The following is a 57,671-nucleotide window of genomic DNA, read 5'->3' on the forward strand; positions in this document are numbered from 1 at the left end:
CTTGAACAGTAAACGTTAGGCATTGCGGGTTTGTTAGAGGCTCTGGGAACGGATATGGGACAACTCATGTCCGTCCCGAGTGGCCATGCAGACGTAAGAGTGTATTGTGGAACAGGTCGTTGTCGTGTATCAGTGAAAGCGCATTCTCTGAGTGGGTTCCAGGTCATGCGAGCGCTCATAACCTCGCGATTGATTCAAGGGGGTACATCCTGATGGCATATGTGGCTGCGATTGATCCAGGGTCGATCGTCAGCAAGCGGAAGACCGCGATTAGAGGGGCGTTTTTTACGGAATTTGTAGATATGTTTGATATCTATCTCCCGACCGTTATCCTGACTCCAGCGCTTGAGTACTTTCAGCCCAGACACATGCCGGCCGGTCTAGAAGGTATTCTGACATCCTTGGTATTTATCACTACACTGCTGGGAAGACCGGTCGGAGCGGTGTTATTTGGAGCGATTGGGGACAAAATTGGTCGACGGAAGACGACAATAATGTCAGTTTTTGGTTTCTCCATAATTACCCTATTGATTGCTTTGATTCCGGGGTATCGGTCCATCGGTATCGCTGCCTACTGGTTGCTGGTTATCTTCCGATTTCTGGATGGTGTCTGCTTGGGAGGCGGGTATACAGGCTCCCATCCACTGGCAATGGAATACTCCGAAAAGAGCCGGCGCGGCTTCGTAGGGGCGCTTATCCTGGCTGCGTTTCCACTTGCGTACATTCTAATCACTTTGCTTGGAATGCTCGCTTTTGCCATCTTTCCGCAAGGCGGGCCAACGTCCCCTTACGAAGTGTGGGGTTGGCGTATTCCCTTCCTGATTGGGGCTTTACTTGCCGGTTGGCTAGTTCTCTACTATGTTCGCAGTGTTCCAGAGTCGGAAGTTTGGCAGCAATCTGAGAAGGCAAAGGTGCCGTTGCTCAGTGCCTTCAAGGGAGAAAACGGGCGGAGTTTCCTCCAGGTTTTCACGATGATGACCGGTTTCTGGCTAACGCAAAACATTGTCACATTGGTCCTGCCCACGACGGTACTGCGCACGTTCTTGGGCATGTCGGGATTTCCGCTGACCTTGACACTGATGATTGCATACGCAGTACTTTTTGGCAGTTACATTGCGGCCGGCATCATCGGCCAGAAAATCGGCCGTCGCACATTCTTCATCATTCTGGGACCGGTCATCGCGGTCTTTGGAACGGCATTGCTGGCCTTCATCCTTAATGGCCAAGGCATGCCACTGATTTCTATCATCGTACTCGTCTGTGTCTTCGCCGCAATTGTCACCTCCCCATGGGGGGTCATAGTCACTTATATCAATGAACGCTTCTCCACTGGTGTCCGAGCTTCGGGCTTTGCGCTTGGATTCAGCGTGTCAGTCATCATTCCCTCATTTTATGCGTTCTTCATGGATTGGCTTGGCCACGCGATGCCGTATCGGTTCACCTGCTTGGTTCTCTTGTGCATCGGTGGGATTCTAGGCGCTATTGGTGCCATGGCCGGTCCCGAAACAAGAGATGTGGATTTCACCGAGGCTGGTGAGTGATAGCAGGTGATCCAACGAGCTGCTAGGCAGATGAATCATTAGAGGCTGGCATGTGTAGTGAGAGGGATTATGAGTATCACAATAATCCCTCTCGCCGTTTGACTTTGACTGGGGGTGGGACCCGTGATTGTTGAGGGATTGGAAGATTGGCAGCGCCGATGTAACCAGGATGCTGAAGCGAGATTGCTTGCCTCGACGATGCCTTGTGATTTTTCCGTCACGGTGGATGATGACGTCTTGCTCTGTTCGGTTCATGATGGGCAATTCATACTTCGTTACGTCGAGGAGCCTGATGAGGTGGCCGATGTCAATCTTGTGATACCAGTGCGACGTTGGAGGCAGTTCATACAGACGCCCCCTGCTCCGTTTTATAACACGTTCAATGCCATGCTGGCTCATTTTCGGGACGTAACGGTGGAAGGTGATCACGTTAAGTGGGCACAATCCGTCGGTCTGATAGAAGCTGTGCTGCGACTGGCGAGGAGTGGCTTATCGGACGCAGCAGGGCAGGGTGATTCTCTTGCTCCCGGCACCATTGATGACCGATTTGACGTATCAACAATCACCGGACATTATATGAATTTCCATAGCCGCGGCCAGCAATCCGTTCTTTACTATGAAGAAGCCGGACAGGGGCGACCAATTGTTTTCTTGCATACGGCCGGCTCCGATTCCAGGCAGTATCGATACGTGTTGGCCAACGCAAAGCTGCAGGAGCAGTGGCATATGTTTGCCTTCGACCTGCCGTTTCACGGAAGATCAGATCCCGGGCCGAAATGGTGGGAAACAAAATATTTGCTGACGACGGAAACCTATTCCGATTGGGTGCGCGATTTCGTGAAGCATCTAGAACTCCATCGGCCGGTCATTGTCGGGTCTTCAATGGCGGGTGCACTCGTTCTTTATTTGGCAGCCGAATATGGAACTGAATTCTCGGCTGCCATCTCATTGGAAGGCGGATTCGGGACTAAAGGCCGTTATGTGCCTTGGACCAACCACCCGATGGTTCACCCAGGGTTCTTCCTGCAATCCTGGGTCAGGGGACTGATGGCACCACAGAGTCCAGAGGAATGGCAGCGCCTGACCCTCTGGCAATATGCACAAGGAGGCCCTGGAGTCTACCAAGGAGACACCTATTTTTATAGCGTGGATTGGCTGAAAGCAGGAAGGCATGTCGGTCCCGCAAAGTGTCCTCTGTGGATTTTGACAGGAGAATATGACTATTCCTGTACTCCTGAGGATGGGCGAGAGGCCGCCGACAGACTTGTAGGAATATTTATAGAAATGAAAGGGGTCGGGCATTTTTCGATGTCCGAAAACCCCTTGCTCTTTTTACGTTATATAAGTCCAATCCTTGAGGAAATATTAAACAGTGAGTGGTAACGTGGCGCGGAACCTGACCGTGCTGACAATCTATGAACCAAATGGGGGAAGTCAACATGAAATACCAAGTGTACGCCATTGAGTATGCAACCCGGCAAGCCCGAAGCAGTGAGAATTTCTTTGGTCACAGCGATCCGCACGAGGACTATCCCATGCCGCTGAGTTACTATATATGGGTTGCGGTTTCAGGATCGACCACCGTTGTCATCGACGTCGGCTTCACAAGAGAGGTTGCTGTGAAACGGCATCGTGATTATCTACGCTGTCCAGTAGAGACGCTGCATCAGTTAGACATCGACCCAAGCACGGTGCCGTACGTAGTAATCTCACACATGCATTACGATCACGTGGGTAACGCGCACAAGTTTCCCAGCGCTGAATTTTTCGTGCAGGAATCTGAGATGACATTTTGGACTGGGAAGTATGCTTCAAAGCCTCATTTTCGGTCACTGGTCGAAGTAGAGGATGTGGTGCATCTGGTTCGGGAAAATTTTCGCGGTCGCGTCCACTTTGTGAATGGTGTCGAAGAAATCCTTCCTGGCATCACCGTGTACAAATCGGGTGGTCATTCGGCAGGGCTGCAAGTCGTGAAAGTGAATACGGAAAACGGCAACGTTATCTTGGCCTCGGATGCGACGCATTTCTACAAGAACTTGGAGGAAAATCGGCCTTTTTCGGTCGTGCACAATCTGGCCGACATGTACGCGGCTTTTGATCTAATTCGGTCACTGGCCAATGAATCGAGTATCATCGTCCCAGGTCACGATCCGCTCGTAATGGAGCGATTCCCGGCGGCCAAGAAAGGCCTTGAAGGGGTCGCTGTTCGCATTGACTAGCGGATCGCAAGGCTTGAGGATCTTCCTGAGGGTCCTATAGAGATGCTGTAGAGAGATGACCGGATGCTCCTCTTGAGGAGAGCTTCTGGATCTCGAATGACAGGAAAATGTCGTAAAATAGGGCTTGGCAGAGATCTCTGCCAAGGACTTTTTTGATGTTTTCATCATTTTTGTTCACAATCCATCTTATGGACTTTCCTGGAGGATCGGTGGTGCCAAGGTTGTCCCGTTGTCAATGGGCAGCAGCACCAAGTGTACTCCTTAAGCTGGTTCATGCTAAAATGATCAAGCGTCCATGTCACGTCTCATCATGTCTTGTCGGTAGATGGTGTTGGCAGCGCAGTCCTGCGAGAAGGATTGGGATGTCCCCCTTCTGTCGATCGATGACGACAGCTTCAGTCAATTTCAAATTAGGTTCATGGATGTAAGCGGTCCAACGCCTCTTCCTTGAAGTTGGAGTGCAACAAAGTAAACCATACAGGACCTAATTTCGCTTAAGGGAGATTGGCGGGTTGAAGAAAAAGGAAACTGTTGCGTCACAGATTGCCAATGAAATCGCTATGCGAATAGCCAAGAGGATGTTGCATCCAAATCAGCATCTTGTCGAACTGGCCATTGCGGAGGAATTCAAGACGAGCCGCGCCCCGGTTCGTGAGGCTTTGCTAATGCTTGAGAAAGACCGGTTGGTCGAAAAAATACCACATCGGGGATTTGTTGTTAGGCAATTCTCAAAAAGTGAAATACATCAGTTGTATGATGCTACGTTTCGTCTTGAAGAAATTGCTATGCAAAAAGCTATTCATAATGTTACCCAATCTGACATAGCGGCCTTGGAGGATATTCTGGAAAAGCAACGGGAGGCGATAGGGAACAACGATACTGTTAGTTATTACGATTTCAACGAACAATTTCACGCCTACATTTTGTTCATTGCTGGCAATCAGTTCATCACTGAAATGCATCAGTCATTACGCCGATCGTCGCGCCCGTTGAGTCTGTTGAACATGGGACAAGGAAACAATATGTCCTTGTCATACGAAGAACATACCCGCCAGTTCCGGGCTTTGCAGACGAAAGATCTTAGCTCTGGAATTCAAGCCATTCGTGATCAAGAAGCGCGCTCCTTGAAGACACTGGATATCTTTTATCCCGAGTAGTTGCACTGGATAAGACGGGTATGTTTGCCCCTTGGAGCCAGACCATGTCCAAGATGTTTTCCATGGAACGTGGGAAATCCGAACGACACCATCCTGTGAACTATGGACGCGAGGAAAGACAGAGCGCGCCGCATCTTTGCTTTGCCGTTGCTGGAAAACTGGGGTGTCAATTCAATTGTCGCACAGGGGCTCCGGACAAAAATGCGTCAATATCTTCGACGACTTGGCGGTACCACGTTTTGTATGTGTCCAGGCTGACATAGCCAAGGTGAGGGGTGGCCAAGACGTTCGGCAAGGTACGATAGGGATGGTCCTGTGGCAAGGGTTCGACTTCAAACACGTCCAAGCCTGCGCCTGCAATCGTTTGATTCCGTAAGGCCTCTTCCAATGCGGATTGATCGACGATGGGTGCACGTGAGGTGTTGATCAAATACGCAGTCCGTTTCATGCGTTGAAGTTCGGAACGGCCGATTAGCCCTCTGGTCCTGTCGCTCAATACAAGATGGATGGAAACAAAGTCACTCGTCTCAAGCAAGATGTCCTTCGAAGCCGCAAATTGTACGCCTGCTGCCATAGCCTGCTCCTCGGTTAAATTCTGGCTCCATGCTGTCACCTTCATGCCGAACGCGATGCCAACCCGGGCTACCTGACGGCCGATTCGGCCAAGACCAATAATTCCTAGTGTCTTGCCGTGCAAATCGGTGCCGATGGTGCTCTGCCACACCCCGTTTGATCGGAAGGAATGGTTCTCCTTAACAATGTTTCGGGCGAGGCCTAGAATCAAAGCCCAGGTCAGTTCGCTCGTGGAGTAAGAACTCCCATCCGTACCACAGACCGTGACACCGTGGCTCGCCGCTGCAACCATATCCACCGCAGCATTGCGCATGCCGGTAGTGACGAGCAATCTCAAGCGCGGCAAGCGGTCAAACAGTGAGGCTGGAAAGGGTGTCCGTTCACGCATGATTACGACCATGTCAAAGTCACGGATGGCCTCTACCAGGGAGTCCTCGTGGTCAAAATGGTGGTGGAACGGGATCACCTCCACCCTGTCTGTGATGGCTGTCCAATCCGCAATCGACAGGGCAATCTGCTGGTAGTCGTCAAGTATGGCACAACGTAGTTTCAAAGCGCTTTCCTCCCAATCCATCGAGAGTTCTCATACTCAGTATATGGATCTCGCGAAATGAAACAACTTATCGGAAAACAGGCGGTTTTGAATACTTCCCCCGCATGTTCGGCCACTATAAGGGCGATCCCGGAGGCGTGATCGAATGTGAAGAGGGTCGACGATTACACGGTGGAGATGGTCTGACGCGCTTGATGGCACCTATCCTCACTGGCCTTGCTTATGTGTCATAATAGAGGGGATTTGAGCATGCAGCCTTGAGTCCTGACAAAGGAGATGTACCATCGTGCCCTTGAAAATTACTCCCTATCTGGTCATGAACGGTAATGCAAATGAGGCTATCGCGTTTTACGAAAAGGCGTTGGATGCCAAGGTTGTCTTCAAACAAACTTTTGGCGAAATGCCCGAGAACCCGGATTTTCCTTTGCCAGCGGATGCGAAAGGCCGTGTATCGCACGCGACGATACAAATCGGCGAGGATGTTCTGATGTTGTCCGATACGTTTCCGGGGCAACCTCATCAATTGGGCAATCAAGTCACCATCTGCATCTCGACCAACGACAAAGAGCAGTCCAAGCGATTCTTTGATGCCCTGAAAGAAAATGGGAAAGTCAGCATGCCCCTGCAAGAGACATTTTTTAGCCCTGCATACGCTGTATTGACAGATAAGTTCGGGGTGACTTGGCAGATCCATACGGACGGATCTCCATCGTAATTCCTCTCGGCCGGGGTGTTCCGAGATGTACGTTAGGGTAAAGACTTGCATCTGGGGCACCTCGGCTTTGACGGCGGGTTGATTTTCTCCTGAAGGATAACACGACATCGGCTTCCGGGGGAGGCAGCTCTGAGGGGGCTCTATTGCTGATATTTCAATCTAGCCGCATCTAAGGGTCGATTTTGCGAAAAATTCGTGATAATGTGTCATAGATTAAACGTTTAATTAAAATCTGCTCATAGTTAAGGGGGCTATACTATCGAATAAAGAAAAGAAGAAGATAAAACGAATAAGCAGTTTGCTCCGGAGGGATGCATGGTGCCGGAAGGTCGTGCGGATCGTCCTTTAACGATAAGAGATATCGCGAGGATGGCTGGGGTTTCGACGGCCACCGTATCCAATGTACTAAACGGGACGGGGCGAGTCGCCCAGAGCACCATAGAAACCGTTCTGTCCATCATGGAGGACACGAATTTCAAGCTGAATGCCTCGGCCAGGACACTGAGACAGAAGACCTCACGTTTGATTGCCATTTTGGTTCCGGGGTTCGTGATGGGAACCAATAGCAATCCGTATTATTGGGAGTTCGTCAGCGGCGTTTCCAATGTGGTTGACGATGAGGGATTCGACGTCATCCTCAAAGGCATCTCATCACTGGATGACATCCGTCTGGTGGATGAGCGGGACATTGACGGCATCCTGATCATTGGCGCGTTTGGCTTCATGGAATTCGTGGATGCGATTATTGAACTCGGCATTCCGGTGGTTTTTGTGGACAGCTATCTGGAGGGCAAGGCTGTAAATCTGGTCAACCTGGATGACAGGTACGGCACGTATTTGGCCACCCAGCACGTATTGGCTCTGGGGCATCGCAAAGTGTTGTTTGCTTCATCGAAGCTGATTCCAGGTGGCGTCGAGAATGAACGGTTTTATGGCTACAAAGAAGCCATGGAGGCAAGCGGTCTGATTGTGGAACCAGATTGCCTGATTGAAACGGACATTTCGTTTGAGGCGGGCCGGCAATTGGCGCATCGTTTGTCCGACAGGAGCGACTACACGGCCGTCGTCACGACTGGGGACGCCTTGGCGTTGGGGCTGCTTAGGGGATTTTACGAATGCGGCCTGCAGGTACCGAGGGATGTTTCGGTTATCGGATTTGACGATTTGCGTCAATCACCTTATGCCATCCCGGCGTTGTCCACGGTGCACCAGGATGTCGTTCAAAAGGGAGAACGGGCTGCCCAAAGGCTGCTGCGGTTGATGGAAGAGGGGACGGGCCAGGGAACCGAATCAATACGACTGACACCTAGGCTGGTGGTCCGAGAAAGTTGCGCGCCTCCTAGGGCGTAGGTCTCCGCGGCGTGGGGATTATCACGCCAAAAGTCCATCGGGCACACATATCTAAGGTTGCAACTTGGGCAATCGAAGGATGGGCATCCACGCTTAGGTCGTCTGGTATGCCAAACGGAATGAAGGTGAGGGGTCTGGGAACATGTCAAAGTGGCAATGGGTCACCGCCCTGTCATTAGGAACCGCGATAACCGTCGCTGGCTGCGGATCAGGCTCTGGCGGGAATACCGACGGTTCCAAGAACTCGGCCGCCACGTCGCAATCCCAGCGCAGCGCGGCATCTACTCCGTCGGTTCTGAAAATCGGGCCGGGTGTTAGCGGAGATTTCCAACATGTGTTCAATCCCTTTCAAGGTGGCAGTGCGGCTCCAGGGACAAACGGATTTATCTATGAGTCGCTGTTTTATTTCAATCCGGTAGGGCCGCAGCAGTACGGCCTGCTCGCGTCGTCCTATAAATGGAGCCACGGGAACAAGACTCTGACCGTCGAGTTAAGGAAGAATGTCACCTGGACAGATGGAAAGCGCTTCACGGCAAAGGATGTGACCTTTACCTTTGGCCTGCTGAAAAAATATCCCGCGACAGATACCAATGGGATCTGGAACCAGCTGTCATCCATATCCGCGAAGGGAGATTATGAAGTCACTTTTGACTTCAAGAAACCGAACGTTCCATTCGCCTGGTATATCCTCAGCACCACCATTGTCCCTGAGCACATTTGGGCCGGTCTTGGCAATCCTACCAAAGCGGTGGTTCAGGACCCGGTGGGTACGGGCCCGTACAAACTCTCCAGCTTCAGTCCGCAAATCATTACGTATCAGGCCAACGATGCTTATTACCTGGGCAAACCGCCTGTGAAAACAGTGGAAATGCAGGCGTACGCCAGCAACGACGCAGAGACTATGGGTTTGGTCAAACATGAAGTGGATTGGTCCGGGATTTTTATTCCTAACATTGATAGCGTTTACACCTCCAAAGACGCCAACAGCCGCTACTGGTTTCCGCCTAATGATGTCGTCATGCTGTACGCCAATTTAAAGGATCCGTTGCTGAAACAATGGCCGGTTCGTGAGGCCATCAGTCTGGGAATCAACCGTAAAGAGTTGGTGCAAAAAGCGGAGGACGGGTATGTGGATGTCGCGAGCCCGACTGGATTGGTGCTGCCGAACAATCAGGACTGGGTGGACCCGAAGCTGAAGGGCACCAACTTTTCCTATGATCCCAAAAAGGCTGTGCAGGTCCTGGAGCAGGCCGGATTTAAGAAGAACAGCAAAGGGGTTTTTGTGTCCCCAAGCGGTCAGGAACTGTCCTTCACATTGCAGATTGTCCCAGGTTGGTCGGATTGGTATACGGCCTGTTCTCTGATTGCATCCCAACTGAAAGACATTGGAATTCGTGTCCAGGTACAGGGTGAACAGGCGGCCGCCTACACCTCGAATCTGACCAACCACAAGTACCAGCTGGCACTGTCGTGGACCGTGGCGGGGCCAACCCCCTACTACCTGTATGAAAATTTGCTGGGTTCCAATGGAGGATGGAACATTGAGCAATGGAGGGATCCAGGTACGGACAAGGTATTGCAGGATTTTTCTACGACCACGAACAAAGACCGGCAAACGGCAGACATATACTCCCTGGAACACACAATGGTCCAAAAATTGCCCGCGATTCCGCTCTTCTATGGGGTTCACTGGTCGGAGTACAATGATAAGCAGTTCAAGGGATGGCCGACGGCTGACAATCCTTATGCCAATCCCGCACCGTACGAGTGGCCAGGGCCGGAGATCGTCTTGATGCACTTGAAGCCTGCGGACTAAGCTGGTCATTGTTTGTCAGCGCAGTCGCGGATTGAAAATCGCTCACTGTGGCACCCAAATTTCGCTGCCAGCGATCTTGGGTGCCTTCTTATTGGGCGTTGATTCGGGTATTATTACATATCCGATTGAGCGTTGAAAATCTTCGGTTCGGTATTTAAATAATATTTAAATAATTCTATTGTTAGGGGGCCAAAGGATGAGGGAGTATTTGAATCCGGCCGAGACGGCTTTGGTTATCGTCGATGTCCAGAACGATTTCTGCCACGAGGAAGGGGCCTGCGCGAAGCGGGGGGATGACGTCACGGCGGCCCAGGCCATGAAGATGCATATGCTACCTGCGATCAGGAGTTGTATCCCATGGCTTTACCGTGGATTGCTGCTCAATAGATCTGGCGAAAGACACATTTTCAACAATAATCGACAATGAAAGCACTTTACTCTTGCCTTTTTGCATAATATACTTCTAAACTGTTAGTTAGAAAGGTGGAAATTCTCAGTTGCGAGGCGATGCACGATTATTGCGGCGGTTGAATGAGAGAAGAATATTGAACGCAATTCGTCTAAAAGGGCCCGTTTCTCGAACTGAATTGCAGCGGGAACTAGGGCTGGCATTGCCCACGGTTTCACGCGGGGTTGACAGGCTCTTGGAGCGTGGGTGGATCCGCTCAGTGGGCAGCGGTGATTCGACGGGCGGCCGTCCGCCCGAGTTAGTGGAGATCAATCCAAATGGTGGGTTTGCCCTAGGAGTGGATCTGGGCCGAGATACGGTTACCACGGTAATAACGGATCTCTTTGCTAGGCCTAAGTGTATGAGCACAGTGCGGCTGGCCGGTTTGGGCGGCCCTGAGGGATTGGTTCAATACCTCAGTGATTTTGCGGAGACCAGCGGCTGCTCGCCAGACCTGCTGGTAGGCATCGGTGTCGCCGCGCCTGGTCCGCTGGATACGTATGCCGGCCGTCTATTGCAGCCAGAGAACATGCCAGAAGTGTGGCATGGAGTCTGCATGGCCAGCTTGTTGCAGAAGCGGTTCTCTGTTCCCGTGTACCTTGAAAATGACGCGAATGCGGCCGCGCTCGGTGAAACCTGGTTTGGTGACTGGGGAGACGTGCGCCACGCATTGTTCATTTTGGCCGATGCTGGTGTCGGCGCCGGCGTGGTCATCGATGGTTCCATTTACGCAGGGGCACACGACATGGCTGGGGAGTTCAGCCACATGATTGTCAACGTGGACGGCGACTGGTGCACCTGTGGCAGACGTGGATGTGTCACCAGTGTGGCCTCACGGCATGCGATTGAGTGGAATGTGCAACGTTCTCGAGAGCGCCAGGAAAATGAGCCCTTTGAAGAAATCATTCGGCGTGCGAAGGGGGGGATGGAGCCGGAGGTATCCGTAGTGCAATCGGCAATTCTGTATCTGAGCGTGGGGATTGCCAATATGGCGTATACATTTGATCCTGATTTAGTGATTCTAGGGGGCTCTATGTTATTGGTGGACAAGTTTGTCAGTAATGCCGTGATCCATGAATTGCAGAGGCTCATGCGCAGTCGCTGTACCATCGTCGAGACCCAGTTTGGGTTACAGGCGGTGGCTATCGGTGGGGCCACTTTGGCTCTTCAGGGAATCTATGACGTCAAGCCACTTGTGGCGGTGGACAGTTGAATACAGAGAGGATGACGACAGTGGGGGTATACCGTTACCCGGAAAATCCTTTATTGACCCCGGCAGATGTACCGCCACACCGCGACGACTTCGAGGTTATTGGTGTGTTTAATGCCGGAGTGGCCAAATATCATGATGAAATCATTTTGTTGCTGCGTGTGGCCGAGCGACCGGTTGCACAAGATGAGCAAACCATTAAAGCTGCCATCTTCGACGTAAGCGCTAAAGGTCTTCGAATCGAGACATTCCATCGAAATGATCAGCGTTATGACTTTTCGGATCCACGCAGTATCGCGCCTGTTGAAAGAAAAGGTGGCTTTACCTACCTGACGTCCATCTCCCACCTGCGGATTGCTCGGAGCGTGGATGGACGCCACTTTCACGTTGACGAGCAACCTTTTCTTTACCCGCAGACGGAGTTGGAGACATTTGGGGTGGAAGACGCTCGGATTACGCAAATCGGCGATACCTATTACATCACATACAGCGCTGTCTCTGCGCGCGGAGTAGGAGTTGTATTGGCTTCCACAAAAAATTTTCACGACGTGCATCGCCATGGCATGATCTTGCCACCCGAGAACAAGGACGTGGTTCTCTTTCCTGAACCGATAGGGGGGAAATACTACTGCCTACATCGCCCGGTGCCGAGTGGCAACGGTTCACCAGACATATGGTTGGCCGAGTCGTCAGACCTCAATCATTGGGGAAACCATCACCATTTGATGGGTTGCCGCCCTGAAGCTTGGGACAGCAGAAGGCTAGGAGCAGGCGCGCCTCCACTGAGGACGGAGCATGGATGGTTAGAACTTTATCACGCCGCCGACGAGGATGCACGCTACTGTGTGGGGGCGGTCCTACTCGATCTTGAGGACCCTTCTCAGGTTCTCGTTCGCTCCCGGCATCCTATTTTGGTACCAGAGGCTGACTACGAGACAAACGGATTTTTTGGAAACGTTGTATTCCCTTGTGGTGCTCTGCTCCAAGGAGATACTGTACAGGTCTATTACGGTGTGGCGGATACTTCGATGGCATGCGTGGAAATTCCACTGCAGACCATATTTGATTCACTTGGATCATAAGTAAAGGGGGACATGCGTGATGTTGAACGCCGGGACTAAGTGGACCGTAAGTGTAGTCATGGCAGGAGCAGTACTTTTGTCTGCAACAGCTTGTGGCAGTGGGGGGACTGGCAACGGCAACAGCGCTAGCAAAAGCCATTCAGCGGGACCGGTTACCATTACGTTTGGAACGTGGGGCGGTGCAGAAGAAGATGCTCAACTTCACAAGATCATCAACAAAATCAACCAGGAACATAAGAATGAATTCCATATTAAGGAAATAAATACGCCAAGTAACTATGATCAAAAGCTGAAGACCGAGATTGCGGCTGGATCGGCTCCTGATATTTTCTATCTGTCGGATGGGGAGGCCACCACCTATGCGCAAAGCGGCGCCATTCTCGATTTGCAGCCGTATCTAGACAAATACAAAGACAAATATGTGGTGGCCAATTTAGATAATTACTATCCGAATACACTAAAAAATGACAAATACGATGGAGACTACTACGCTCTCCCGTGGATTGGACAGCCGACGGTGATGTATTACAATCCGAAACTCTTCAAGCAGGCCGGTTTACAGGAGCCCAAGAACGGCTGGACGTGGCAGGATTTTCTTAATGACTGCCGTCAAATAAAGAAGAAGACCGGAGTTTATGGATTCCTCTTGTCCAACGGTTGGCCTCCGGTGTACGACTTTATTTGGTCCTACGGCGGAGACTTTTGGAATAAAGACATGACTAAGAGTACCTTCGATTCACCGCAAACAGTGGATGCCCTGAACATGCTGCATACTCTGGTACAGGAAAAACTGGTTCCGAGCCAGGCGGAGTTGGCCAACGTGGATATCGAAGACTTGTTCCGACAAGGTAAGGTGGCGATGTTTGCGGGAGGAGCTGCCGATGGCAACTATGCAGCGAAAGGATTTCAGGCCAAGGTGGCTCCCTTGCCAAAAGGTGCTGTCCAAGTGACGGACTTGGGTATTGATGACATGGCCATCAATGCCCACACAAAGGTGGATAAGGACACAGTATTCAAGGCGTTTGTGGCACTGCTCGACGGGATCGACCATTGGAAGGTTGTTCCGCCCATTAAACAATACGCGGCTAACTTGGAACAGTTGGATGTGCCTGACGCTCCGGGCGGACACACGCCCAAGGACAGGATTCAGCCAATCTTGACATCGATGGAACACGCGCGCCTTTTGCAAGCGCTTCCGAATCCAACAGCACAACAGAACTTCTGGAACGTGCTGGCCAACGATGTCTATGAGCCGTTGCTGTTGGGCAAAGAAACTCCGAAACAGATTGCAAAGAAGACCCAAGATGACTTGAATAATTTGATTAATAAATGAGCGGTCGTTGACACGACAAGCCGCGGGCATACCAGGAGCGGTCTGTTCTATTTCTTTTGGTATGTTGAGCAAGTTACGCGGCTCCTGGCGGTGAAACCAGGGGCCGCGGGTTTATAGGAACAGGGGGGGGCTGGATTGAACACGAAACACCGTGAGGCGCTATTAGGGTATCTTTACATCAGTCCCTGGTTGATAGGTTTTTTGTGCTTGACGCTCGGGCCTTTGCTGGCATCCCTGTATTTTGGATTTACTCAATACAACCTGTTAAGTGCACCAAAATTCATTGGACTGCAGAATTATATACACCTTCTACATGATCCAGACTTCTGGCAGTCTCTGTATGTCACTTTCTATTATGCCATCTTCTCGGTTCCATTGGACTTGTTGGTAGCCCTGGGAATGGCGATTCTCCTGAATCAAAAGGTGCGACTCATGCGTTGGTTTCGCACCATATTTTACTTGCCTGCGGTGTTGCCTCCGGTGGCCGTAGCAATTTTATGGAACTGGATATTAAATCCCAAATACGGGATACTGAATCGCTTCCTTGCTATATTACATTTGCCACAGCCCCAGTGGCTGGTGACCCCACAATGGACGGTGCCGTCCTTCATTGTTATGAGTGTTTGGGGAGTCGGCACCTGGATGATTACATTTTTGGCCGGCTTGCAAGATGTGCCTGTGAACTTGTATGAGGCCGCCATTATAGATGGTGCATCCGTGTTGAAAAAGTTTTGGTACATCACCTTGCCCATGATTTCTCCTGTGCTGTTTTTCAACCTGGTCATGGGTGTAATCGCTGCGTTTAGTTTCTTCACACAAGCGTTTGTCATGGGTTCTGGATACGGAGGCCAAGGAGCGGGCGTCAACAATGCTGGTTTGTTTTACGCTCTCAATATCTATATTCAGGGGTTCTCCGATTTAAACATGGGTTATGCCTCTGCTCTTGCCTGGGTACTGTTTCTCATTGTCCTGCTCTTGACGTTGCTCATCTTTAAGAGTTCTGCCTTATGGGTGTATTACGGGGGTGAGAGAGAATGAGTGCTCGTACATCGCTGACAGCCGATACCTCGTATGCCACAGGTGTGTCCGTACGGTTTTCGCGTCGCTTGTCACGGGTTGTCACGTATCTTCTCCTGGTAGGCACCTCCGTCTGTTTCCTGATTCCTTTTGCCTGGTTGATTGTGAGCGCCTTTAAGACCAGCGATGAGATCTTTGTCTATCCGCCCATTTGGTGGCCGGAACATTGGCGCTGGGAGAATTTCGTGCAAGCGTTGACGACTCTTCCATTTGGGCGGTATGCACTGAACTCGATCTTAATTGCTGTCATAAATGTGGTCGGCAATGTGGTGTCTTGTTCGCTGGTTGCTTATGGATTTGCGCGCTTTCGATTTCCTGGGCGTCGTATCCTTTTCATGGTGTTACTGGCAACCATGATGGTACCCAGTCAAGTGCTGCTTGTCCCGCAGTTCGTCCTATTTCACGAATTGGGGTGGACAAATACGTTTCTCCCTCTTACGGTGCCAGCCTTCTTTGGATCCGCCTTTTACGTGTTTTTACTGCGTCAGTTCTTCATGACCCTGCCGTTGGAACTTGAAGAAGCTGCGAAGATAGATGGAGCCGGGAGCTTACGTACGTTTCTTACCATTGTGCTGCCGCAAGTGAAACCTGCCTTGACAGCGGTCGCCATTTTTTCTTTCCAGGGTGCCTGGAACGACTTTCTCTCGCCTCTTATCTATTTAAATGATCCAACGAAATTTACACTGCAATTAGGACTTGCTCAATTTCAAGGTACCTACCACACGGAATGGAACCTGATTATGGCGGCGACCGTAGTCGTGATGCTGCCAATGCTGGCCATTTTCTTTGCAGCCCAACGCTATTTTATCGAGGGCATCACAATGACAGGCTTGAAGGGATAGTTACAATGTAGCGCGGATATGGCCTAGGCTTGCCGCGTAGGAGTGGTTTTCTTGTATCTTACAGAATGGGGAGAGCCGCACATTGAGTTCAGTCATACAAACCATCACTTTTCCGTTGGGCCCTTTTGTAAAACATGTCTCCAATCCGATACTTGGACCAATTGGAGATACGTGGCAGGCCAAAGACTTGTTCAATCCCACAGCTGTATGTAAAGATGGGAAAGTCTACTTACTATATCGAGCGGAAGATCATTCGGGAGTCGGGCGCTGGAATGGCACTTCCCGAATTGGACTGGCCGTCAGCGAGGATGGAATTCATTTTGAACGACATGCCGATCCCGTGTTGGTCCCTACAGAGCCCTACGAGCTTCCGGGTGGATGTGAGGATCCGCGGGTGACACAAATCGGAGACACCTACTACCTCACATATTCGGCGTTTGATGGACGCAGTGCCCGGTTGTGCCTGGCTACATCCACCGATTTGTACCATTGGACGAAGCACGGCATTCTGTTTCCTGAGTGGCCGGGTGGTAGATCACATAGGGTGTGGTCAAAATCTGGTGCCATTCTGGGCGATCCCATTGCAGGGCGATACGTAATGTATTTCGGTGATACGAACATCTGGATAGCTTACTCGGAAGACCTCATCCACTGGACTCCCGATGCTACCCCGGTTCTGTGTCCTTCGGACCATCCCCAAGCTTTCGACAGCGCGCTGGTTGAGCCTGGGCCTTCACCCATACTGACCAGTGACGGTATTCTTTTAATATACAATGCAGCCAGACGCATAGAGCCTGTCGACGCGTCGTTCCTGGATTCGTCAGGTTACAGCCTTTACTATGCCGTCGGACAAGCCCTCTTTTCGCAGGAGGATCCCGCTCGGGTATTGGCGCGCACGGCCGAGCCCTTCATGATTCCAGGTTCTGAAGACGAGCTGAAAGGTCAGGTGGACAACGTGGTGTTTGCCGAAGGCCTTGTCCATCATAATGACGTCTGGTACCTCTACTACGGCATGGCCGATTCAAAGATTGGCGTCGCAACGTTGGTGAAGTAAACATATTTTCCGATAAGGTGCTGTCCTGAAACCCGCCGTAAGACGGGAGAAGGGACAGCCATTTTTACTTTCTTATGTGAACTATTTCCCTATTCCCCACATTTCGTGCTCGTTCTTTCGGTGTGTAAGTGGCTGGGATACAAACTGATATTGAAAGATTTTTATACGGAAGTAGGTCGTTGACCGACAGCGTCTCAGGCAGGGACAGTAACGAGGGGAGAGTGGTTTGCTGCCAATAAGACCGTGTGAACCGCTTGGAGCCGGGCTCCACGAGGCGGGCAACAATCATGCCGATGACGATGGAGCGCGAAAGCTCATCACCGCCGAGCAGTTTGTCCAGTCCGACTTGGCGAACAGTTGAGAGGACGGCCCATACGGCGCCGTGAGACCGGGAAGTGGTAATCCGGAAGGTTTCGGACGCTGAGATGAACGCCTCTCCTTTCAGGGCGCGGCGAATGAGCTCGACGACATGCTCGGGGGAGTGCGGACAGATTGGCGAGCGTGCGATGTTTGACCTTTCCATCCTCCCGGTACGTCTGGCGAAGAAGAATGGAGGTATAGGTCTTGCCCTTGTATGTACGTTTGGTGATGGCTACGTGCATGGCGTTGGATGGTTTTCTCATAGGTATTTACATTCGCCACTGAATCGAAGATTCTTCCCGCTCTGCAAACAATTTTAGTGGCTACAATATTAAAAATAAAAATGCCTTAAGACCTTGTTCATCAAGCTCTTAAGGCTCATTTAGACCGTGAACTTCCGCCTAAATACCGAGAAAATGTTCCTCAAAGAATGCCTTGACGAAAAACCGACTATTTAGATAGACTAGCTTTATATTAAACCTCCTTGTTGGGTCGACAATACCTTATGCACATGATTGTGCGGAAGGCGGGGGTCGGATGCATCTGCGCGTAAACGGAGACCAGGTAGTGGTCGCCCACCGGGGACGGGTCTTGATTCGGCATCAGGCCGACAAGCCGTGGCTCTGTGTCGGCCGCGGTTCGGCGACTTACGACATGCACAAAGGCAACTTCACCATTGAAGACTCATTGGCAGAGAAGGTGCCTTTGAGCAAATTAGAAGCCTATGCAGAGGGCCTATCCGATGAGGTGACGTCAGTACGTTTGGTGGCCAGCGGACGTGGTGGGGTCACCGTATGTGCAGATGTGAGCTTAGACCGACATGGCGACGTTGTCGTGGTATTCAGTCCATGCCCCCAGGACGCATCTGGCACCAGTGTGGAAGCCTGGAATCGCTGGTGGATTCGAGTCCCGTCGGAACCTGGAGAGGCCGTCTTTGGTTGCGGAGAACAATTTTCTCACCTGAATCTGCGGGGGCGAAGGTTTCCTTTATGGGTATCTGAGCAAGGCGTAGGGCGGAACAAGAAGACCTATGAGACGTTCCTCGCGGACACTCATGAAGGGGCCGGCGGGGACTATTACACAACCTATTTTCCGCAGCCGACGTTTGTGTCCAGCCAAAAGTACTACTTCCACGTGGAGACCAGTGGTTACAGCGTATTTGATTTTCGTGACAAAGATGCCCATCAAATCGAGATTTGGGGGGCGCCGCCTTCTGTCCGCATCGGCGTGGATGAAACGTTTGCAGGTGTTTTGGAACGACTGACTGCTTACATGGGCCGACAACCGGAATTACCCGAATGGGTCTATGACGGCGTCTGGTTAGGCTTGCAGGGCGGGACCGACGTGGTTGATGCCAAATTGCGCCGCGCTCGAAATGCAGGTGTTCAGGTCGCCGCCGTATGGGCTCAGGACTGGCAAGGCAAGCGTATCACACCATTCGGAAAACAGCTCATGTGGAATTGGCGATGGGACAGAAATTTGTATCCCAATCTGGACAAAGCGATTCCCGAGTGGCGACGACAGGGAATACGTTTCCTTGGCTATATCAACTGTTTTTTGGCCATTGAGGGAGACCTATATGAAGAAGCTAAGAAAAAGGGATACCTTGCCCGCAATCGGGAAGGCCATCCTTATCACGTCGTGATTACGTCGTTTCCCGCAGCCATGGTGGATCTCACGAACCCAAATGCGGTCGCATGGCTTAAACGCCTCATCCAGAGAGAGATGATAGACCTCGGACTATCCGGTTGGATGGCCGATTTTGGGGAGTATCTGCCTACAGATGCCGTTCTGTACAACGGCAGGGCCGAGGAGTTGCACAATCAATGGCCAACGCTTTGGGCCCGTGTGAACCGTGAAGCCGTGGAAGAGTATGGACGACTGGGCCGTGTCATCTTCTTTATGCGTGCGGGCTACTCACACTCGGGGAAATACACGACGATGGTATGGGCAGGAGATCAAAATGTGGATTGGAGCCGAGACGATGGTCTGCCCTCGGTTATCCCGTCAGCGCTTTCCTTGGGCATGTCTGGAGTGGGTCTTCATCACAGCGACATCGGTGGATACACCACGTTGTTTCACATAAAACGCTCCAAAGAATTGTTTATGCGCTGGGCAGAGCAAGCAGCCTTTACGGTTTTAATGCGAACTCACGAGGGGAACAGGCCTGATGACAACTGGCAGTTTGACGGGGATGAGGAAACTCTGCGCCACTTTGCGCGCATGAGCCAAGTTCATGTCGCGCTCAAGCCGTACTTACAACACTTGGTGAGGGAAAACAGTCAGCGCGGGATGCCGGTTGTGCGGCCAATTTTTCTTCATTATGAAAACGAACCGTATTGGTACGATGTCCAGGACGCATATCTGCTGGGGCGAGACGTGTTGGTAGCTCCTGTGTTGCAGGAACAGGTTGTGGAGCGAAAGATTCGGCTGCCTCAAGACGAATGGATCCATCTTTGGTCGGGTCACTCCTACCATGGAGGCGAAGTGGCGGTGGCCGCACCGCTCGGGGAGCCGCCTGTCTTTTACCGGGCTTCTTCACCGTACAAGGAGTTGTTTGAGTCAGTGCGGTCAGTCGTTTCGCATCCGAAAAAATTTTTGGGCCGATAAAGATCATGATGTTATTACGTTGTGATGAATGGGCGTGCGCGTTTCAAGAACGATGATAAGGTTTAGGCCATAGCATTGGCCTGGCTGTAAGAGGAGGGGTTCGGATGACCGATGTGCGTGTGTCCCAATTGGAACATGGCGGGCATGTCCCACTTTACGTCCAGTTGTCCAATTTACTTCGAAACCAAATCGTTGCAGGAGAATGGAGGGCGGGGGACGTCATCCCGACTGAGGCCGAGCTGATGGAGACTTACCAAGTCAGTCGGACGACCGTCCGGGAGGCGGTTTCGCTTCTGGTGAATGAGGGGCTGCTTCGCCGAAAACAGGGGAAAGGCACCATTGTGCAACAGCCCCGTGTATCTGAAACGTTGGGGAAACTCACGGGTTTTTCGGAGGAAATCCGCTCGCGCGGCATGGTCCCAGGCGCACGCTGCCTGCAGTGCGGCTTCGTAGGTGCTAATCCCCGGGTTTCCCGATGTCTGGGATGTCCAGAGGGCACCACTGTACTTCGGACGTATCGATTGCGTCTGGCCAACGGCGAGCCAATTGCTGTTGAAGAAAGCTATTGGCCAAAACCCATAGGCCAAATCCTTCTCAATCACGATCTCGATACAGCCGCCTATTACGACATTTTGGAGGGAGATGCCAACATTGTCCTTTCTTCGGCAGAGGAAGTCATCAGGGCCGTCAATGCGAGCGCTGAGGAAGCTAAACTTTTGGAAGTTAAGCCTGCGTCCGCGTTGTTGATGATGGAACGCGTTACCATGAGTGCCAACTATGGTGTCATCGAATACTGTCGAACAAAATACCGTGCGGACAGATATGATTATCGGATTCGGCTGCAACGTTCCAGAGGATGACTTCATGGAGTGGCAGACAGGGACGTGTGAATATATGGGTGCAGCACAAGGACATGAACAAGAGGGGGAAATGTCGTGAAAAGTATCAGAAGGACATTGACCGTGGCATTGTCTGCAGTCGGGTTGTTGGCCGCAGTAACGGGTTGCTCTACCGGAAGTGGGAGTGCGAATGGAGCGAAGACGGGGACGACGTCCTCCGTGAATTCAAGCGGGAAGCCCGTGACCTTGACATTTTTGCATTGGCGTGGGGAGGATGTTCCTGAGTTCAACAAGCTCATCGCAGATTTTCACAAGCTCCATCCGAACATCAATGTCCAGATGAAGGTCATTCCTTCCAATCAGTACATTGCACAGGCGCAGGCAGATCTGACAGGTCCCCATGGGGCGGATGTCTTCACTTCGTTTCCAGGCTCGGAATTCAATGCGATTGAAAAGGCCGGTTTGTACACGGACCTCACCCATCAACCATTTATAAAAAATTTCAATCCGAACTTGATACAAGCGGGACAGGATAAGGGAAAGCAACTAGCCATTCCATATCAAGTCGTATTCAACATGCCCGTATACAATAAGGGCCTGTTCAAAAAGTTGAATCTCTCTGTCCCAACAAATTGGAACGGATTTTTAAAACTCTGCCAGACTCTGAAGAACCACGGTTACACGCCTATCGTTTTCGCGGGTGAAGTGAGTGCTGGACAGTTCTTTAACGACATGGTGATGAACAATGTGCCGGATCCAAAAGTATTCACAGGTTTGCAGGACGGGTCATCCAAACTGACGGATCCTGGTTTCCTCAAAACCTTCGAGCAAATTTCCGAGCTCGCGAAAAAAGGTTACTTCCAAAAAGGTCCGTTGGGAACCTCTCAGGACGCTGCCACGGCCATCTTTGCCCAAGGGAAATCTGGCATGTTGGCCCTGGGAAGCTATCAAATAGCGCCCGTTAATACGGACAACAACCGTGCATTTCAGATGGGCCTGATGGCACCCATCACCACGAACAGTGCGAGCGACGCCAAGTATAAAGGCATTGACACGACGACCTTTATGTTGGGTGTGAACAAAAATTCTTTGCACAAAAAGGAAGCCGAAGAATTTATCAGCTACTTGTCGGAGCCGAAGGTGGCAGCCCAGTATGCAAATGCAACGGATCAGATGGTCACGGTTCGGAATGTGAATTACACAGATCCTGTTTTAAAAGCGATGGAGCCTATGTTGAATCAGCCTCTTCGTTTCCAACCGATGTACACGTTGACCAATCAACAGGTAGTAGACGCTGTGACCACGGCGGTTGAGGATGTCATCTCTGGCATGGATCCAAAAGCAGCTGCGGAAAAAGAGCAGAAAGCGATTGATCAAGCGTTGCAGCAAAAGTAACCGGATAAAAGGCGGAATCTCGGATTCAGAGCGCCGCGCTGCAGGAAGTATCACCGAATGGTTGCGGGATTAGGAATTGGGGTCACGGAATTCTTATGGCGGCCGATGAGGTGAGCACGATGGCGCCGCCCCTTTCCGATTTGACTGCTCCATCGAGTGGTATGGCTTGTTCGCTGCGTGCAGATGCCGCCATGCATGGCGGCGTCTGTCGCTCCAGCGGGCGGCAATTGGCCAGGGAAGTCCATGTAAGTGGGCCATTTGCGAAGCGCATGCCCAGACATGGTTTTGTTGTGTGATTACGGTCAGCCAGGTCATGGTCGTCTGAGAGGAGGATGCAGATGCGGGCCAAACCGTCCATCTACCTATTTCTATTGCCTGGTGGGCTGATTTTTCTCATCTTTTTTGTAGTGCCGACCATTTACGGTCTTTCGTTGAGTTTCACGAACTGGGACGGGCTCTCTCCGCAGTTGCAATTCATTGGATTCGCCAATTACGCGCATCTTTTGACGGATGACAGTTCGTTCCACACTGCCATTGGGAACACCCTGAAATTCGTCCTCACCGTTGTGATTATCCAATCCACCTTGTCGTTGATTTTGGCCATCTATTTGCTGAAGAATACGAAGGTCAACATCTTCTTACGGACGTTATATTTTTTCCCTACAATCCTGTCTTCAGTTTCGGTAGCTTTTATTTGGATGTTTATTTACGATTCGAACATCGGGATTCTCAACACGCTTCTTGGGGATGTAGGGCTCCAGAGTTTGCAAGCTTCTTGGTTGGGCGATCAGCGCATGGCTATCTACTGTATCGCCGCCACTGAGATTTGGGCTCACACGGGACAGTTGCTCATCATCTATTTGGCCGGCTTACAACAGATACCCCACGAGCTATACGAGGTCGCCATGCTGGAAGGCGCTTCCCGATGGCAAACGTTCCGTAAAGTGACGTGGCCCCTGCTCGCTCCTGCCACCACCATCGTGGTCGCGTACACCACCATCCAGTCGTTTCGTATGTTCGACCTGATCTTTGCTATGACGGATGGTGGCCCCGGAAACTCTACGGAGGTTCTGGCGACGTACATCTACCATCAGGCCTTCCAGTACAATCACGTGGGATACGCGTCGGCGGTGTCGATGCTTTTCATGGTCATCATCGCCCTCATCACAATGGCGCAGTTTGGACTGCTGCGGTTCCGTTCCCTGAAGAGTGCCTGAGGAGGTGACTCAGATTGCGGTTTCTTCGCATTCCGGTGATTTGGGCCTATGCCCTGGTGATCGCTGTGCCCGTGCTGGTGGTTGTGGAGAGCAGTTTCAAGTCACTCGCGACACTTTATCAGGATCCACTGTGGCCGACGAAAGGGATGTCCGGACAGTCGTACCAGACCCTAACGTCACAGGTACCATTATTTCGCTATTTCATGAACAGTGCAGAGGTGACCGTCGTTTCTCTGATCTTAATCATCCTCCTGGGGAGTATGATCTCATATGCGATTCTGCGTCTCCCTCGGATTCCAAGCATGATTGTGTACGGCGTGTTCGCGGTTGGCATGATGATTCCGACCCAGGTCAATATGATCCCGATGTATTTGGAAATGGCCCGTTTGGGACTGGTGAACTCGCGCATCGGGTTGATTTTAGTCGAAACTGCATTTCTCCTACCCATATGCGTGTTCATTATCGGTGGCTTTATGCGGACACTGGCAAAAGAGCTGCTTGAAGCGGCGAAGGTGGATGGTTCAGGTGAGTGGCAGATGTACTGGCGTATCGCCATGCCTTTGTCGATGCCGGCCATCGCCAGCGCAGCCGTCTTCGCCGGCGTGATTGTGTGGAACGACCTATTGTTTCCACTGCTACTTATCAAGTCGAATGACAAAGATACCCTGCCATTGGCCTTGCTGAGCTTTTCCGGGCAGTACCAGACCAACTATCCTGTCATTTTTGCCGGGGTATTGCTGGCCAGCATTCCTATGGTGGTGCTGTACGTGTTCTTGCAGAGGTACTTCATCGCCGGAATGACGGCCGGTGCCGTGAAAGGTTGAACAGCGGGGACGGAGTGACGACGAAGGGGTGTCGTTGTATGGTACAGCGTTCCAAACTGCGGCTGGGATTCGTGGGTCTGGGCAGAAAGACGTTCGATACAGCGCTTGCTTCTCAGTATCTCGACGATTCCATCCATTTTCTGAGTGAACACTGTCCACGATTGACAGCGGTTTCGAATTTGGTCACGGACATGGAGGAGGTCCACGAAGCCGTTGAAAATCTGCGTGGGAAAATCGATGTTCTTATTGTGCAGTTCACGACGTTTGTGGACGGACGGTTCATCGAGGCCTTGGCGCGGCAGATTCGCGTTCCGACTATCGTCTGGGCGATTCGGGAGCCCAACCGCGGTGTGCGGCGAAGATTAGCCTTGAATTCCCTGACAGGCGCCAATCTCGCCAGCCACGTCCTGGTTCAAGAACACGTGGCTTTTCAATTCTTGTATGGCGATCCTGGTGAGGCAGTGACAGTTAACCGACTTACGGCTCTTCTGCGCTACTTCGAAGCTTATCGTAAAATGCGCTCGTTTACGGTTGTCACGTTGGGCGATGCGCCCGATGGGTTTCAATTCAGCCTGCCTCATCGGCGGGCACAACAACAATTAGGGATTCACATGGAGTCTCTGGATCTCCAAGAGACGTTTGCCCGGGCCGAATCTGTGCCGGACGATGCCGTGATAAGCGTCCTTGACGATGTTCGCCGCCGGGTTCGCGGTTTGGATCGGCAGCCGCGCGATGCCGTTCTGAAGTTCGCCAAGATGCAGCACGTGCTCCGACAAGATTTGGCGCGTCTTGGCGCTGACGCAGTGGCCGTGCGGTGTTGGCCGGAGTTTTTCACGGAGTTTGGCGCGGCCGCTTGCTCCACCGTGTCTGCGCTTATCGAGGACGGAATTGTGGCTTCCTGCGAGGCGGACGTCCTTGGGGCTCTTTCAATGGACGTGGTCAGCTGCCTGACCGGATCACCTGCGTATTTAGGCGATCTTGTTGAACTCGACGAATCCACAGGCGCCATGACCTTTTGGCACTGCGGCGCGGGCGCGTTTTCCCTAGCGCGACCGACGGAAGGTGCCACGGCAGGGGAACATCCCAATCGTGCTATCGGGTTTACGTTGGAATTCGGTCTGAAGCCAGGTCGGGTGACGATTTTCCGCTTGGGTGAAGATGTTGATGGTGGGGTGCGGGCGCTAGTGTCGTCAGGCACCGTGTTGGATGAGCCCCAGCGATTCCTCGGAACATCGGGACGTGTTGTGCTTGACGGGCCAGAGCCTCCTCTGCAGCGGCTGACGCGAGTACTGGAGGCGGGGTGGGAACCGCATTACGCCCTTGCCTATGGAGACGTTGCAGATTGGCTTGTGAAGCTGTGTGGACAGTTCGGAATTGAAGCCATGATGTTTTAGGGAGCGTCCGGAAAGCGCATAAATTTCTGTGAACTCTCTGGGGTGGAGTCTTGGAACGGCTGGACATGGGGGAGGATACAGATGAGGGTAGCGGTTGGACAGTTCGGTGCACCGACTGCGGTTCTGAATGCCTCATTGTTTGGTGTTTTGGACTCGCTCAGCAAGGCTGGTGCCGAAGTTTATGGCATTCTCGGCGGCGCCTGGGGGCTGTCTCAAGGGAACGTACATCCTCTTTCTTTCGCCCGTCCTCCCGAGTGGCTCTTGCATACTCCGGGGGCGGCACTTGGGGCTGGACGCCAATTGAGCTTCGCAGCACATGCGGGGGAAGCGGTTCAGAACTTGCGGGAAAGACATGTGGATGCGCTCATCGTGATGGGCGGCAACGGCACGATGGCCCTGGGACAGATTGTGGAGCGGGAATCGCAAGCGAGGGGATATGACCTTCAGGTTATAGGCATCCCGAAGACTATCGACAATGACATCGCAGGCGTGGACCACACTCCGGGTTATCCTAGTGCCGCCCAGTTTGTCCTGAAGGCATTATGCGATTTGGCGATTGATCTGGAAGCCATGGTGGGATTCGAGCAGGTGCGGGTCGTGGAGGTGATGGGGCGCAGGACTGGTTGGCTGGCCGCCGCTGCGGCCCTATACGATGACCTATTCCGAGAAGTGCGCGGGTCATCAGCGGATCATGCGGGTGGATGGGACGTTAATCGCCTGTCTCGACGCCGGGTTCGCCCCATCGTCTGTCTGCCGGAGCGGCCATTTCACCTGGATCAGGTGCTGGGAGATGTGCAACGGCGTGTACGCGAGGATGGTTGTACGATGGTGGTGGTCAGTGAGGGGGTCCAACCTGCGGATGGACAGGTCATGTTCCAAACAGACCATGGCCAGGACAAGGCCCGTCCGTTTATGTGGGGTGGCGTTGGCGCATGGCTTGCCGAAGCTATTCGTGACCAGACGAAATTCGGAGTTCGATATGAAAATCTCGGATTGCTCCAGCGTTGTTGGTCAAGGTTCAGTGTACCCTTGGATGTAGCAGAGGCGGTGCGGGTCGGCCGCGAAGGAGCACACAAGGTGCTCGCGGGAGAGAGCGGCCAAATGGTGGGGCTCGTGAGGTCTCGCCAGAGTGAGTACCACGTCGACACCGTCGGTATCCAGCTGTCGGAAGTGGCGGGAAAGGAGCGGGTCATGACGGAGGACGAGGCGAAATTAGGACCGACGTTTCGCGACTGGCTTCGCCCGTTGCTGGACTGGAGTATGCTGTGCCCTCATCCAAGGCTGACTATGTCCGGGATGACCATAGGAGAGTGAAACTGATGCCGCTCACGTCAGGCTACATTTTGAGAGATGCGTTTGCAGGGGGATACGCCGTACCTGCCTTCAGCGTACACAGTGAGGCTATGGTAGATGCCATCTTGGCAGAGGTGGATGCACTTCGCAGTCCGGTACTGCTGCAGATTGGTCAGCGTGCCATTCGGAACGGCCAGATGCAGGTGTTGGCTCAGCATATCGCGCGCAGCGCGCAAAACGTACGGATCCCCGTTGTCATTCACCTCGACCACTGCCACCAGTTCGATCAAGTTGTTCAGTCGCTCCGCGCCGGGTTTACCTCCTGTATGATGGATGCCTCTTCACTACCGTATTCCGACAACGTACAAGCAACGGCTGCAGTGGTGAACCTCTGCCACGCCGTGGACGTGCCTGTGGAGGGGGAACTCGGTGCCATTGGCGGTGTGGAGGATGACGTGGCAGTGGCGGACGAGGATGCCGTCTTTACGGCACCCGACGCTGCGGAAAAATTTGTGTCGGAAACAGGGGTGGATTCACTGGCGGTGGCCATCGGATCGGCCCATGGGATGTACAGGCGCGAACCGAAGCTGCGACTCGACTTGCTGCGGGAAATTCGTGCCGCGACGGGTGTGCCGCTGGTGCTGCACGGGGGTTCCGGCATCCCGCGGGAACAAATAGAGGCGAGTATCCAGCTAGGCATCGCGAAAATCAACTTTGACACAGAGCTTCGTCTCGCATACATGGCCGGTTGGAGGGCTGGCGCAACGAGCTATCCAGACGATCCGTTTTCCGCTCAATGCGTGGCCAATGAGGCTTTGCGTCAAGTGGTGCGAGACAAGGTAGACTGGTGCGGTTCAGCACAGCGTGTCTAGGAATTGGGCCCGCCGCCAGACAGCTTGCAAGCGAGATGATGCAACCGGCATGGGTTCTGAGATCCAGGAGGATGGCGCAGCGTTCAGATAGGAAAGGAGTGCAGACGTGTGCCCAGTCGGATTGTGATTTCGGAAGATCTTTGGGTTAATCTACCCGAAGGGTTTGGTAATGGCCGCACTGTGGTTTACGATCCGTCTTTGGTCGGCGATCGACAGCGGCTATTGCGACTCGGCCCCGACACAGAAGCACTGATTGTCCGCAACCAGACACGTGTGGATGAGGAACTATTGGAGAATTTCCCGAATCTCCGCATCGTAGGGCGGCTTGGAGTCGGACTTGACAATATCGACTTAACAGCCTGCCAGCGACGCGGCATTCCGGTTGTCTCCGCCCGCGGATTTAACGCGAACGCTGTGGCAGAGTACGTGATGGCGTGTCTGTTGCAGCATGTTCGGCCACTCTTTCGTTGGAACGAGGCGGTTCGACGGGGCGCGTGGGATCGGATGGCCGCGATGGGGGAGGAAGTCTACGGGAAGACCCTGGGGCTTATCGGGATTGGCGACATCGGGCAGCGAGTTGCGACGCGAGCACGGGCTATGGGATTAACCGTTGTGGCATATGATCCGTTCATACTCCCTTCCCATTCCGTTGTGCGGGACGTCGGCGTAGCCCTGATCTCGCTGGACGACCTCCTGAGGTCATCGCATTTTGTATCGGTGCACGTCCCACTTACGGATACTACGCGTCATCTGCTCAATGGCCCTGCCTTGGCGAAGATGCGTGAAGATAGTGTGCTTATCAACACCTCGCGCGGAGGCATTGTCGACGAGGACGCGCTCGCCGAGGTGCTCGTGAATTTTCCGACAAGATTTGCCTATCTGGATGTGCGGTCCACGGAGCCGCCAGGTCCCGATGATCGACTTCGTTCTCTGGACAATGTCTGCCTTACGCCGCACATCGCCGGAATCACAGTGGAGTCCTCCCATGAGGTGGCTTGGTTTGTCCTTACGCAGGTGATGGAACAACTGGAGGGACGTAAGGCCATGGGCATTGTCCCGTAGGATGGGAGACACTGCATTATGGTACGGCATCGTGCAGGTGAACCTCCGGACGACACCGGTAGGGACTGTGTGAAGCGGGGGCCCGGAGTCGGACCCCTAGGCGCACAGGCTACCTCGATGACAAAACACAACGACTTGTCCTCCCGTTTACTTGATGCCTGTCGTCGAGATGCCCTTCACAAACTGCCTCTGGAACACTAAGAACACGATGATCATCGGCAGGGTCAGCAAGATCACACCTGCCATGACACTGTTCCAATAGGCGTCGTACTGGCCGTAAAATGAGTTCAATCCGACCGGTAGTGTGTACATATCCTGGCTTGTCGCAAGGAGTACCGGCCAGAGAAATGAGTTCCAGTTCCCCTGAAAAGTGAAAATGGTTTGTGCAGCCAGGAGTGGTCGGGACAGCGGCAAGAAGATGCGCCAAAAGACCCCCCAGTGCCCCAATCCATCGATGCGAGCAGCCTCCTCAAGTTCCTTTGGCAAACCGAGGAAGAACTGACGGGCGAGAAAGATCATGAACGGTGACATCAGGAACGGTATCGTCAACCCCTGGTACGTGTCAATCCAGCCCAACTTGGCCAAAAGCATGTAGATGGGTACGAGCACGACCTGGGATGGAATCATCATGACTGCGAGAAAGGCGTAAAACAAAAGGCCGCGTCCCGGGAACTTGAGCCGCGCGAACGCGTATCCGGCGAACGTGTTCACGCAGAGATTCCCCGCTGTCACAATAGCAGCGACGATAATGCTGTTCCCCAGCCAACGGGCGAACGGGAAATCGTGTATGATGGTTGTGTAGCTCCCGAAGTTCAGGTGACTGATGGGCACGATGCTGGTAAACACTTCATCCGTCGGCTTGAGCGAAGTATAAACGGACCAGACAAACGGCAACAGGGACACGCAAGCGTACAGAATGGCCACGATATACAGCACGTGTTTCGGGCGCCGATACACCGCCTCGCGGGACACCGCCATTCCTCCTTCTTTCACAGTGTGATCGCCAGCACGAGTGCAGTCAGGAACACCTAGTCCTCTCGGCCGATCACGTAATGTTGAATCAGCGTCAGAATCATAATGATGGCAAAGAGCACGAAGGCCATTGCCGAAGCGTATCCCATCTGCATATCCTTGAATCCTTTAATAAACAGGTCCAGTATGACCGTCAACGTCGCGTTCAGAGGTCCGCCCGTACCCCCGGAGACGACATACGCCTGGTCGAACACCTGAAAGGTGCCAATCAGCGACATGACAATCACCAGAAAGGTGGTCCTGCGCAACATGGGGATGGTGATGTAACGGGTCAACTTCCACCCGCTGGCCCCATCCATCGAGGCCGCTTCATACAACTCATCCGGTATATCCTGCAGTCCCGCCAAGTAGATGATCATGAACTGGCCGACGGTTGACCAGATGGCCATCACCATGATGGCCGGCAGCGCGAAGGTGGGACTGTTGAAATAATTAGGGCCCCGAACCCCAAACAAGGCGAGAAATTGGTTCACCAGTCCTTGTGGCTGAAACAGAAATACAAACATGACACTGACTGCGACCGTCGAGGTGACGGTCGGCAGATAGTAGGCCACCCGAAAGAACGTCTTCCCCTGAACGCGATTGACAATAATGGCCAGGAACAGGGCAAGAGCAGTTTGTACGGGCACCACGCCTAACGAGTACAGCGTGGTATTCCACAAGGCGCGAAGAAAGACTGGATCGTGAAATAAATGAGTATAGTTTGCCAACCCGACAAATCGGGTGGATTGCTCATCAAGGAACGAGAATTGTTGGAAGCTGATATAAAACGCATAAAGGATTGGGCCCACCAAGAACACAACCAAGGAAGCCAGCGCCGGCAAGACAAAAAGGTATCCTGCCAACGCTTGGTCCACCGCCTTCCTTCTTGAGACGCGGTGACCCACAACCGTGTGCGTCTGCACGCCGTTCAACCTGCATTGCCCCCCTTGTTTTGCGTGTCACAACGAAAGCCGCCCGTTCGAGCTGCGGCTTCCGTTGTGAGAATTACCCCTATTCATTGAGCCTGCTGCGACATCAGGGTCTGTTTGGCTTGGGACAATACATTGGCAGGCGACTGATTCTGCAGGATACCTGCTTCGGTCGCTTTGTTGATGGCATCGACAAACTCCTGACCAAGCGTCCCGAACTGATACGGTACAGCGTGTTTCACACCATCGACAAACGCTTTATAGTTCGGGTACTTCTTCAAGAACTCACCCTGCACGCTGGTGCGCGAGGGAATCGCCAGGCCAGATTCAGCGGTCATCTTGAGCGCCTCAGGTCCGGTCAGGTAAAATAACAGTTTTGCAGCTTGATCAGGATGCTGGGTTGACTTGGCCATCGAATAGCTCACGGTGTAGGTCATGTTGTAGTCCTGTCCGTTGGCCGACGGCAAGTCTGCCACGCCGTAATCAAGTTTCGGGGCAGTTTGTTGCATGAACGGGATCAGCCAAGCGCCTTCCAGGACCATGGCGACTTTTCCTTGGGCAAACGGGATGCCGGCCCAATCGCCGCCCAAGTCTTTCGGCTGCACGAAATTCTTCTGTTTGAAATTGTCGATGAAGAACTGGAGGCCAGGCACATTTGCTTTGTCGGTAAACGTCGCCTTATCGTTGTTCACATCATAGTAGCTGCCACCAAAGTCTTTGACGAACGGGTAATAACGAGCCACATCAATGGGCATGCTCAGGGGCGTCATTCCCTTGGCCTTCAACTTGGCGGCGTCCTGTTCAAATTCATTCCAGGTCTTCGGCGGCGATTGAATTCCGGCCTTCGCGAACATGGACTTGTTGTACTCAAGCGCCATTGTGTTCATGTCTTTAGGTAGGCCGTAGGTGACACCTTTCCACTGAAACGCTTTCAGCAGGGCAGGGCTGAAATCGCTTGTATTGACATGATCTTGCTTGATGTACTTGTCCAGTGGCATCAGTGCGCCGGATGCTTCCAATGTCGGTGCGTACGAGGAATCGACATAGAACACGTCGGGTGCGGTATGAGAGGCCAGCATCGGCTGCAAAGCTTGCAGATAATCGCCCGTGATCACCTGCAGGTTAACCTTAATGTTAGGGTTCTTCTTTTCAAATGCTTTCACTTGTTTTTCTACCAGCTGTTTTTCAGCAGGGCTCGACGACCACATGCCCAATTTCAGCGTGACGGTTTTTTCCTCTCCACTATTGGAAGCATGATTTCCTCCCGATGTGTTTCCTTGCCCACAGCCGATGACGGCACCGGAACTGATGAGCAGGATGCTGGCAGCTCCGAAATACCTTTTGATGCTCCTCTTCATCAGTTGCAACCCCCTTTGGAAAATCAACGTGATGGTCTTTGCGAGACTACGCACGTCAAAATTCTTTGCACGGTGTCATCACTGAGTTGCGTCCTTTACCACCTCCCTGGATGAAGTCTGGTGCACGGACAAACCGGTCGTATTTTCTAGAATGTGGAATCGTGTCTGTCCGGTGGATGTCCGCTGCAATTCTATACTCAACTTGCCATCCCCAATCCAGATAGACTCAATCTTGAGCCTCGGGATTGAGGTTGGAAGTGAAGGATTCAGGTAAACCCGCCCTGCCGGAACATCCGGGTGCAGACCGAGCAGAGATGCGAGGATGAGAACGGGTGTCGCCGCCGCCCACGCCTGAGGGGAACAGGACACCGGATAAGGAACGGGACGCGACACCTTGTCCGCGGCTATACCTGCGAACAGCTCGGGCAATCGGAACAACTCGAACCCTTCGGCAGCGGTCAACAACCCTTCGACGAGGTGGGCGACCGCGTCGTGACGGCCGTATTTAGCCATGCCTGCGATGATCAAGGAATTGTCATGCGGCCACACGGATCCGTTGTGGTAACTCAGAGGGTTATATGATATTTCGTTTGCGGACAGGGTTCGAACCCCAAAACCACTGAACATATCGTCCGCCAGCATGCGGTCAATGACGCGATCCGCAAGCGTCCGAGGCAAGATTTCGCTCCACAACACCTGCCCCATATTAGAGGTCAAGGTGCGCACCGGTCGTTTATTTCCATCCAGCGCGAGGGCAATCGCGTCTTCGTCGTCCAGCCAAAAGGACTGGATAAAACTCCGACGGAGTCGATCTGCTCGCTCTTGGCAATGCCTTGCCTGCTCCGGCATGTGGAGCCACGTGAAGACCTCGGCCCAGCGACGATAAGCCCGAAACACGTAACCCTGGACTTCGCACAAGGCGATAGGGCCGGTGGCCAGTGTCCCCTCTTTGTGTTGGATGGAATCACCAGAATCCTTCCATCCTTGGTTGGAGATTCCTTCTGCGGCTTCGGACAGGTACTCAACAAAGCCGTCTCCGTCGCGGTCCCCATACTGCTCTATCCACGTGAAAGCCGAGTCTACGGCCGGCAACAATCTCCGCAGCCACTCTTGGTCGGCTGTCCAGGCCGCATAGTCGGCGGCTAAATTCAGGAAGAGCGGGGTGGCGTCGATGGTTCCATAGTAGGGCCCAAATGGAACCTTTCCTGTCCTCGTGAGTTCCCCTGCCCGCAGCTCGTGCATAATTTTCCCGGGCTCCTCGTCACGGGACGGGTCTACAGTCCGGCCTTGAAAAGCGGCCATGGTGGCGAGTGTTCCTCGGGCCACATCGACGTCGGCGGGCAGCATTTGTAGAGCCGTAATCAGGCTGTCCCGTCCAAACGGAACCGCATACCAGGGAACCCCGGCTACCGGAAAACGGCCATGACCGATATCGGTCAACAGCATGCGCACGTCTCTAAGTCCCCTGCAGTACCAGGTTGTGAACGCCTTGCATCCAGAAACCCTGGGTGCTTTCTGCAACCAGTTTTCATAGTCGTGAACAATCTGCCGCCTTTTGGTATCCACTTCCGTGAGACTCAAATCCACGTTTGGTGCCGCTGGCTCCCGGGGGCAGGCGGAGGTTTCCACGTCCACCGTCCCAGCCATGGATGGTGTCACGGACACGACCCACGTGCACTTGCCGCGTGGCGGAATGCACAGACGCGCTCCTACTTTCGGCACGCCGAAAAAGGGGCTTGGGGGATGATGGTTTGCATGGAAACGAACGATCGTCGTGCACCTTGTGCCGTCCTTTGCCATGTAGCGGAACGTCTTGGATTGCGGCCCGTCTTCCATCGCAATCTGCCGCTTCAGCTGCTCTCGGCCCGCAAGCGTTTTGCCTGCTCGCACTTCAAACATGTCAAGAAAGTCGGCATCCATTTCGTAAGCGACCTCAAGAGTGATGGTTTCCGCCGAGAAATTTTCGATCTCTCCTTGTTCATAAAACCTACAACCGTCGACAAACTGGCGCCGTACGGCGTGTAGGCTTTCACGCGGAACCACAACGTTTTCGGAGAGTCGCCATTCCCGATTCGTATAGTGATAGATTGCCTCAAAGTTCCGAGACCCGTCCGAGGCCAGCTCTACAAAAACAGACGGGTCCGTGTTCCATGTCCATTGGCTGAGCACGCGTGTGTCGCGAGTGAACAGTCCATATCCAAACGCATCCAGGGAAGGATGGGGGGCATCCCCGGAACTGTTGGACACAAAAAACAGATCATTCTCCTTGATGACGGTAAACTTCATGTCGAACCCAGCTGCCTCCTTATGTAGAGAGCCAAGCATCCAAAACGTTTTGGAAAAACCCGCAAAAGTCGCCACCATGCCTTCAACAAGAAGTCTTCAATGACCTCACATGACTATGCCGCAGCAACGGTCGAAGCGGATATCGCTGTCATCTGGGCAGCCTTCGGGTTCGCGGCCGTCAGCCGCTCTCGCGGACAATCAGTTCCGGCGCCAGCAGCCGCCCCTGGGGAGGTTCGTCCCGTTCCAGCATGCCGATGAGCATTTCAGCAGCGGTCATTCCCATTTCATACCTGTGCTGCCCGACGGTGGTCAAGGTCGGTGACACCAGTTCCGTTAAATCAATATTGTCGAAGCCGACCACGGCCAGGTCTTCCGGCACACGCAAGCCATTGGCCAGTGCTTCGCGCATGCCGCCAATAGCCATCAGGTCACTGGCGAAAAAGATAGCTGTGACATCTGGGTAACCCTGCCGCAGTTCGCGAAAACCTTGGGCTCCTCCTGCGAGGGAAAAATCCGATTCGTAGACCAGGGCCGGCTCGAAGGGCAAGCCGACAGTCCGAAGACCTTCTTTGTAGCCGCGCAAACGGTCTGCGCTCACCGCCGCCTGTGCGTACCCGTTGACGAATCCAATATGCCTGTGGCCTTGTTGGAACAGGTGCCGAACGGCGAATTTCGCGCCATTGATGTTGTCTGTCATGACGTATCCGCAGTGGTCGCTGAGCAAAGGCAGGTCGATAACGACGCTGGGCAACGGCGATTCAACTACTTCGTGGACGTACGGATCATCCAGGCGGATGCCCATGACAATCACGCCTTCAAAGCGCCGCTCGGTGCAGAAGTCGAGATAGGACACCAGGTGCTGCTGCGCCGTTGTGGTGCTCACGAGACTGACATCGTAACCGAGCTCCGCAAGCCGCTCATAGACTCCCGCTAGCACATCAAACATGAAGTGATGCCCAGTCCGGGATTTACCGAAATCCGACACCAGCAAACCGATGGTCTGTGTCCTCTGCCTCACCAGGCTGCGGGCCACGTGGTTCGGGCGATAGTTCAGGCGCTCTGCGATTTGAAGAATTCGTTTGCGCGTTTCGGGGCTGACGTCGGCATATCCATTCAATGCCCGCGACACGGTCGTGATGGAAACTCCGGCTGCTTCCGCAACATCGCGAATCGTCACTGGCACCGACAAACACCCTCACCCAAGTATTGAAGACAGTCTATCCGAAAACGTTTTGGATGTCAAACCGTCGAGGGGAGCGAGAGCAGGGAAGCAAGAGATGACGGTCAACACGCAGCGTACGACAAAAGCGCAATTTCGTGCTACTGGTTCCAAGGATCCTCCCTACTGTCCAAGTTTTCTCCGTATTTATAATGAACCCATCCACAATCGGACTAGGCACGGTAGTTCATATGACCGTGCCGCCACACGAAAGTACTGCCCCACCGTCTGATTATAGTCGAAATATTCATATCAAAGGAGGCGAATGAGTGGGTGAATGCAGCAGGGATTCAGATTGACGATGCTCCTCTGAACAAATTCCACATTCGCATTACCGCTTTGACGTTCGGATCGAACTTTTCCGATGGATACGCACTGGGGATCATCAGCATGGCGTTGAGCCTGATTGGCCCCCAGATGCATTTGGGGCCCGTTTGGCAAGGGCTGTTAGGAAGTTCAGCCTTGATTGGGCTGTTTTTTGGCAGCCTGCTGTTAGGCTGGCTGTCGGATCACATCGGCCGCCAGAAAATCTACCTGACAAACTTTGTGATTGTGACCGTGGCGTCCGCCCTGCAGTTTTTCGTCCATGATCCCGTCACTTTGTTTATTCTCCGCATTTTGATTGGTTTGGCATTGGGCGGCGATTACGCTGTAGGCTCGACGTTGTTGGCCGAGTTTGCGCCGAAACGGTACCGCGGCATCTTGCTCTCGGCGCTCAATGTCCTGTGGACAGTGGGCTACACGCTTGCGACCATCGTCGGCTATTATTTGCAAGGGACGCCGGACGCGTGGCGCTGGATGTTGGCTAGCGGAGCCATCCCGGGGCTGATTGTGTTGCTTCTGCGCATAGGCACACCAGAGTCGCCCAGGTGGTTGATTCGCAAGGGCCGCGAGCAGGAAGCGCGCTCCATCGTGAAGAAATATGTCGGGCCGAACGTAGAAATCGACACGATGATTGCGGAAGCGAAAAAGCAGACATTTGCGTTTAAGGACCTGTTTGCGAAGAACGTGAGGATGCGCACAGTGTTCGGCAGTCTCTTCTACGTGTGCAATGTCATCCCGTACTTCGCCATCTACACGTTCCTGCCGACCATTCTCAGCAGTCTGGGGTTTCAGGACAACTTCGGCATTGATACCATCTTGAACATCTTCCTTCTTGTCGGCGCCATTGCCGGGTTGTGGTTTACGGAACGGCTGTCCCGCCGCGGTTTTACCATCTATTCCTTTGCCTGTCTCACGGTCGCGCTGTTTTTCATCACCATCCTGCCGACTCGTCTGCACGCTTTGATCTTGATTTTGTTCATCATTTTCACGTTCATCATGTCGGCCGCATCCAACCTGACGTTGATCTACCCGGCCGAATTGTTTCCGACAGATGTAAGGGCTTCCGGTGTCGGTGTGGTGACGGCTGTCAGCCGGGTGGGCTCCGCTATGGGCACGTTTCTTCTCCCTCTCATGTCGTTGAAGGCCTCGATGTTGGGCATGACTGCGGTGCTGTTCCTTGGCACACTGATCTCAGTCCTGTGGGCGCCGGAAACGGCGCGTTTGGAGCTGGATGAGGCGAGCAATCCGCTGCATCGCCGGGCTGCAAGCCTAGACGCAGAGGGCGCCGCAGCCGAGTTGGACTGATTTTCATCTTTTCATCCACCGTGGAGGTTGTTGGCCATGACTCAGGCACCGGGAACAAGACCCCAGGAGATCCAAGAAGTCGTGCTCGGCCATGGCGATCCGACCGTGAACGAACTCGTGGCTGTTTCCCGTTACGGAGCCAAGGTGTCTTTCTGCCAGGCGTACCGAGAGCGTGTCGCCAAGTCACACGCGCTGGTGGAAAAGTTTCTCGCGGAAAATCGCGTCGTTTACGGCATTACGACCGGATTTGGCAGCAACGTCAGCAAGGTGATCTCGCCCGTGGAAGCAGCGGCGCTCCAACGGAATATCGTGCGTTCCCACGCGGTATCCGTGGGGGCTCCTTTGCCTGCGGAACTGGTCCGCGCCACCCAATTCATGATCCTGGTGCAGCTCGGTCAGGGATTTTCAGGCGTGCGCATGGAGGTTCTCGAGGCGCTGGCGGCGCTGTTGAACCGGCAGGTGGTGCCATACGTGCCGGGCGACGGGTCTGTGGCGTACCTCTCTCCCGAAGCGCACATGGCACTCGTGCTGATGGGCGAAGGCAAGGCCTACTTTGGCGGCGACTTGCTGGACGGCGCCGAGGCGCTGCAAAAGGCGGGACTCACGCCGCTGACGTTGGGACCTAAGGAGGGGTTGTCGCTCCTGAACGGAACAACGTCGACCACGGCCATCGCCGCGTTGGCCTTGTACGACGCCATCCAGGCCGCCAAGACTGCCGACATCGCGGCCGCCATGTCTTTCGAGTCCCTGAAGGGCACCATCCGGGCGTTCGACGAGCGGCTCCACCAGTTGAAGCGGCACCCCGAACAGACAGCGACCGCGCGGTATCTGTCCCGGATGCTGGCAGACAGTGAGATAGCGCAGACGTATCAGGATTATCGGCTGCAGGATGCGCTCAGTCTGCGCTGCATCCCGCAGCTTCACGGCGCGGTCAAGAAGACGCTCAAAGATGCCGCGGCCAGTGTGCACAACGAGATGGCATCCGTCAGCGACAATCCCGTCATCTATGGCCAGGGTGACGATGGTGTCGGGCTGATGGGAGGGAACTTCGACGCCACTTTCGTCGGTTTGGCGGCCGATTCCATCGCGATTGCACTCGGGAATTTGGCGAAAATGGCAGAAAGCCGGATTGACCGCTTGGTGAACTTTCATGTCAGCGAACTTCCCGACTTTCTGGTCGCTCGGCCGGGTCTCAACAGCGGCTACATGATTCCGCAGTACACGGCGGCCGGCCTGCTTTCGGAGATCAAAGCATTGGCACATCCGGCCACTGTGGACAACATTCCCACATGCGCCTATCAGGAAGACGTGGTCACTTTCGCCTACCAGGCTGCGCGCAAGGCCTACCAGGTGGCCGAAAAGGTGACGCACATCCTGGCCATCGAACTGATGGCGGCGGCCCAGGCGCTGGACTTTCATCGACCTTTGAGGCCGTCAAGCGCGACCGCATCCGTCTACCGGGCGATTCGCAAGCAAGTCCCCACACTGGAGGAAGACCGGTATCTGTACCCGGATATCGTCGCCATCTATGATATGATCCGCGAAGGAGAGATAGTTTGCCGGGTCGAGGGATTGCTTGGAGAGATTCCATTCTAGCTTGTCCTTGTCAACATGATGTGGGAGGAAAACATGGCACCACACGATCCCGCCCAACTCGCGTTCTCGCACTACTTGATTTCCGGCACCTTGGTTCACGAAGGTGAGTTCACAGAGCTTCAGGAGCGATTTGGCGTCTTCGTCCATCCGCAAGTGGTCGTCGTTGTATCGATTGACAGGTACCCCGACTTGACGTTGCAGAATTCCGCCGATTGGCCGCTCGAAATCGGCCAGAAATTGATAGCTGTGGTTTATGCATGCGTGGACGTTCCCTTTACATGGATTTGGACCGAAGCAGGGGTCTTGGCGCTGCTTGTGGAGACTCAAGACGTCACCGGTGCCGGGCCGGGGGCTGAGGATCCGCTGCTCATCATGGCCAGGAAGGTGCAGGCTGGGATGCAAAAGCTGGGTGTCTCGGTGTCCATCGGCATCGGTGGCTATCACGCGGCTCCTGAGGACCTGCACCTCTCGTTTCAGGAAGCGATCCGCGCCATGCACGGCCGTTTCTTTCAGGGCAACCAACTGATCTTCCAGCACGGTGTGAACGCCGATCTGAGCGAAGTCCCGGCCCAAGAACTGGCCGCGGACAGGACAGAATTGGTCGCCCTCCTCTGCATCGGGGATGAGCCAGGGGTGACCACGCGCATGCGGGCGCTGCTGGATCGCATGGCCGAGGCTTGTCATTACAACGAAGACGTGTTCAAGGGCCAGGTGCTGGATCTCATCACTATGATGTCGCGTTCGGTTCTGGACATGGGGGTGAGTGCGGCGCGAATCCTGTCCAAGAACGCAGAATTTACGCACGAATTGTACGCCACCATTCGATACGACAAGTTTGTCCGCAAGGTGATGGACTACGCGGTGTGGTTGACGAGGCAAGTGGGAGAGACCGCCACGCCGGACGTCTCGCCGGTTATCCGCGATGCGATTCGATTCATGAAGCAGCATCACCGCGAAAACATCACACTTGTGGATGTCGCCAGGCACTGCTGCATGAGCAAGTACTACCTGAGCCACCTGTTCAAGAAAGAGGTGGGGATGGGGGTTATCGAGTATTTGAACAGCATCCGCGTCGATAAGGCGGCATTTTACGTACAGACGACGGATCTGCCGATTCAGCAGATCGCCACACTGGTCGGCTTTGATGACGCCAACTACTTCAGCCGCCTGTTTCGCCGCTACATGAATTGCAGTCCGACCGTGTACCGTACGGCCCGGTAGCCGGCTGCCTAGGCGGCACATCCACCCGTTGCGGTGGCGGATTTGGTTGTGGAGGGATGCTGTTTGTCTTACCCGTACGAAGTGATTGTGGTTGGTGCCGGTTCCATGGGCATGGCCGCAGGGTGGCACCTCGCCCAGCAGGGAGTGCGGACACTCCTTATAGACGCGTTTCATCCTCCGCACACGATGGGCAGTCACCACGGAGAAACTCGCATCATCCGCCATGCATACGGGGAAGGGCGCCAATATGTGCCGCTGGCGCTGCGGGCGCAAGAGCTGTGGTTGGACCTGCAGGCGGAAGCGGGGACTCGGCTCTTCGCCCAAACTGGCGTGTTGTCGTTGGGCCCAGCGGGATCGCCCTTCATGGAGGAGGTCGTGCGCAGCAGCGTGTCGTTCGACCTGCCGCTTGAGGTGCTCGACACAGCCGAGATCCGCCGTCGCTGGCCAGGATGGCGCGTGCCCGACGACTACGTGGGCTGTCTGGAAACGTCTTCGGGGGTGCTGTTCTCCGAGGACTGCATCCGGGCCATGCGGCAGCTTGGCGAAGCGCGCGGGATGCAGGTGCTGGTGGATGCGCCGGTGGACGACATTCGAGTGGACGGCCAGGGAGCCAGCGTGCGGGCGGGATCGTCCGTGTATACGGCGGAGCGGGTGATTGTGACGGCAGGAGCGTGGGCCAAGCGCCTGTTGGCCACAGCAGGGCTGGATGTCCCACTGCGGCCGACGCGCAAGGCCATCGCTTGGTTTGCGTGCGACGAAAACCTGTACGGCGCGGCGGAGTTTCCCGCGTTCACCTGCGGGACTGACACAGCCCACTATTATGGGTTTCCCAGTTTTAACGGATCTGGGTTGAAAGTGGGTCGGCACGATGGCGGGCAAACGGCAGACCCGGATACGATGGAGCGGACGTTCGGCGCCTACCCCGAGGACGAGGGGGATTTGCGCCGCTTCTTGCGGGATTATCTACCGCGCGCCAATGGCCGTCTTCTCACCGGGAAGACGTGCGTGTACACGATGACCCCGGACGAGCACTTCATTATCGACCGCCACCCAGAGCGGCCACAGCTGCTGTTTGCCTGCGGATTTTCGGGACACGGCTTCAAGTTTGCCAGCGCGGTCGGCGAGGTGTTGGCCCAGTTGGCGGTGGCGGATAGCGCCGATCTGGACGTCTCCACGTTTTCGCTGCGCCGGTTTCAGCACTAAAGGATAGAGTACAGTAAAACAGCTGCATCGGCCGCGGTTGGCTTCGGGAAGGGCGCCGCGGCTGTTTTTGTCGGGCCTCGCTCGCCGGGCCACTCCGGTGTATCATATAGGAGTATCATATAGATACAGAGATTGCCCGTATTCTGGCGCCAATGGATAGGCTTCCACAGCTCCAACCTCTCATCACCCATATGCGCCTGGACATAGATATAACAGAGTGTTCAGTGGGATTGAGTTTTTGCGCCGCAAACGTGGATCAGCGGTTGGGGGGCCTGAGCATGTCCGACCGAGCGACCGACCCGGGCAGAAAACGCGTTCATGGCGGAGGCCAGAACGATAAGGGAGCCCACTTTGTTATTGAGCGGGTGCTGAACAACAATGTCGTTGTGGTTCTGTCTCCCCGCGATGATGAATACATTTGGATTGGCAAAGGCCTTGGCTTTGGCGCCCGGCGTGGACAGCCCATCGCCGCGGATGATCCCCGCGTGGAAAAAAGCTTCGCTCTCGTACTTCCCACACACAGGGCTCAATTTGAGCAACTTTTCACCACGGTCCGCCCCGAGGTCGTCGGCGTCGCGGAGGAAATCGTCAGCTTCGCAGCGGAATCTCTTGGCTGCGAGTTCCACGAGCACATCCATGTCGCTCTGCCGGATCATATTGGCTTTGCCCTGTCCCGTCTGCAGGGAAACCTGGTGATTGAGAATCCGTTTGTAGACGAGATTCGAACGTTGTATCCGCGGGAGTGGAGGGTGGCGCAGGCTGGCGCGCGTCGAATTGAGGAGAGGTTTCAGATTCCGATTCCCGCCGCTGAAGTGGGATTTTTAACGCTGCACATCCATTCGGCCACGCACCCTCGCGGCCTTTCAGAAACGATAAAGGTCACGGACGCTGTCAGCCTGGCCGTAAGGTCCATCGAAGAGGGGTTGGGTCGTGAGATCTCAAGAGACCACATGAACTACGCGCGTTTGGTCATCCATCTCCGGTTTTCCATACAACGCGTGTTGCGCCAGCAGCCGATCTCCAATCCGTTGGTGGACGCCGTACGGGAGAAGCTGCCGGAAAGTTACCGAATCGCCCAAAAGGCGTCGGGTCTCATTGGCCGTCGAATCGGCTGTGAATTTTCAGCCGATGAGGTGGCGTACTTGGCAATGCATATTGCGAGGATTGGGTCGTCGAACTGAGAAGTCTGACTGCCCATGGGTTGCTTTGATTTTCTATTGCGAATGTTATTGATTCAGACTATAATTTTCCCAAGGATAGCGTGTTACTGTCGGCACGGAAGGCAGGCATGAGCTACGTGGGTGGCTCTTGCCTGCCTTTTTTCGTGCTGCGCGTCGCTATGCCGGAGACTGGGCTGGTATCGGCCCGAAAGGGAGGAGGATTGTCATGCAGGCCAGCGGCACCTTGGTCAAAGTTTCCATTCTGATGGGGGTTGTCTTTCTCGCGGCGGCCATTCTGTATTGGATTGGCTTGCCCGGAGCGCTGGACGTACCCTTCCTGGTCAGTGTCGGTTACGGAGTGTTGTCGAATTATGCGGCCATCCTGGCGGTTGGAATCGCTGTGGCCCTGGCGCATGAGAGTCAGGGCGCTGCCGGTTTGGCGGCTTTCGTCGCCTATGAGGTGATCATTCAGGGGGCGAGCGCCATCAACAAATCCGTCAGCCTGGACGATAAGAGCGCTTTGTTGCTTGTGGCCGGGTTGATAGCGGGGGCGCTTGCCGGGTACATGTACAACCGCTTTTATCGCACGAAGCTGCCCACTTGGCTCGGTTTCTTCGGCGGACGTCGATTCGTGCCCATCGTGACCGGTTTTGCAGCCCTGTTCATCGCGCTGGTGATTGGACATACGTGGCATTGAGGATAGTCCACGTGTCCGCTTCGCGTTCGCCTGATGGAGAGGGCGCTCTGTATCCACGGAAGCAAAGGGGGCTCTTCCATGCTGGGTCAACTTCAGCGAATTGGCAAGGCGCTTATGTTGCCGATAGCGGTCCTCCCGATTGCCGGGTTGCTGCTTCGCCTGGGGCAGCCAGATACACTGAACATCCCGTTCATGGCAGCAGCCGGGAACGCCATTCTTAACTATCTGCCGCTATTGTTCGCTATTGGCATCGCGGTCGGTTTCGCCAAAGACAATCACGGTCTGGCTGGCTTGGCGAGTCTTGTCTCCTTTGAGATCCTGTCCTATGGTGCCAAGGCCATTGACGCCAGCAATGATCTCAGCTATTTGGGAGCGATAGTCACCGGGCTGTGGACGGGGTGGTTGTTCAACCGGGTTAGCCGCCGTGAGGTAAAAGGTTTGGACTTTATGGGGGGAAGCAAAGCCCTGGCAGTCATCCTCATCGCGCTGGTTTCCGTGGTTCTTGCCATCCCGTTTGGTTATGGGTGGCCGTACGTCCAAGACGCGTTCAATCAGCTCGGGGTTTGGCTCGGGGAAACGGGCGCCATTGGGGCCGGGCTGTACGGACTGTTCAACCGTCTCTTGATTCCCTTTGGCCTTCACCATGTCATCAACACGTACATCTGGTTCGTATACGGGACTTATCATGGCCAGCACGGTGACCTGACGCGCTTTCTTGCGGGTGATCCGACCGCCGGCGGGTACATGGCCGGCTTCTTCCCCATCATGATGTTCGGGTTGCCGGGGGCAGCGTTGGCCATGATTTTGACGGCAAAACCGGAACGCCGTAAGGTGGTGGCGGGCGTCATGGGCAGCGCCGCTTTCACCGCCTTGCTTACAGGGGTGACGGAGCCGATTGAGTTTGCCTTCATGTTTCTGGCACCGTTCCTGTTTGTGCTGCACGCGGTCCTGACAGGCGTTTCCCTGTTTGTCTGTTACCTGCTCGGCATTCGGGACGGGTTCACTTTTTCCGCTGGCCTCATCGATTACGTGCTGAATCGCAACCACGCGACCCATGGTTATTGGTTGATACCTATTGGCGTCGCATTCTTCATTATCTATTTTGTCACCTTCTACTTTGCCATTAAGATCTGGGACATCAAGACGCCTGGACGTGACGAGGGCGACGATGGCAGCGGGGCCAGCAGCTTCATCCTGGACGAGTACCAGGCTGGACGGCCCGCAGTGGCCGCAGCCGCCGCCGCGCCCAGCGCCGGATACCGCGCTGCTTTCACGCCGCCGAACACGGGCGGGGAGGAGCGGCCCCGGAGCCAAGGGCAGGCATACGTCCAGGCCCTGGGCGGCGCAGATAACATCTTGGAGATCGAAGCCTGTACCACCCGTCTGCGCCTGAAGGTGAAAGAGATGACGAAGCTGGATGAAGCGGAGTTGAAGAAACTGGGGGCCAGCGGGGTAATCCGACTGGATGCCCATAATGCACAAGTCGTAGTGGGGACGATTGCGGATCTGCTGGTGGACGAAATCAAGGAGACCATGTAGGTTCATCTTCAATATCTTCACTTTTGGACCGCTGGGGACGAGCTTATTGAACCTTTCCGCAACATGTTTCGGAGCCGGTGCTGACGCGTGTGAGGTGCATGGCGACGTCGGTAAACAGGTGCGGGCAACAATGAGGAGTGACTCCGCTATGAAGAACCTGTTTAGACGCAAAGCGCAAGAGGAATCCGCGGTGACGATTTGGGCGCCCGTCACTGGCAAATTAATTCCCATTCAGGAGGTGGACGATCCAGTTTTCGCCCAGTGCATGGTCGGAGATGGAGTGGCCCTTGTTCCCGAAACCGAAGAGGTTGTGGCCCCGGTTTCTGGCACATTGACGCAATTGTTCCCAAGCGGACATGCGGCAGGCATCACTACGCCAGAGGGCATCGAGATTCTGATCCATGTGGGTCTGGATACGGTAGAGCTGAAGGGGGAAGGGTTTACGCGGGTGGTCGAACCCGGCCAGTTCGTCCGCGCGGGAACCCCGCTCATTCGCTTGGACTTGGAGAAGCTGAAGGTGATCGCGCGGTCTCTGGCGACACCGGTGATTGTATCCAACATGCCCAGTATCGAGAAAATGGAGAAAGCTTCTCCTTCCTTTGTCCATGCTGGCGAGGATTGGGTTTTGAAAGTGTGGCCAAAGCGCTGACGAGAGGGCAAAATTCTGTTCTTTCGAACACGTGGATATCGTCGTATTCAGCAGGGCGCGCAGGGTTCATCGGAACTCTTGGTTTGCGCTGAAACCTGATCTCAGCGCCCTATTTCACCTTGCTTATCGTCTAAGGTATTGTGTTTACACTGTCCACCGTCAATGTGCAATCCGATTACGCAGTTCCTGCAGCCGATTCCATTGTTTGCGGAGCAGATCCAGACGTTGGTCGAAGGGGATGGTATCCCAGTGTTCGAGGCAGTGGTTTGCCGCTAGGATTTCCAGCCGGAGGCTGGACCATACACAACACCGGGAAGCCGTTGACATCACTGCTTGCCTCCATAGCGGATGACAATCCAGTCGTGTTCTTCGAAGACAAGACGCTCTACAACCTCAAGGGGGAGGTTCCGGAACGGACACATCACCGACGCGAGAATTCATCGGTATCACGAGATCCATTTGGGCATCGCGGTGGCGCTCGCGGACGGCCTGTTGGTACCGGTCATTCGGCACGTCGAGACCCTGTCATTCGTGGCTCTGGGACGGGCTGTCAAATCGGTCAGCCGCCGCGCCCACTGCAGGCGTCTTCCCAGGTGGCGGAGGCTGCCTTTGCGGCTGAGGCTCAAGAAATGCTGAAGCGCATGGACTCCGTTTTCTCGGAGACGCGCATCGTCGAATTCATTCTCTCGCAAATGGGAGAAGACGGTGTACTGCGGTCGCAATCGTTGCGATTGCAGGAAATGGAAGACCTGTTGCGAACCATGCTGGCGTTGATCAAAGCGGATGAGCCGCAGGTGCCCTTCGACGTAGAGTGGGACGAGCAGCAGCGGGCCGTCGTTGTCGGAGGATATCGAATTCCGGCCCTGACATTTGTGCGGACGCTGGGAGACGGTGTCGACGTGCCGATGGAGGTCAAAATGGCCAGCGGCCGAGTGGGCCATGGCCATGGCCGTGGCAGTCGCGCACACGGGAGGGCATGACCAATTGGACTGGCACCGCGAATACACGGCCTGGACGGATAGAGACCGAGAGGAGTTTGCCCGCATCGTCAGCGTATTGTTTGAGCAGACGTTTTTAGTGCGGGATATATGGGACGCCAAGGAACGCAGAACGGTCACCAACCGCGATTACCGGTTTGCGGAACGTGTGCTGCCGGTTCTGCAGTCCTATTTGTCGGTTAGTGGTTTTCTGTTGCAGGTGGACGGGCGACGCGGCGTCATGGCGCTGTACAACCGGTTTGGCCGGAACCGGATGCGCTTGGACAAGCTCACTACGTATGTGCTCTACACTCTGCGTCTGATCTATGACGAGCAGATGGAGCAGGCCTCGATGCGACGTGAGGTGGTGATTCCCCTGCGCGAACTGGTGGGGAAATTGCACACGCTTGGCTTGATTGACCGCAAGCTGGCCGTGACCAACCTGGAGCGGACACTGAACCGGCTGCGTCAGCGCTCCATTCTGGCGCGCGTGGAAGGAAATGTGCAGGACCTGGAAAGCCGCTGGCTGATCTACCCGAGCATCACGCTGCTGGTCTCGGACGAGCGCATCAATGTCATCTACGACAGGTTCAAGGTGGACAGTCTGGAACCATCCGATGGCCAGGAGGACGAAGATGTGTCCGACCTGGACGCAGATGACGAGGGGGCAGCGCAGTGATTCAGCTTCGGCGGATGCTTCTTATCAACTGGCACTATATTGTCCACGAGGTGTTGGAGTTTGAGCCGGTTACCTTCCTGACGGGCAAGAACGGGGCGGGCAAATCGACGATTTTGGACGCCTTGCAGCTGCTTGTTCTGGGCGACACGAGCGGTCATCACTTCAATAAGGCGGCCAATGATAACTCCCGCTGCACCCTGCGTGGATACTTGCGCGGCGAGGTGGCGGAGGAAGAAGAGCGTGGAGTCGTGTATCTGCGAGAGGGCCAATTCTCCTCCTACATTGTGGTGGAGTTTGAAGACACGCGCAAGCACCGGCGGTTCTGCCTGGGAGTGGTCTTTGACAGTTATCCGGATGGCAGTTACGACCACCGATTCTTCTCTCTCGATGGGGAGCTGCCAGATTTTCATTTCATTCGAGACGAGGTGCCGTTGGATATCCAAGCGCTGCGTCAATGGGGGCAGAGCAGGCGGCAACGGTTTGAACTGTACGAGAGCAACAAGCGGTATCAGGAAGTATTTCTGGCCAAGATGGGGCGGCTTAACGAGAAGTTTCTCCGTCTGTTCCGCAAGGCCGTGCCCTTTACGCCTATCATGGACGTGGCCGGGTTTATCTCGGAGTTTGTCTGCGATGTCAGGCACCAGGTCGATATCGACGACATGCGCGAAAACATTCGCCACTATCGCCGGATGGAGCAAGAATTGGAGCATGTCCGCAAACGCATAGAGGCGCTGAGGCGGATTCAGGAGACATACGGTCAACTGGAAACGGTGCGCGGGCGGCTGCGGGTATACCACTACCTGCTCGACCGCGCCGACGTGCAGCGTGTGGAAGACGAACTGGCGGAAGCCAACCGGCGTCTTGCGGCCTGCCAGGCGGAACTCGATCAGGTTGAGGCGGAGCTCAGCGTTGTCGACAGTGCTCGCCAGCAATGGCAGGACAAGCGCGACCGGCTGGTGGAGGAGCGAGCCCAATCGGACGTGTATCTCAAGCAGCAGGCGCTGCGGGCGGATCGGCAAGTCATTGAGACGCGTTATGCCGATATCCTCCGGGCCGGGGAACGCCAATCGCGGCTGCTGGCAGAACAGGCGGCGCGGTGGCAGGCGGTGGAGCAAGGGCTTGCCGCGGCGATAGGCTGGTTTGCCGCTGCCGCCGACAGTCGCTCTCATGAGGGGGCGGGGGAGGCGACGCCGGACGGCGAATTGGATCTCCCGTTTGTCGCGGCGGCCGCTGACTACGAACAAGCGCTCCATCACCTGCGCCGGGCCCTCGCCGCGCTTCCGAGCCCGTACGACTGGCACGGCCGCGGCCTGTTGGAAGTCGATGTCGCGGCCAGTCGCATTGACGTGGATTCGTTCGCCACGGCCGTTTCGCACTTTGAGGCCGTTCGGGATGCGCTGGGAGAGGCGCATCGGCGCCTGCGCGACGAGGTGGCCGCCTGGGAGCAGGAGATGGTCGACCTGGAGCGGTCTATTTCCGAGTTGCGGCGCGGCATCAAACAATACGACGGAACGGTGCTGCGGCTGCAGCGTGCGCTCCGCGAAGGACTCGCGGAACAAACGGGATCGGCCGTGGCGGTTGACATCTTTGCCGACCTGTTGGAGGTGCGCAGTCCTGAATGGCAGGCGGCCATCGAAGGGTACCTGCATACCCAACGCTTTTATCTGATTGTCCCACCCGAACACTTTGTGGCGGCGCTGCGCATTTACGACCAGGTGAAGAAAACGGAGCGGGTGTTTGACGTGGGCCTGGTCGACATCGGCAAGATTCTTGACGAGCACCCGGAACGTCTCCCCGGCTCGCTGGCAGAAGAGGTGGAAACGGACAATCCCTATGCGCGCGCCTATGCCGACTTCCTGTTAGGACGTGTCATCAAGTGTGACCGGGTCGAGGATCTGCGCCGTCACCGCACCAGCATCACGCGCGACGGCATGCTCTACCAAAACTTTGTCGCCCGCCAGATGAACCCGCGCCGGTGGCAGACCATGTACATCGGTAAGCGGGCGATTGCCCAACAGTTGCAGCAGAAGACGGAGCGCCTGTCCGCCGTTCAGCAAGCCTGTGTCATGTGGCGACCGCGTTTGCAGCAGGCCCAGGGGTGGAGCCGACAACCTGTGCCAACCAGCGCCGATGTGGATGCGGCCCGTGAGACCGACGGGCTGTTGGACAACTTGACAGGCCTGCAGGCCGACCTGCGGAAGGTGCTGGAGCAGTTGGCTTCCCTTGACCTGACGCACTTGGAGGCTTTGGAGCGGCAGATTGGCGAATGTGACGATGAACTGTGTCGGATTCGCGATCAGATGGCCGATTTGCAGCGCCGGCGCGGCAGTCTCGCCGAGAATCGGGATCGCATTGCGGGCGAATTGCTGCCTCAGCTGGAGGAGCAGCTTCAGGCGGCTAAACTGCGGCTGTCCTCCCAGCATGACCCCCTCTTTGCCGCGGACATCGGTGAACCGCGCTATCGCCAGGAGTTAGAGCGGCTGGGCGCCGTCGATAGGATTGTCGCGAACTTCACCCGGCAACGGGCCACGGATGCGAATCGGGAGGCCGAGTACCAGCGTGAGCTGATTGACCTGCGCGCCGCCTATAACAAGGAGTTCCTGGCCGGGTTCGACATCCAGCGCGAGGACAACGAGGCTTACGAGGAAGAGTTACGCTGGCTGGTCGAGTCACAGGCGACCGAGTACGAGGAGAAAATCCGCGCCGCCAAGGAACGCGCGCAGGTGCAGTTTCAAGAGGATTTCGTCAGCAAGTTGCGCAGCAACATCGAGACGGTGCAGCACCAGATTCGCGAGCTGAACGACGCTATCAAAAGCGTGCCGTTCGGGCGCGATCGCTACGAGTTTGCTGTCCGCCCGAATCCGCAGTACGAGCGATTCTATCGAATGATCATGGACGACCTGCTGCTCGAAGGTTATGGACTGTTCTCGCAGTCGTTTCAGGAGCGGCATGGCGATACGATTGAGGAGCTGTTCCACAACATCGTCGATGTGGACGAGCAGAACCCGCTGGTGCACACGGAGTTGGAACAGAATCTGCAAAAGTTCACCGATTACCGCACGTACCTCGACTTCGACCTGCTGGTCAAGGATGAGGAAGGGCGGCAATCGCGGTTGTCGCGCGTCATTGCCAAGAAATCGGGCGGCGAGACGCAGACCCCCTTTTACATCTCGGTGCTGGCTTCGTTTGCCCAGATGTATCGCGTACGCCAGATGGGCCTGGACAACACTCTGCGGCTCATCGTATTCGACGAAGCCTACAGCAAAATGGACCACCAGCGTATCCGCGAGAGCATACGCTTGACCCGCGAGTTGGGGCTGCAGTTGATCTTGTCTGCGCCTACGGAGAAAATTGCGGACATTGTTCCGCACGTGGACCGCACGCTGGTTGTCACCCGGATTCGCAGCGTGACGCGCGTCTCCGCCTTTGATGCGAAGCAGGCGGAGGTGGTCAATCGTTGACGCGTTCGCCTTGGGCGGAACGGATGGTGGGTGAACTCATCCGGCGCTACGAATCCAGCAAAGCGTTTGTCACCGGCCAGCTCACCGCACGGCGGATTCAGCTGCGGATGGAGGAACGGTATGCGCCCGGATACCTTTCAGGCTCGGCCGATCCGGACGTGATTCGTGCCTTTCACGCGGACTTGCGGAGCCTGGAGCAGAACGGTGTCCTCGAACTCAAGTGGGTGAAGCACGAGGAAGGAAATCTGCTGGAACGGGTGTATCTGCAGTGGCAGGGCGTACAGCAGGCCTACGCATGGCTGGGCCGGCGGCCGCTGCGCGAGCAGTTGGCCGATGTGGCCGAGGAATTGGAGTCGTGGCGCCCACGCCTGGCCACGCCCTGGCTGGAGCGGTGGCTTGACGATGTGAAAACACAGTTGATGGAGCAGGGGCGTTTTCCGACCAGTCTGATTCCGTCCGATTTGCCTCGCCGTCAACTCTTGCTGTCGGCTTTGGCAGGGTGGGTGGACAAAGGCGACGAGGAGTTGACCTTGCGCCTGTTCTCCAAGCGCTACCTACGTTCGAGCAAGGCGTTTGAGCGCCAGGTGCAAGAACGATTCCTGGCGGTCATACGCCGCTATTGGCCGCCTGCCGAGGAATTGGTGCGAGCGGGTATGGGAGACGCAGAACTTTTGAACGAACTTGGCATTCTTTCGAGCCATGACGATGTGGCGTTTGCGGGTTCGCTTAGGATCCGAGTGGATGGACAGGATGTGGATGCTTCTGCGTTCCCCTACGGATTGGCGCTGGGGACGGAATCGGTGCGCAGGATGGAGGTCGTATCCGCACCGGCAGGGCGTGTCCTGACCATCGAAAACAAGGCAAATTACCGTCACTATGTCCAGACGGAGCGGATGGCGGACGAAGTGGTGGTGTATCTCGCCGGGTTTGCCAGTCCGGTCGTGCGCCGATTTTTGCAGGCCCTCCGGGAACACGGACAACGCCAGGGACACCTGCCTCGTCTCGAACACTGGGGCGATCTGGACTATGGCGGCATCCTCATCCTGCAACACCTGCGCGACTCCGTCTGGCCTGAGGCCGTAGGCTGGCGGATGGAGCCGGTGTGGTTGGACCGGCTGCAGGAATATGTCACGCCTTTTGATGAGAGCTATCGCGACAGGCTCTACAGTCTGCTGCAGGATGACCGCTACGCACCCGAATGGCCTTCTGGTTCGGAAATTGCTTGACGTTGGCGGGACGCTGGAGCAGGAGGCGTTCTTGGTGTAATGGGACGAATGAGCGAATGAAAAATATAGGTACCATGTGTTATGGACGCAGCGAGTCGTCTCGAGTATGCTTTCTGCAGGGATAAGCTTCGCATGTCTTTGAGTCCATGATGAAGGGGAGATCAAACCATGTCGGATACACAGAGTTCACTGGCACGAATTGAAGAGATGGTGACTCAGTTGATTCGAATGGTCGGTGGCATGCGTTCGGAGTTGACCGCCCTGCGGCAAGACGTTGACGGTCTGCGTGTGAGGCAGGAATCGTTTCATGAGGAGCAGCAACACCTGCGCGAGCAGTACGGCGACCTGCGGGCGGAATTCAAGACGCTGCGGGAACAGAATGACGAACTGCGAGCGGAGTTCACGAGCTTTCGCGCCGAAATGAACGAGTTTCGGCACGAGGTGAAGGAACAATTTGCTGCAGTGCACAAACGTTTGGACAGGGTCGAACAACAGCAGGAGACGTTGGCAGCCCGGGTGGCCCTAACGAATCAACGTCTTGACTATCAGTTAGTTCGGGTAGCTCGCAACGAGGAACAAATCCATCTGCTGTAATCGGCCCCTTCGTAGTGCACACCTGCTTATCTTTCCTTCGCATAAACACCCTTGAGGATTTCCATAAATGTCTTGGCAGTCTCGTCGACATATGCGTTTTTTGGATAGACCAACCCCACCGGTTTCCGCCGCGGAGCGCTCCGAATGGGAATGGCCACGATGTCCGACATGGAACGCTGTTGAATGTAGGACTTTGTTAAGATGGCGCCGATGGAGTCAATGGATAACATATCTCCCAGTGATTCCAGGCTTGATAGTTCCACGGTGGGGGAGATTGACACCCCGAACGCGGCCGCATCCTCGTCGACAAATCGACGCAGCACGTAGCGTTTGGGCAGCATAGCTAATGGCACGCTACGCAGGTCTTCCCAACTTACACACGGCGCATCAGCTAATCTGTGGGCGTTGGAGACCGCGAAGTAAAACTCCTCATCGAACAGATGAATAAATTCAAAACGTACATCTTCAGACATGCGGAAAATGACGCCCAAGTCCAGCTCGTGGTTGAGCAGCGCTTCGATGGTTTCCTCGGTGCGCATGTCCAGAACGGACAGGGTGACATGCGGGTATCGTTCGTGAAACGTTCGGACGGCCTGGATGACGATGTGGTTGCCTGCACATCCAATGGATAAACGGCCTCGTTTCAATCCATGCAGTTCTTGAATTTCCCGATTGGCTTCTTCCAGCTCGTAAAAAACTTGTCTCGTGTGAGCGAGGAGAATCTGTCCAGACTGTGTGAGCGCAATACGCTTGCCTGTTCGCTCAAACAGTCTTGTGTTGAGTCTTGACTCCAACAGTTGAATTTGATGGCTGAGCGTGGGTTGCGTGATACCGAGAAGGTCTGCGGCTCGGGTAAAACTGAGTTCCCTCGCCAGCACCATGAAATACTCCAGAAGGCGAATTTCCATGCACTTTCCCCCGCACTGGCCGATCTTTACAATCAATTATCAATTGATGGCATCTATCGACCCCATAGAAATATCTATATTGATAGTATTTTCGCTCTTATTATAAGCTGCAGGTGACACGGCGACAACAATTGTGGAATAAGGACGCCGACACTGCAGATGAACATGCGCGCGTTCGTGGTCATGGTACCTGCGGTAAGGGGGAGATACAAATGGCGGAATCATGGAACGCGTTTCAGACGGTCACGGACATCACGGCTAACGCGGCTGACAGAGCTACCACGGCCACCATCACGGCCTCAGACAAGATGATGATAACACTGACAGAGCTCGGGATCGACTGTATTTTTGCCAATCTCGGCAGCGATCACCCGGCCATCATCGAATCGTGGGCCAAACTGCGGGCGCAGGGGCAGGCGATACCGAGAGTGATTATCTGTCCGCACGAGATGGTTGCACTGAGTGCTGCTCACGGTTACGCGCAGGCTACCGGCCGGCTGCAGGCCGTGTTCGTCCACGTGGATGTAGGTACGCAAAACCTGGGTGGTGCGCTGCACAACGCCCTGCGTGGTCGGGTGCCTCTGCTCATCTTCGCTGGCGCTTCGCCGGTCACGCTGGACGGGGAGAAGACCGGCAGCCGCAACGAGTTCATTCACTATCTCCAAGATACCTCGGACCAGCGTGGGATGGTACGGGCGTATACCAAATGGGATTACGACCTGCATGTCGGCGAGAACATCGACTTGGTCATCAAGCGGGCCGCGCAACTGGCCATATCAGAGCCTATGGGCCCGGTGTACCTCATGGCCCCGCGCGAAGTACTGGAAGAAACGGTCAATCCCGCAGAACCGGTCACACGGCATCTGTCACCGACTCACCCGTCGGGACTGGCCCCTGCCAAAGCGCGGGAAATTGCTGCCGCCCTCGCCAGTGCGCAATTTCCGCTCATCATCACGAGCTATTTGGGGCGGAATCGGGAAGCGGTGCGCGAACTGGTGGCGCTCAGCGAGGAATGGGCCGTGCCGGTCATGGAGGCGGGCCCGTACTACATGAACTTCCCGGCTGACCATCCGATGCACTTGGGATACGAGGATTTTGTGCACGAGAACTCTTACCTGCAGAAAGCGGATGTCGTCTTGGTGCTCGACTCGGACATCCCCTGGATGCCACAAAAATCACGACGCCGGGCGGGATCGACGCTGTTTTGGATTGATGTCGATCCGCTCAAAGACACCATTCCTTTGTGGTATTACTCGGGCGAACACGCCTTCCGGGCCGACACCTGCGTGGCCCTGCAGCAGATTCGGGAACAACTTGCCAACTGCGCAAGGAAGGAATCCGTCCTCAGCGCGCGCCGGTCCTTTGTGGCGGAGGAAGCTCTCCGGCTCCGCAGAGCGTGGGAGGCGGCGGAGCAGTTCCCAGACGATGGAGTGATAACCCCTGAGTTTCTGACCCGGACGGTGCGCGAGGTGACGGACGAGGACACCGTCATCATCAATGAGGCCATCTCCAATTATCAGGTGGTCTGGCGACACATACAGGCCAAGAGACTTGGGTGTTTTTTCGGCAGCGGGGCAAGTTCGCTCGGCTGGCACGGCGGCGCAGCCATCGGTGTCAAGTTGGCTCACCCCGACAAGACGGTGGTGGCGCTTGCCGGGGACGGATCGTACATCTTCAGCGTGCCGTCGGCTGTCCATCTGGCGGCCGCCAAGTATAAAGCTCCGTTTCTAACCGTGATCTACAACAACGGTGGCTGGAAATCACCCAAATTGTCGACGCTCGCTGTCCATCCGGACGGGTTTGCCAGTCGAGCATCGGACTTTCCTGTTGACTTCTACCCGGGTGCTCGATTGGAGAAAGTGGCTGAGGTCATACCCGGCACCTACACGGCTCGGGTGGAGGAACCAGCCAAATTGCGCGGGGTGTTGGTAGAGGCCCTGAATCACGTTCGAAACGGCCATTCGGCCGTGGTCAACGTGGTGTTGCGGCCATTGTAGTGGAATCATAACCGGGTGGGCGGTCGGCTGCGCCCGCCTTGGTCTGAGGGGAGTGAGGAAGTTGGAAGCAAGCCGTGGATGGAAGCGCTATCATACCGTGTGGGTGTGGCTTCTCGTAGCCTGGATGGTCAGCGGTGCCGACAGGTCTATCTCTGGCCCTGTTGTCACCTGGATGATTCAAAATAAGGTCTCGTTCATGCTGACCTCGGCCCATCCGTATGCGCTGGGCGGCCTGATTGGCAGTGTGTTTTTCACCGCGTATATGCTAACGCAGTTTCCCGGCGGATATTTTGGCGACAGGTTTGGCTATCGGCGGGTGATTGTGGTCAGTCTCATCTGGGCTGGGCTCGCCACGCTGGTAAACGGTTTCCTGTTAACGCTGGTAGGATTCGTGGCGTTGCGTGTCCTGACCGGGCTCGGCGAGGGCTTGTACTACGCGAACGACAGGACTCTGATTGCTGAGGTCACTCCCTTTGAAAAACGGAGTCTCGGCATGGGGGTGGTGATTGTCGGGTTAGCGTTGGGTATCACCCTGGCTTCTCTTCTGCCTCCGTATTTAATCAACTGGGGCAATTACATGTTCGGCACCAACGAAGGTTGGAGGATGCCGTTGTTTGTACTGGGATTGGCGACACTTCTGTGGGGTGTTCTGATAGCTGTCTACTTTCGCAAGCAGCATACCAACCGAGTTGCCTACACGACGACGCTCCTGGGCATTGGCCGGTACACCGTGGTTTTTTTTGTTGCCATTATGATCGTGTTCGTTGTTTGTGACCGCATTGGCATTCCCAGCTGGCTGGCTTCTGTGATTGAACTGGCGTTCGCGGTAGTGCTCATCCTGTTCGTTTTTTTCAACAAGGGACGGGAATTGGCTGCCGTTGTACGGAACAAAGACCTGATGCTGATCAACGTAGCCGGTATAGCGGTGCTGTGGAATTTGTGGTTCTTCGGGTTTTGGGCGGTTTCCATCATCTCCGATGCGGCTCACTCTTCCTTCCTGCAGGCGGCGGTCACCGCCGCCTTCAACGGCGTAGCGGGCATTCTTGGGTTCCCCGCCGGCGGATGGCTGGCCGATTACGCGGTACGCCGGAATTGGGGGCGAAAGGGATTTTTGGTCACCTTTACGCTGATACAGGGGCTTTTGACCTGCCTGCTGGGCTGTTACATGATGGTGGGTGGCCATTCCATCGTCTTGATGGGCGTCATCCTCTTCATCACCAGCCTATTCTTCAATGCCCTGCAGCCGATGATGCACGCGATGGTCGGGGACATCGCCCGCCCGAAGCAGCGCGGGGCCGCATTTGGCATGCTGAACCTGTTTGGTGAAACGGGAGCGGTTCTGTCGCCCGCACTGGGCGGCACTCTGCGTGATGCCACGGGAAATTGGACGGCGGCCGTCTTGCTCGACGCTGGGGTGATTCTGTTCAGTTTCCTGTTGCTGCTATTTGTCAATCAGAAGCGCGGCGAGGCGGCTGCGGCGTGGGCGGAGGAGTCGCTGAGAGGCTGATGTCCATTTCCGCCCGTGAGCGAGCATTGCGGTGCCAGGCGGCGGGAGAGCAGGCGCGGGCGGATGGCAGAGTCCCATTCGCCCACTTGTCAGGCACCGGCTGCGACGGCTGGCCAGGCGTCTCTTTCCCTTCTCTCGGAGCGTCAGCCTCCGTAATACACGGCGCAGGTTTTCACCTAGCTGTAAAACTCGATCGCGGCCTGGCCCTGCTCTCAGGTGTGCGAGCTCGACCATTTCATGCCGCCAAACGGGGCCTAGTACTCTACGCCGGCGGTCTCAGGTTGACCCGGACCATGCCAGCCTGCGCCGGGGCGTGATCCGTTGCCACGCCGGTCGCTACAATCGGTTGGATGTAATAGCCGTTGCCAAGGTCGGCGCTGGCCGGACCCACGGCCAGCGTCCGCGCATCGGTTTTCACTATTCTGACATACGACCGCACCTTGTTCGTATTGCGCCCTGGAAGCCACAGGGCCAAGATAGGAGGCCGGATCGAGCGCGTGTCCAAGCGGCGTCTGTTGCAGCCCTCGGGCGATCGCGTCCACGCGTGCCTGGAAAACGCTCTGATAGCCAGCTCCCTGCATTCTAGCACCACCCGTTCGTCGCCAATCCATTTTTTGAATCCACAGGACCACCTCCATCCAAGATGCATAGGCAGCAAAGACCCCGCGCAGGGTGCCGACGGATCATCGTATGCGGACGACCGGTATGCCTAAGCCGGCTGCACCCAATTCGGAATCGGTTGCCGACGGGGCATAGCGTTTGAGCAGTTCCAGGCCAATGGCGGCCCGGCGGACCCGCTCCCGGGTTAAGGCAACTGCCGTATCTTCGAGATGGCTGCCAGAAGGGTAAATGTTGGGGGCGTTTCGCAACCCGAATTTGATATAGACGGGAGAGAGTATCCGCACAATCTCGGGTAATTCATAGTGGCGGACGAAGCCGCCAAAATCGTCCGGCGCTTCGACGTACATGTCAATCGGGATGTCCAC

50 protein-coding genes (1 of these 50 running past the window's edge) are annotated in these 57,671 nt (G+C 55.0%); 40 read left to right on the forward strand and 10 right to left on the reverse strand.

Going from position 1 to position 57,671, the window contains the following annotated elements:
* Positions 1 to 212 precede the first annotated feature (212 nt).
* The 4 genes from AK2_RS08030 (at position 213) to AK2_RS08045 (ending at position 4,917) form a co-directional block, all read left to right on the forward strand.
* A complete protein-coding gene (locus AK2_RS08030) occupies positions 213 to 1,541 on the forward strand; it encodes an MFS transporter (RefSeq protein WP_067933181.1) in 1,329 nt (442 codons plus the stop codon).
* A 123-nt stretch (positions 1,542 to 1,664) separates the two neighbouring features.
* Complete coding sequence (locus AK2_RS08035) at positions 1,665 to 2,924, forward strand: alpha/beta fold hydrolase (protein ID WP_067933183.1); 1,260 nt, start codon at positions 1,665 to 1,667, stop codon at positions 2,922 to 2,924.
* Between the two features lie 56 nt (positions 2,925 to 2,980).
* Positions 2,981 to 3,760, forward strand: coding sequence for an N-acyl homoserine lactonase family protein (locus tag AK2_RS08040; RefSeq protein ID WP_217994682.1), 780 nt, complete (start codon positions 2,981 to 2,983; stop codon positions 3,758 to 3,760).
* Positions 3,761 to 4,272: 512 nt separating this feature from the next.
* A complete protein-coding gene (locus AK2_RS08045; RefSeq protein ID WP_067933185.1) occupies positions 4,273 to 4,917 on the forward strand; it encodes a GntR family transcriptional regulator in 645 nt (214 codons plus the stop codon).
* A gap of 166 nt (positions 4,918 to 5,083) precedes the next feature.
* Here AK2_RS08045 and AK2_RS08050 read toward each other — a convergent pair whose 3' ends face one another.
* Entirely contained in the window at positions 5,084 to 6,043 is a 960-nt protein-coding gene (locus AK2_RS08050; protein ID WP_067933365.1) for a D-2-hydroxyacid dehydrogenase family protein, read from the reverse strand.
* Positions 6,044 to 6,329: 286 nt separating this feature from the next.
* Between AK2_RS08050 and AK2_RS08055 the strand changes: the two genes are divergently transcribed.
* The 11 genes from AK2_RS08055 to AK2_RS17635 all read left to right on the forward strand — a co-directional run bounded on the left by AK2_RS08055 (position 6,330) and on the right by AK2_RS17635 (position 17,331).
* Entirely contained in the window at positions 6,330 to 6,758 is a 429-nt protein-coding gene (locus AK2_RS08055) for a VOC family protein (protein ID WP_067933187.1), read from the forward strand.
* Between the two features lie 315 nt (positions 6,759 to 7,073).
* Positions 7,074 to 8,108 (forward strand): LacI family DNA-binding transcriptional regulator, encoded by a 1,035-nt coding sequence (locus tag AK2_RS08060; protein ID WP_083520979.1) that lies wholly within the window; start codon positions 7,074 to 7,076, stop codon positions 8,106 to 8,108.
* Between the two features lie 142 nt (positions 8,109 to 8,250).
* Positions 8,251 to 9,924, forward strand: a complete 1,674-nt coding sequence (locus tag AK2_RS08065) for an ABC transporter substrate-binding protein (RefSeq protein WP_083520980.1) — start codon at positions 8,251 to 8,253, stop codon at positions 9,922 to 9,924.
* A gap of 196 nt (positions 9,925 to 10,120) precedes the next feature.
* Positions 10,121 to 10,351: a hypothetical protein gene (locus AK2_RS08070; protein ID WP_067933194.1), complete on the forward strand. Its 231-nt coding sequence runs from the start codon at positions 10,121 to 10,123 to the stop codon at positions 10,349 to 10,351.
* A 100-nt stretch (positions 10,352 to 10,451) separates the two neighbouring features.
* Positions 10,452 to 11,585 carry an ROK family transcriptional regulator gene (locus AK2_RS08075; RefSeq protein WP_281180635.1) on the forward strand — a complete coding sequence of 378 codons (1,134 nt, stop codon included), beginning with the start codon at positions 10,452 to 10,454 and terminating at the stop codon, positions 11,583 to 11,585.
* A gap of 20 nt (positions 11,586 to 11,605) precedes the next feature.
* Positions 11,606 to 12,664 carry a BtaManbiosPhlase gene (locus tag AK2_RS16440; RefSeq protein WP_083520982.1) on the forward strand — a complete coding sequence of 353 codons (1,059 nt, stop codon included), beginning with the start codon at positions 11,606 to 11,608 and terminating at the stop codon, positions 12,662 to 12,664.
* Between the two features lie 19 nt (positions 12,665 to 12,683).
* On the forward strand, positions 12,684 to 13,997 hold the full coding sequence (locus AK2_RS08090; RefSeq protein ID WP_067933201.1) for an ABC transporter substrate-binding protein: 1,314 nt from the start codon (positions 12,684 to 12,686) through the stop codon (positions 13,995 to 13,997).
* Positions 13,998 to 14,132: 135 nt separating this feature from the next.
* A complete protein-coding gene (locus AK2_RS08095; protein WP_067933203.1) occupies positions 14,133 to 15,035 on the forward strand; it encodes a carbohydrate ABC transporter permease in 903 nt (300 codons plus the stop codon).
* A complete protein-coding gene (locus tag AK2_RS08100; protein ID WP_067933205.1) occupies positions 15,032 to 15,916 on the forward strand; it encodes a carbohydrate ABC transporter permease in 885 nt (294 codons plus the stop codon). The genes AK2_RS08095 and AK2_RS08100 overlap by 4 nt, the downstream gene beginning before the upstream one ends.
* Positions 15,917 to 16,103: 187 nt before the next feature.
* Positions 16,104 to 16,970, forward strand: a complete 867-nt coding sequence (locus AK2_RS08105; RefSeq protein WP_067933367.1) for a glycoside hydrolase family 130 protein — start codon at positions 16,104 to 16,106, stop codon at positions 16,968 to 16,970.
* Between the two features lie 226 nt (positions 16,971 to 17,196).
* Positions 17,197 to 17,331, forward strand: a complete 135-nt coding sequence (locus tag AK2_RS17635; protein ID WP_281180634.1) for a hypothetical protein — start codon at positions 17,197 to 17,199, stop codon at positions 17,329 to 17,331.
* On the opposite strand, the gene AK2_RS17955 is transcribed toward AK2_RS17635, so the two are convergent.
* On the reverse strand, positions 17,288 to 17,593 hold the full coding sequence (locus AK2_RS17955) for an IS1634 family transposase N-terminal domain-related protein (protein ID WP_500778353.1): 306 nt from the start codon (positions 17,591 to 17,593) through the stop codon (positions 17,288 to 17,290). The two genes, AK2_RS17635 and AK2_RS17955, sit on opposite strands and share 44 nt — an antisense overlap.
* A 274-nt stretch (positions 17,594 to 17,867) precedes the next feature.
* On the opposite strand from AK2_RS17955, the gene AK2_RS08115 reads away from it, so the two are divergent.
* The 9 genes from AK2_RS08115 to AK2_RS08155 all read left to right on the forward strand — a co-directional run bounded on the left by AK2_RS08115 (position 17,868) and on the right by AK2_RS08155 (position 28,836).
* Positions 17,868 to 19,940, forward strand: a complete 2,073-nt coding sequence (locus tag AK2_RS08115) for an alpha-glucosidase (RefSeq protein WP_067933208.1) — start codon at positions 17,868 to 17,870, stop codon at positions 19,938 to 19,940.
* Between the two features lie 104 nt (positions 19,941 to 20,044).
* Positions 20,045 to 20,800 carry a GntR family transcriptional regulator gene (locus AK2_RS08120; protein WP_067933210.1) on the forward strand — a complete coding sequence of 252 codons (756 nt, stop codon included), beginning with the start codon at positions 20,045 to 20,047 and terminating at the stop codon, positions 20,798 to 20,800.
* A gap of 75 nt (positions 20,801 to 20,875) precedes the next feature.
* Positions 20,876 to 22,174 (forward strand): ABC transporter substrate-binding protein, encoded by a 1,299-nt coding sequence (locus AK2_RS08125; protein ID WP_083520983.1) that lies wholly within the window; start codon positions 20,876 to 20,878, stop codon positions 22,172 to 22,174.
* 338 nt (positions 22,175 to 22,512) lie between these two features.
* Positions 22,513 to 23,391 (forward strand): carbohydrate ABC transporter permease, encoded by an 879-nt coding sequence (locus tag AK2_RS08130; RefSeq protein WP_067933214.1) that lies wholly within the window; start codon positions 22,513 to 22,515, stop codon positions 23,389 to 23,391.
* Between the two features lie 14 nt (positions 23,392 to 23,405).
* The gene (locus AK2_RS08135; RefSeq protein ID WP_067933216.1) at positions 23,406 to 24,215 is read left to right on the forward strand and encodes a carbohydrate ABC transporter permease; all 810 of its coding nucleotides are present in this window, start codon (positions 23,406 to 23,408) and stop codon (positions 24,213 to 24,215) included.
* 38 nt (positions 24,216 to 24,253) lie between these two features.
* Positions 24,254 to 25,609: a hypothetical protein gene (locus tag AK2_RS08140; RefSeq protein ID WP_067933218.1), complete on the forward strand. Its 1,356-nt coding sequence runs from the start codon at positions 24,254 to 24,256 to the stop codon at positions 25,607 to 25,609.
* Positions 25,610 to 25,690: 81 nt separating this feature from the next.
* Positions 25,691 to 26,923, forward strand: coding sequence for a 6-phosphofructokinase (locus AK2_RS08145; protein ID WP_067933220.1), 1,233 nt, complete (start codon positions 25,691 to 25,693; stop codon positions 26,921 to 26,923).
* Between the two features lie 5 nt (positions 26,924 to 26,928).
* A complete protein-coding gene (locus AK2_RS08150; RefSeq protein ID WP_067933221.1) occupies positions 26,929 to 27,774 on the forward strand; it encodes a class II fructose-bisphosphate aldolase in 846 nt (281 codons plus the stop codon).
* Positions 27,775 to 27,882: 108 nt separating this feature from the next.
* A complete protein-coding gene (locus AK2_RS08155) occupies positions 27,883 to 28,836 on the forward strand; it encodes a hydroxyacid dehydrogenase (protein WP_067933223.1) in 954 nt (317 codons plus the stop codon).
* A gap of 147 nt (positions 28,837 to 28,983) precedes the next feature.
* Here AK2_RS08155 and AK2_RS08160 read toward each other — a convergent pair whose 3' ends face one another.
* The 5 genes from AK2_RS08160 to AK2_RS08180 form a co-directional block, all read right to left on the reverse strand.
* Positions 28,984 to 29,808 (reverse strand): carbohydrate ABC transporter permease, encoded by an 825-nt coding sequence (locus AK2_RS08160; protein WP_439645087.1) that lies wholly within the window; start codon positions 29,806 to 29,808, stop codon positions 28,984 to 28,986.
* Positions 29,809 to 29,864: 56 nt separating this feature from the next.
* Positions 29,865 to 30,773 (reverse strand): carbohydrate ABC transporter permease, encoded by a 909-nt coding sequence (locus AK2_RS08165; RefSeq protein WP_245632832.1) that lies wholly within the window; start codon positions 30,771 to 30,773, stop codon positions 29,865 to 29,867.
* A gap of 92 nt (positions 30,774 to 30,865) precedes the next feature.
* A complete protein-coding gene (locus AK2_RS08170) occupies positions 30,866 to 32,137 on the reverse strand; it encodes an ABC transporter substrate-binding protein (RefSeq protein ID WP_067933226.1) in 1,272 nt (423 codons plus the stop codon).
* A 78-nt stretch (positions 32,138 to 32,215) separates the two neighbouring features.
* The gene (locus AK2_RS08175) at positions 32,216 to 34,423 is read right to left on the reverse strand and encodes an amylo-alpha-1,6-glucosidase (protein ID WP_067933227.1); all 2,208 of its coding nucleotides are present in this window, start codon (positions 34,421 to 34,423) and stop codon (positions 32,216 to 32,218) included.
* A gap of 178 nt (positions 34,424 to 34,601) precedes the next feature.
* Positions 34,602 to 35,606 (reverse strand): LacI family DNA-binding transcriptional regulator, encoded by a 1,005-nt coding sequence (locus tag AK2_RS08180; RefSeq protein ID WP_067933229.1) that lies wholly within the window; start codon positions 35,604 to 35,606, stop codon positions 34,602 to 34,604.
* A 309-nt stretch (positions 35,607 to 35,915) separates the two neighbouring features.
* Between AK2_RS08180 and AK2_RS08185 the strand changes: the two genes are divergently transcribed.
* The 14 genes from AK2_RS08185 (at position 35,916) to AK2_RS08245 (ending at position 52,273) form a co-directional block, all read left to right on the forward strand.
* Positions 35,916 to 37,271: an MFS transporter gene (locus AK2_RS08185; protein WP_083520986.1), complete on the forward strand. Its 1,356-nt coding sequence runs from the start codon at positions 35,916 to 35,918 to the stop codon at positions 37,269 to 37,271.
* A 36-nt stretch (positions 37,272 to 37,307) separates the two neighbouring features.
* Complete coding sequence (hutH, locus tag AK2_RS08190; protein WP_067933232.1) at positions 37,308 to 38,867, forward strand: histidine ammonia-lyase; 1,560 nt, start codon at positions 37,308 to 37,310, stop codon at positions 38,865 to 38,867.
* 33 nt (positions 38,868 to 38,900) lie between these two features.
* Positions 38,901 to 40,088, forward strand: a complete 1,188-nt coding sequence (locus AK2_RS08195) for an AraC family transcriptional regulator (protein ID WP_169794753.1) — start codon at positions 38,901 to 38,903, stop codon at positions 40,086 to 40,088.
* 63 nt (positions 40,089 to 40,151) lie between these two features.
* Complete coding sequence (gene solA / locus AK2_RS08200; RefSeq protein ID WP_083520987.1) at positions 40,152 to 41,291, forward strand: N-methyl-L-tryptophan oxidase; 1,140 nt, start codon at positions 40,152 to 40,154, stop codon at positions 41,289 to 41,291.
* Between the two features lie 278 nt (positions 41,292 to 41,569).
* Positions 41,570 to 42,472, forward strand: coding sequence for a BglG family transcription antiterminator (locus AK2_RS08205; RefSeq protein ID WP_067933237.1), 903 nt, complete (start codon positions 41,570 to 41,572; stop codon positions 42,470 to 42,472).
* 205 nt (positions 42,473 to 42,677) lie between these two features.
* Entirely contained in the window at positions 42,678 to 43,148 is a 471-nt protein-coding gene (locus AK2_RS08210; RefSeq protein ID WP_067933239.1) for a PTS transporter subunit EIIC, read from the forward strand.
* 78 nt (positions 43,149 to 43,226) lie between these two features.
* Positions 43,227 to 44,687, forward strand: coding sequence for a PTS transporter subunit EIIC (locus AK2_RS08215; protein WP_067933241.1), 1,461 nt, complete (start codon positions 43,227 to 43,229; stop codon positions 44,685 to 44,687).
* Positions 44,688 to 44,835: 148 nt separating this feature from the next.
* Entirely contained in the window at positions 44,836 to 45,336 is a 501-nt protein-coding gene (locus AK2_RS08220; RefSeq protein ID WP_067933243.1) for a PTS sugar transporter subunit IIA, read from the forward strand.
* Between the two features lie 471 nt (positions 45,337 to 45,807).
* The gene (locus AK2_RS17765) at positions 45,808 to 45,972 is read left to right on the forward strand and encodes a 2-oxo acid dehydrogenase subunit E2 (RefSeq protein WP_369406128.1); all 165 of its coding nucleotides are present in this window, start codon (positions 45,808 to 45,810) and stop codon (positions 45,970 to 45,972) included.
* A complete protein-coding gene (locus AK2_RS17130) occupies positions 45,912 to 46,316 on the forward strand; it encodes a Wadjet anti-phage system protein JetA family protein (RefSeq protein WP_281180636.1) in 405 nt (134 codons plus the stop codon). The genes AK2_RS17765 and AK2_RS17130 overlap by 61 nt, the downstream gene beginning before the upstream one ends.
* A gap of 4 nt (positions 46,317 to 46,320) precedes the next feature.
* Positions 46,321 to 46,992, forward strand: a complete 672-nt coding sequence (locus AK2_RS08230) for a DUF4194 domain-containing protein (RefSeq protein WP_169794754.1) — start codon at positions 46,321 to 46,323, stop codon at positions 46,990 to 46,992.
* On the forward strand, positions 46,989 to 50,453 hold the full coding sequence (locus AK2_RS08235) for an ATP-binding protein (RefSeq protein ID WP_067933249.1): 3,465 nt from the start codon (positions 46,989 to 46,991) through the stop codon (positions 50,451 to 50,453). The genes AK2_RS08230 and AK2_RS08235 overlap by 4 nt, the downstream gene beginning before the upstream one ends.
* Entirely contained in the window at positions 50,450 to 51,679 is a 1,230-nt protein-coding gene (locus tag AK2_RS08240) for a Wadjet anti-phage system protein JetD domain-containing protein (RefSeq protein ID WP_067933251.1), read from the forward strand. The genes AK2_RS08235 and AK2_RS08240 overlap by 4 nt, the downstream gene beginning before the upstream one ends.
* A gap of 168 nt (positions 51,680 to 51,847) precedes the next feature.
* Positions 51,848 to 52,273: a hypothetical protein gene (locus AK2_RS08245; protein ID WP_067933253.1), complete on the forward strand. Its 426-nt coding sequence runs from the start codon at positions 51,848 to 51,850 to the stop codon at positions 52,271 to 52,273.
* Positions 52,274 to 52,299: 26 nt separating this feature from the next.
* Here the strand turns inward: AK2_RS08245 and AK2_RS08250 are convergent, their stop codons facing one another.
* A complete protein-coding gene (locus AK2_RS08250) occupies positions 52,300 to 53,181 on the reverse strand; it encodes a LysR family transcriptional regulator (RefSeq protein ID WP_067933254.1) in 882 nt (293 codons plus the stop codon).
* A gap of 212 nt (positions 53,182 to 53,393) precedes the next feature.
* On the opposite strand from AK2_RS08250, the gene AK2_RS08255 reads away from it, so the two are divergent.
* Positions 53,394 to 55,178: a thiamine pyrophosphate-requiring protein gene (locus AK2_RS08255; protein ID WP_083520990.1), complete on the forward strand. Its 1,785-nt coding sequence runs from the start codon at positions 53,394 to 53,396 to the stop codon at positions 55,176 to 55,178.
* A gap of 61 nt (positions 55,179 to 55,239) precedes the next feature.
* Positions 55,240 to 56,685 carry an MFS transporter gene (locus AK2_RS08260; RefSeq protein WP_245632828.1) on the forward strand — a complete coding sequence of 482 codons (1,446 nt, stop codon included), beginning with the start codon at positions 55,240 to 55,242 and terminating at the stop codon, positions 56,683 to 56,685.
* Between the two features lie 262 nt (positions 56,686 to 56,947).
* On the opposite strand, the gene AK2_RS16850 is transcribed toward AK2_RS08260, so the two are convergent.
* Together AK2_RS16850 and AK2_RS08270 are read right to left on the reverse strand one after the other, a co-directional pair.
* A complete protein-coding gene (locus AK2_RS16850) occupies positions 56,948 to 57,103 on the reverse strand; it encodes a hypothetical protein (RefSeq protein ID WP_157076276.1) in 156 nt (51 codons plus the stop codon).
* Between the two features lie 265 nt (positions 57,104 to 57,368).
* On the reverse strand, positions 57,369 to 57,671 hold the 3' portion of the coding sequence (locus AK2_RS08270) for a hypothetical protein (RefSeq protein WP_174521150.1). The gene runs 636 nt beyond the window's last position; 303 of the gene's 939 nt are visible here — the last part of the coding sequence; its start codon lies beyond the right edge, outside the window; its stop codon occupies positions 57,369 to 57,371.

The sequence above is a fragment of the Alicyclobacillus kakegawensis NBRC 103104 genome, assembly GCF_001552655.1.
Lineage (GTDB): Bacteria > Bacillota > Bacilli > Alicyclobacillales > Alicyclobacillaceae > Alicyclobacillus_G > Alicyclobacillus_G kakegawensis.

What these genes read in the sequence shown, in the direction of transcription:
- AK2_RS08150 (WP_067933221.1), top strand. Translation starts at nt 26,929, where the DNA reads ATGCCGCTCACGTCAGGCTACATTTTGAGAGATGCGTTTGCAGGGGGA.
- AK2_RS17955 (WP_500778353.1), bottom strand. Translation starts at nt 17,593, where the DNA reads ATGAGAAAACCATCCAACGCCATGCACGTAGCCATCACCAAACGTACA.
- AK2_RS08210 (WP_067933239.1), top strand. Translation starts at nt 42,678, where the DNA reads ATGCAGGCCAGCGGCACCTTGGTCAAAGTTTCCATTCTGATGGGGGTT.
- AK2_RS08100 (WP_067933205.1), top strand. Translation starts at nt 15,032, where the DNA reads ATGAGTGCTCGTACATCGCTGACAGCCGATACCTCGTATGCCACAGGT.
- AK2_RS08040 (WP_217994682.1), top strand. Translation starts at nt 2,981, where the DNA reads ATGAAATACCAAGTGTACGCCATTGAGTATGCAACCCGGCAAGCCCGA.
- AK2_RS08220 (WP_067933243.1), top strand. Translation starts at nt 44,836, where the DNA reads ATGAAGAACCTGTTTAGACGCAAAGCGCAAGAGGAATCCGCGGTGACG.
- AK2_RS08070 (WP_067933194.1), top strand. Translation starts at nt 10,121, where the DNA reads ATGAGGGAGTATTTGAATCCGGCCGAGACGGCTTTGGTTATCGTCGAT.
- AK2_RS08195 (WP_169794753.1), top strand. Translation starts at nt 38,901, where the DNA reads ATGGCACCACACGATCCCGCCCAACTCGCGTTCTCGCACTACTTGATT.
- AK2_RS08030 (WP_067933181.1), top strand. Translation starts at nt 213, where the DNA reads ATGGCATATGTGGCTGCGATTGATCCAGGGTCGATCGTCAGCAAGCGG.
- AK2_RS08115 (WP_067933208.1), top strand. Translation starts at nt 17,868, where the DNA reads ATGCATCTGCGCGTAAACGGAGACCAGGTAGTGGTCGCCCACCGGGGA.
- AK2_RS08065 (WP_083520980.1), top strand. Translation starts at nt 8,251, where the DNA reads ATGTCAAAGTGGCAATGGGTCACCGCCCTGTCATTAGGAACCGCGATA.
- AK2_RS08120 (WP_067933210.1), top strand. Translation starts at nt 20,045, where the DNA reads ATGACCGATGTGCGTGTGTCCCAATTGGAACATGGCGGGCATGTCCCA.
- AK2_RS08170 (WP_067933226.1), bottom strand. Translation starts at nt 32,137, where the DNA reads ATGAAGAGGAGCATCAAAAGGTATTTCGGAGCTGCCAGCATCCTGCTC.
- AK2_RS08245 (WP_067933253.1), top strand. Translation starts at nt 51,848, where the DNA reads ATGTCGGATACACAGAGTTCACTGGCACGAATTGAAGAGATGGTGACT.
- AK2_RS08130 (WP_067933214.1), top strand. Translation starts at nt 22,513, where the DNA reads ATGCGGGCCAAACCGTCCATCTACCTATTTCTATTGCCTGGTGGGCTG.
- hutH (WP_067933232.1), top strand. Translation starts at nt 37,308, where the DNA reads ATGACTCAGGCACCGGGAACAAGACCCCAGGAGATCCAAGAAGTCGTG.
- AK2_RS08145 (WP_067933220.1), top strand. Translation starts at nt 25,691, where the DNA reads ATGAGGGTAGCGGTTGGACAGTTCGGTGCACCGACTGCGGTTCTGAAT.
- AK2_RS08215 (WP_067933241.1), top strand. Translation starts at nt 43,227, where the DNA reads ATGCTGGGTCAACTTCAGCGAATTGGCAAGGCGCTTATGTTGCCGATA.
- AK2_RS08205 (WP_067933237.1), top strand. Translation starts at nt 41,570, where the DNA reads ATGTCCGACCGAGCGACCGACCCGGGCAGAAAACGCGTTCATGGCGGA.
- AK2_RS08060 (WP_083520979.1), top strand. Translation starts at nt 7,074, where the DNA reads ATGGTGCCGGAAGGTCGTGCGGATCGTCCTTTAACGATAAGAGATATC.
- AK2_RS08140 (WP_067933218.1), top strand. Translation starts at nt 24,254, where the DNA reads ATGGTACAGCGTTCCAAACTGCGGCTGGGATTCGTGGGTCTGGGCAGA.
- AK2_RS08250 (WP_067933254.1), bottom strand. Translation starts at nt 53,181, where the DNA reads ATGGAAATTCGCCTTCTGGAGTATTTCATGGTGCTGGCGAGGGAACTC.
- AK2_RS08175 (WP_067933227.1), bottom strand. Translation starts at nt 34,423, where the DNA reads ATGAAGTTTACCGTCATCAAGGAGAATGATCTGTTTTTTGTGTCCAAC.
- AK2_RS08090 (WP_067933201.1), top strand. Translation starts at nt 12,684, where the DNA reads ATGTTGAACGCCGGGACTAAGTGGACCGTAAGTGTAGTCATGGCAGGA.
- AK2_RS08255 (WP_083520990.1), top strand. Translation starts at nt 53,394, where the DNA reads ATGGCGGAATCATGGAACGCGTTTCAGACGGTCACGGACATCACGGCT.